Source organism: Stutzerimonas azotifigens DSM 17556 (genome assembly GCF_000425625.1).
In the GTDB taxonomy this organism is placed as follows: domain Bacteria; phylum Pseudomonadota; class Gammaproteobacteria; order Pseudomonadales; family Pseudomonadaceae; genus Stutzerimonas; species Stutzerimonas azotifigens.
Genome location: NZ_AUDU01000066.1, coordinates 1 through 45,727, shown reverse-complemented (window position 1 = coordinate 45,727; position 45,727 = coordinate 1). Strand labels below are relative to the sequence as shown.

Genomic DNA, 45,727 nt, shown 5'->3' with positions numbered 1-45,727 from the left:
GCATACCGACCGGGGCAGCCAGTACGCCAGCCAGGCCCATCGCGACCTACTGGCCCGCCACGGCCTGGTCGCCAGCATGAGCCGCAAGGGCAACTGTTGGGACAACGCGGTCATGGAGCGTTTCTTCCTGAGCCTGAAGATGGAACGGGTCTGGCAGCAGCACTATGCCAATCAGGCCGAGGCCATGGCTGACATCACTCACTACATCGTCGGCTTCTACAACACACACCGGCTGCACTCCTTTCTCGGCTACCAATCACCGACCGACTACGAAAAGGCCACCGCCTGAAATCCCCTATCCCGGTGTCCACCAAAACTTGACCACGACAGAGGGGGATGTTCGCTGAAGCTCGAGCCCACGGACCCAGCCTCGGCCAGCAGCGGCCCGCTTTGCCCTTCTCCCCCGGGAGAAGGTGGCCCGCAGGGCGGGATGAGGGAGCGCCGCCCCGAACCCGCCAGCCTCCACCCCGCCCTCTCCCGGAGAGGTGGATGTTAGCGGCCGCCTGGGGCTCCGCAGGCCGGCCTCAGGCGTGCGGAGTCGCCTTCACGCGGCGCCGCACCGGGCCGGCCCGCGCTTCGATCTGCTCGCGCACCGGTTCGCGCCAGCCGAGCATGAAGCCGAGCTCGGCGAGCACGAACAGCGGCCCCACCAGCAGCCCGATCAGGTCGTCGACGAAGGCCGGCTTGCGCCCCTCGTAGTAGTGGCCGACGAACTGGATCACCCAGCCCACGACGAACAGGCCGAGGCCCAGCGCCAGCCAGGGCGCGGTCGGGCCGGTCGCCAGCGCCGCGCCGAGCCACAGGCAGGCGCCCAGCACCGCCAGCATGCAGAGGCCGTAGCGCAGGTCCAGGCGCAGATAGAAGACCGCCGCCGCCAGCGCCGCGGGCAGCGCCGGGCTCAGCCAGAGGTCGCCGAGCGCGAGGCCCTGGCGTGACAGCAGCACGGTCACCGCCAGCAGGATCAGCGGGATGCCGAAGAAATGGGTCAGCAGGTTGCGCGGGTCGCGGTGGTAGGCCGCGTACTGCGCCAGGTGGTCGATCAGGGTCTTCATGGCGGCTCCTGTAGGCGGACCGGGGCGACACCCGCGGGTCTACTCGAAGATTAGCGGCTGCCGGCCGCCCGTGCCGGCGCGCCCTCGGCCGGCTCGGGGCGGTAGCCCAGGCGCAGCCCGCCCCAGTGCCGGCCCTGAACCAGGATCGGTACCGAGAGGTCGTGCATCAGCTCGCCGGTGTCGCGGCTGTAGGTCTGTAGCAGCAGCGGGCGGTCGTGGTTGCCGCAACGCGCGCCGGTGCGGTCGTTGAACAGGCGCTTGCTGCGGCTCCTGACCCGGTCGATCTCCGGCTTGCCGGTGGGTGGCGCGCTGAAGGCGCGATTGTGCGTCGGCACGTAGCCCTCCGGGGTGGTGGCGATGGCGTAGACCAGGCCGTCGTGGCGGGCCAGCAGCGGCTCCTGGAGGGCCGGCAGGACCTCATCGGCATAGTGGTCGAAGCGGGTGTGGTAGCGCACCGGGTCGGTGCCGGGCTCGGGCCGGTAGTCGCGGTCGAACAGGTCGGCGATGGCGATGCGCCCGGCGGCGAGGTCCGCCTCGAAACGCGCGGCGATCGCGGCAGCGCCTTCACGGGCCAGGTCGTACACGCGCTGGTGATAGTCGTCCAGCTGCACCTCGGCCAGTTGCTCGCTGACCACCTCGGCCTGCTCCACCAGCCGCTCGGCGGCCTCGCCAACCTGGCGGGTCTGCGCGCCGCTGTCGTTGACGTCGGCGCGCAGCTGGTCGATGGCGGTGAACAGCTCGGCCAGCCGCTCGTGGGTGCTCTCGGTGCCGGCGGCGATCTGCGCCACCTGCGCCTCGACGTCGCCGGCCAGCCCGGCGATGCCGGTCAGCTGGTGGCCGGTCTCAACGATCTGCCCGACGGCGGCGTCCAGTTCGCCAGCCTGCTGGAGGATATGGGCGACCACCGCTTCGCTCTGCTGGCGGATGTCGGCGATCATCCGCGCGACTTCGCCGGTAGCGCTGGCGGTGCGCCCGGCGAGCCCGCGCACCTCGTCGGCGACCACCGCGAAACCGCGGCCCACCTCGCCGGCGCGGGCGGCCTCGATGGCGGCATTGAGCGCCAGCAGGTTGGTCTGGCTGGCGATCGACTGGATGACGTCGGTGATCTGGCGGATTTCCTCGGTGCGCGCCGCCAGGCCGTCGATCAGGCCGCGGCTGGCCTCGGTCTGCGCGCCGAGTTGCTGCATGCGCTCGATCGCGCGTTGCAGCTCGGCCTGCCCGGCTTCGCTGGAGCGCCGCACCGCGGCGGCGGCCTGCAACGCCGCGGCCGCGCGCTCGGCGCTCTGCCGCTCGGTGCCGGTGATGGCGTCGGCACCACGGGCGATCTCCTCGACCGCCGCCAGCTGCGAAGCCAGCCGGTTGCCGACGCGATCGACACCGTAGGCGACCTGCGCCGCGGCCAGCGCGTTGTGACAGGTGTGCCGGGACAGGCGCTGGCTCAGGTCACCGAAGGCCGCGGCGCCGTCGTCCGGCGGCGAAGCCTGCGCGCCGGAGCGCCAGGGCCCGAGCCAGGGCCAGAGGGCGAGCACCATCAACGACAGCGCACCGAGCCAGAAGGGCACGTCCATCTCCCCGTAGAACAGGAGCAGACCGGTGAGGCCGATCGCATGCAGGGTGCAGGCGGCACGGTGGCGAGTGAAGGCTGGGCGCATGGCGGGCCTCGCTTGTTGTTGTTTGCTCGCATTCTGCGGCGCCCCCGCGACGGCCGACAAGGCCGCCTTTCGGCGTAGTCCTGAGGACGGGATTGCCCAAGGGGTTATCGGCGAGCCTGACACACGGCTTGAGCGGCGCGTGCGACCGTCCGCCGGTCAGAGACGCCAAAAGCACCGGGGAAAATGCCGAACGGCGGTGGTCGGGTGCAGTCGCAATCAGTGAGAGCCACAGATAAAGGAGACCGTCATGCTGAAATTTCTCGGCAGCACCATCGGCATCATCTTTCTCATCGGCCTGCTGGTCGTGATCGGGTTGTTCGCCCTGATCTTCTGATCCCCCTCCACTGGGTACCGGCCTGCGCCGGTACGACGGGGATCGGGGGACCGGTGTCTGCCGGCACTGGCATGGACCGGGGCGTCTGCGCCGGTACGCGGAATTCCGGCCTCTCACCCCACCGTCGCCCCGGCGAAGGCCGGGGCCCAGAGGGGCTGCCCCTGCCCCTCGAGTCCCAGCCGGGGCCAGGTGCGCGTTCAGTGCCGCCCGGCATCCGGTGTGTCCAACGGCACCGCCAGCTGCACGCGACGGCGCAGCCAGGGGCTCGGCCGGTAGCGCGGTTCCCCGCCGTAGCAGGCCTGCATGCCTTGGAGGATGTCGAGGATGTTCAGCGGCCCGTAGTGCTGGGCGAAGGCCAGCGGCCCCTTCGGGTAGCCCAGCGCCAGTTCGATGGCACGGTCGAGTGTGGTCGGCGCGGCGATGCCCTTCTGCAGGATCTCGCAGCCGAGGTTGACGATGCTCGCCACCACCCGCTGACTGACGAAACCCGGGGAGTCGTTGATCACCTCCACCGGCACGCCATCGGCGGCGAAGGCCTGGCAGGCCTGGGCTTCCAGCGCCGGCTCGAGGGCCGGCTGGCGCATCAGCACGCGGCGCTTGTCGAAGTCGCTGAACAGGTCGTAGGCCAGCGTGCGGTCGGCCGGCAGCGCCAGCCGCTCGATGGCCTGGCTGGCGTCCTCGCCGAACGGCGTGATGATGCAGATCGCCCGGTCGGAAGGCTCGTCGCCCTCCTCCAGCACCGCCCCGCAGCGGTCGAGCACCGCGCGCAGGCGTGCGCGCAATTGCGGGTCGATGTTGCCCAGCCAGAACGGCCGCTCGATGGTGCCCTGCGGCACCGCCGGCTCGAGGCTGCGGAGCTGCTGGCCGTTCTCGTAGCGGTAGTAGCCCTGCCCGCTCTTGCGCCCGAGCAGGCCGGCGGCCACACGCTGCGCGGCGAGGTAGGAGGGGGTGTAGCGCGGGTCGTAGTAGAACTGGTCGTGCACCGACTCCATCACCGCGTGGGAGATGTCCAGGCCGGTCAGGTCGAACAGTTCGAAGGGGCCCATCTTGAAGCCGGGGCCGTCGCGCAGGATGCGGTCGACCTGTTCCGGCGTGGCGATGCCCTCGCTGACGATGCGCTGGGCCTCGGTGCCGTAGGCACGGCCGGCATGGTTGACGAGGAACCCGGGGGTGTCCGGGGTGGTCGCCGGGAAGTGCCCGGCGTGCTCGGCCAGGGTCACCAGGCGTTCGATCACCGAGGGGTCGGTGCGTTCGCCGCGCACCACTTCCACCAGCTTCATCAGCGGCACCGGGTTGAAGAAGTGGAAGCCGGCCACCCGCTCCGGGCGCCGGCAGGCGCTGGCGATCTGGGTCACCGACAGCGACGAGGTATTGGTGGCGAGCACCGTGTCCTCGCCGACCAGCCCTTCGAGCTCGACGAACAGCGCCTGCTTGACCTCGAGTCTCTCCACGACCGCCTCGATCAGCAGGTCGCAGTCGGCGAGCTCCTTCAGCTCGGCGGCCGGCTGCATGCGCGCCACCGTCTGCTCCAGCGCCGCGGGCGTCAGCCGGCCCTTGGCGACGCTGCGCTGGAGCAGGTCGCGGTTGAACTTCAGGGCCTCGGCGACCGCTTCGCCACGCGTGTCGTAGAGCCAGACCTGCTGGCCCGCGGTGGCGAACAGCTGGGCGATGCCGCGCCCCATGGCGCCGGCGCCGATGATGCCGATCCGGGAAAACATGAGAGCCTCCTCGCTGCCATTGTTATATTCCGCATAGCGGAACATTATTTCGAGAATTGACCGAAAGCCTAAAGGCTGCCAGTCTCCTGTGCAAGCTGCCGCCTACATAACAAATCCAATGTCCGACCACGCCGCCACGCCCGTTGCTCTGCGAATCGTGCAGACCGCTGCCGGCCGCTGCGTGCCCGATCTGCAGGCTCGCCAGGCGCTCGCGCGCCCCCTGCGGCCACCGGCTCCGGACAACGCTAGCAACCCCGAGGCGCCCCGGTTCGACGGGCCGATGGACTGCGCGACCGCGGGCTCCCCTGTCGCCGCGCGGCGGACCTGACGTGCTCGCCCTGCTGCCCCTGGCGCTGGTGCTCGAACTGCTCGGGCTGGTCACCCACGTGCAGGGCCTGAGCGTCGCCAGCGGCGGCCTGCTCGCCCTCTTCTTCCTGCGCCACTGGCGCTCGCTGATGCCCTACCCGCGGCGCCTCGGGTTGGTCACCCTGGCGGTACTGGCGGCCTGGCTGCTCGGCGGCGACGCAACCTGGAGCGAGGCCCGGCGCATGCTCGGTTCGGCGGCCTACTACGGCGCCTTCATCGGCGCGCTGGGGCTGATGCAGTGCCTGGTCAAGCGCCTCGACCAGCTCGGCGAGCTGCACCGTCTGCTGCTGGCCGGCCCGCGACGCCTGCTGTATCCCGGCTACCTGCTGAGCAGCTTCGCAATCAGCTCGATCCTCAGCTTCGGCATGCTCAACCTCATCTGCGGCTCGCTCGACAGCCACCTCAAGCGTCGACCCTACACCGCCACCCAACGTCGCGAAGGCCAGCGCGGGGTGCTGGTGACGGCACTGCGCGGCTTCGCCCTGGTGCCGCTGCTGGCACCCACCAGCGTGACGGTGGCGATCCTCACCCGCGAGCTGCCGGATCTGGGCTGGATCGAACTGTTGCCCTACGGCGCGCTGGCCGCGCTGGTGCTCCTGGTATTCGGCTGGGTGGCGGAGAACCCGCGCCTGCAGCAACTGCGCAGCGATGTAGAGGCGCGCACCACGGAGCACGCCGACGGCGTGCCGCCACGCTTCGCCGGCCTGCTGCTCGGCAGCCTCGCCGGCATCCTGCTGATCGCCGCCACGGCCGCGCTGACCTGGCTGTCGGCGACCCAGGCGGCAATGGTCCTGGTGCCGCTGGTGGTGGCGGTCTACCTGTGGCGACAGGGGCTGACGTTCGACGGTGTGGCCGGCGAACTCACCGACACCCTGGCCGGCATGCGCAACGAGATCTTCATCTTCGCCGCCTCCGGCATGCTCGGCGGGCTGGTCGCCCAACTGGTGCCGGTGCAGGGCCTGACCGAACAGTTCGACGGCACGCCGCTGGCGCTGTTCCTGCTCAGCAGCGCCGCCCTGCTCGGCATCGTCGCCCTGGCGCTGCTGGGCGTCGCGCCGATCATCTCGATGAACCTCTGCGCGGCGCTGCTGGCTCAGCTGGCGCTGCACGGCATCCCCATCATGCAGCCGGCCGTGGCGCTGCTGACCGGGTTCTCGCTGGCCATGCTGCTGTCCCCCTATGGCCCTTCGGCGCTGCTGCTGGCGCGCCATGCGCAGATCTCGCCCTGGCGCATCGCCTTCCACTGGAACGGCCGCTTCGTGCTTTGCGCGCTGCCCCTGTTGCTGGCGCTGCCCCTGCTCGCCTGAACGGTAGTTGACAGCCAGACTTTTGCCGCGACTGTAAAGCCCTGCATTTAGCGCCATTTATTAATGGGCCAGCATGACGCCAGACAATTTCCGCTTCGTTTAAATACGCACGCACTGCGACCTGCGCGCTAATTCGCCGTTTATCCTGAAATCACTTTCATATCAGAGTGATAGATACCACTCGTCAGGATACCGAGCCGCCCCTGAAATAGGTTGAACTCCCAGCCACGCCCGCCTTCCATACCCTACGACCGCTGCATTTACTGAAGGCCAGAACGTTCTGACCGGCAATTAAGAGGAGAGACGAAATGGCTGACAAACAGAAAGGCAACATGAGTGTTAGCGAAGCCGGCCGAAAGGGCGGCGAAACAACTTCCGCAACCCATGGCCGTGAGTTTTATGAAGAAATCGGGCAAAAGGGTGGCGAAAAAGGTGGCCAGCGCGTCCGCGAACTGGTTGACGAAGGCAAGAAGTCCGAAGGCAAGTAATCGACTTCTTGAATTACCCAACCAACAGCGACGGGAGAACCGAAATGGCTGACAAACAGAAAGGCAACATGAGCGTAGGCGAAGCCGGCAAGAAAGGCGGCGAAACCCGCAAGCAGGAACTGGGGCACGAGGGCTACCAGGAGCTCGGCCAGAAAGGCGGGCAACGCGTCCGCGAACTGGTCGAGGAAGGCAAGAAGACCCAGGGCAAGTCCTGACAGTGCCCCCACCACGCGGCACCGCGCCGATTGGCGCTGCCGCCCTGGTAAACCAGCAGGAGTACAGAACATGGCACAGAACAAAGGCGACATGAGCGTACGCGAGGCCGGCCAGAAGGGCGGTGAAACCCGCAAAGAGCAGCTCGGGCCGGAAGGCTATTCCGAGATCGGCAAGAAAGGCGGCGAAACTCGCAAGCAGGAACTGGGGCACGAAGGCTACCAGGAACTCGGCCAAAAAGGTGGGCAGCGTGTTCGCGAACTGGTCGAGGAAGGCAAGAAAACCGAAGGTAAATGAGGTGAGTAATGGCTGACCGAGACAAGAAACAATCCGGCATGAGCGTTAACGAAGCGGGCCATAAAGGTGGCCAGCGCGTCAAGGAGCTTGTCGAAGAAGGCAAGCAGACCGAACGGTCGACTTCCAGCAGTAGCCGCCGGAACGAACAGAAGCGCTGAACAACTAGCCAAGTTGGCATTTGCAACTTATTAAGTTTGTCCACCAACCGCAAGCGAGGTGAAAACATGGCTGATTCAAAAGGCAAGATGAGTGTAAGCGAAGCTGGCAAGAAAGGTGGCCAAGCCACCTCTTCCACCCACGACCGCGAGTTCTATCAAGAGATCGGTCAAAAGGGCGGAGAAGCCGGCGGCCAGAAAGGTGGCCAGCGCACTCGCGAACTTATCAATGAAGGCAAGAAGTCCGAAGGCAATAGCTGATTCATAGCGAACCTCGACTTCCGTTATTTCCATTGAAGCAGGAGAAACAACCATGGCTGATAAAGACAAAGGCAGCATGTCGGTAAGCGAAGCCGGACAGAAAGGCGGCGAAATCCGTAAAGAGCAGCTCGGCCCGGAAGGTTATTCCGAGATCGGCAAGAAAGGCGGTGAAACCCGCAAAGAGCAGCTCGGCACCGAAGGCTATTCCGAAATGGGCCAGAAAGGCGGCGAGACCCGCAAAGAGCAGCTCGGTCCGGAAGGCTATTCCGAAATGGGCAAGATGGGCGGGGAAGCGCGTAAAGAGCAGCTCGGCCCGGAAGGCTATTCGGAACTCGGCCAGAAGGGCGGCCAGCGCGTTCGCGAACTGGTCGAAGAGGGCAAGAAGACCGAAGGCAAGTAATGACTGCTTCGTGAGCAGGCCCTCGGCCTGAACGGCCCGGCGGGAGTTTTCTCGCCGGGCCTTTTATCGATCGTCTCGGAGGAACCATCATGGCACGTGGCATGGGCGGGCATTCCCCGTCGAACATCGCGCATCATCTGAAGGGCATCGATTTCCCGGCATCCAAGGACGACCTCATCCAGCAGGCCAAGAACAACGGCGCGGATTCGGAGGTCCTGGAATCGATCAAGAACATGCCCGACGACGAATACACCGACATGGCCGGCATCATGCAAGGCTACGGCGATTCGCACTGATCCCTCGAATGCCGGGCGCCAGGCGCCCGGCTCGCCTTCGAACGAACGCTCCTTTCACCCCCTCGTATTCCGCATTGCGAAATCAGTTATCGCAATACGCGGATTCGCTGGCTACAATCGACAAAACGCACAGGCGCCGCCAGCCAGCAGGCCGGCGATCTGCTATGGTGCGCCGCCGAACCACCATCCTTGCGACATCCATCATGAGCGCCGAACTCGAAGACAGCAGCAACCCCAAGGACCGGAAGTTCGTCGAGGCCCTCGCCCGGGGGCTGGACGTGCTGCGTGCCTTCACCCACGGCTCGGTGGTCATGGGCAACCAGGACATCGCCCGCATCACCGGTTTGCCCAAGCCGACCGTCTCGCGCATGACCTACACGCTGACCAAGCTCGGCTACCTCAGCTACTCGCAGCAGCTGGAGAAGTACCAGCTCGACTCCGGCGTGCTCGCCCTCGGCTACGCCTACGTCTCCAACCTGCGCGTGCGCCAGCTGGCCAAGCCGTACATGGACGAGTTCGCCCGCCGCACCAACACCAGCGTGGGCCTGACCTGCCGCGACCGGCTGTCGATGATCTACGTCGAGAACTGCCGCCCCGCCGAACTCACCAGCCTGCGCATGGACGCCGGCGTGCGCCTGCCGCTGGCGACCACCGCCGCCGGCCGCGCCTACCTGGCCGCTACCCCGGAAAAGGAACGCGAGCACCTGATGGCGCTGCTCGCCGACAAGTACGAGGACGGCTGGGAGGCGATGAAGGCCTCGCTGGAAGTCTCCTTCGAGGAATTCGAGCGCACCGGCTTCTGCCTCTCGCTCGGCGAGTGGGACCGCAACGTGATGGCCGCCGGCGTGCCGCTGCACCTGTCCGACGGCAGCATCATGGCGCTGACCTGCGGCGCACCCTCCTTCCAGCTCGACGCCGAGACCCTCAAGGGCTCGCTGGCCCACCAGCTGGAAATGCTCGCGCGCGACATCGAAAGCCTCGGCGTCTGATCGCCCTCCGAGCTGAGCGTCGCCTTCGCGTTCGTTGCCAGACCCTGCCCCGTGCAAGCCCCTGGGCCCCGGCCTGAGCCGGGGCGACGGTCATGGTGTCAGCCTTGTACCTAGGTGGATCCTGTTGCCCACCGTGTCGGGCCAAGGCACGGACATCGGCAAGGCACCCCAAACACCGTCGTACCGGCGCAGGCCGGTACCCAGGGGGGCAACGCCCGGGCGTCGGTTCCAGGCCCACGCCCTGCTGCTAGCCCTCTGAACGCCGCGCCGGGGTGACGGAGCAGTGAGACCGTAAGGTGAGCTGAGGCACACCGTGCCGAAGCCAAACACACCACCGGTTCGCGCCTGATACCGCGCCCGTTGGGCTTCGCCACCATCAACCCGAGCTACGCACCGGCGATCGGTGCAGGGTCAATGCTGGCGCACGCTGTCCCAGGCGATCTGCGCCAGCAGGTCGCGGTACTCGGCCAGCGCCGTCTTGCTGCGGCCGGCCAGCCAGTTGCGCGCCATGTCCTGCGCCGGTCCGATCACCACCGAGACGAAACATTCCTTCGGCAGCGGCTTGAACGCGCCGGCGTCGCGGTGCCGACGCAGGATGCCGGCGATGCGCCGGCCATGCTCGCGGTTGAACTCGCGCAGCTGTTCGCCCATTTCCCCCGCCTCGACCCGCCCGCGGTTGTGCAGGATGAAGCGCGCCCAGTCCGGGTTGGCCACCACCCAGTCGATGTAGCCGCTGACGAACAGCTTCACGCAGGCCTCCGGCTCGAGCGTCTCGATCAGCCCGGCTTCCAGCCGCGCCGCGTATTCGCCGATGCCCTCCAGGTAGAGCACGCCGATGATCCGCTCGCGATTGCCGAAATGATGGTAGAGGCTGCCGATGCTGGCGCCGGAACGGTCGCGAATCATCTCGATGGTGGTGGCTTCCACGCCTTGCTCGGTGAAGCAGGCGAGCGCCGCCTGGAGGATCTGCTGCTTGCGGGCACTACGCGCCATGCGGGCTCCTGATCAGACTAGAATATTTTTCTAGAATTTCATTCTGGTCCTCCTATACTGCCCCGATCGCAGTCGCGGATGAAGCCGGAGAACAACAGCATGGCGACGATACAGCCCCAGGCGCGCACGATCGACAACGGCAACGGCCAGAGCCTGGCCAGCCACTGGTATCACCCCGCCGGGCGCCTGCATGGCGCCGTGCTTCTCGCCCCGGCGATGGGCGTGGAGCAGCGCTTCTACGCCGGTTTCGCCGGCTGGCTCGCCGGGCAGGGCTATCTGACGGTCACCTTCGACTACGCCGGCATGGGCCTGTCGCGGCGCGGGCCGCTGCGGCAGCTGGAGGTGGACATCTTCGACTGGGCGCGGCACGACTGCAGCGCCATGCTCGCCAGCCTCGCGCAAGCCGCCGGCGACGCCCCGCTGTACTGGATCGGCCACAGCCTGGGCGGTCAGATCGTGCCGCTGGTGCGCGGCCACGAGCGCCTCGCCCGGATCGTCACCGTGGCCGTGGGCAGCGGCTACTGGCGCGAGAACAGCCCGCAGATCCGGCGCCAGGCCTGGCTGCTCTGGCACGGCCTGGCGCCGCTGCTGACGGCGATCGCCGGCTACTTCCCCGGCAGCCGCATCGGTGCGGTCGGCGACCTGCCGCGCGGCGTCATCCGCCAGTGGCGGCGCTGGTGCCTGGACCCGGAGTATCTGGTCGGCGCCGAAGGCGAGCCGGTGCGCCAGGCCTTCGCCAGCGTGCGCACGCCGGTCACCTCGCTGTCGTTCAGCGACGACGAGATGATGTCGGCGCGCAACACCGAGTCCCTGCACGGCTTCTACTGCGGCGCGCCGCTGCGCAGCCGGCGCATCGCGCCGCAGGATCTGGGCGTGGCGCGCATCGGTCATTTCGGTTTCTTCCGCCAGGCGTTCGCCGACAGCCTGTGGGCCGGCTATCTGCTGCCGGAGCTGCGCCGCGGCGATGCCGGGCAGGCGGCGGCCGAGCCCGGCGATGCGCAACTGGCGCCAGGCCTGCACTGAACGTCGCCCCGGCGAAGGCCGGGGCCCAGGTGGCCTGCACCGGGGCTGGCCTGCAGCCACGCACGATCGCGACGCTTGGGCGTCGCCCCGCTGGGCACCGGCCTGCGCCGGTACGACGGGAGTCTGGGATTGTGGCAGTGTCGCCGCTGGTGGGCTGAAGCCCACCCTACCTGCTGCCCGCCCACGCTCCGCTCACCGAGATCGAACAAGGCCGGCGTCCGGGCATGAAAAAACCGGGCGCCGGGCCCGGTTTCTCTTAACGCTGGGAACGCCTCAGGCCACCTGCAGCAGCCTGGAGAATGCCTTGACGTGATGATCCTCGTCGCCAAACTCGTGGCCGATCATCACCAGGCGCTTGGCGTGGTGGGCCAGGTTGTATTCCCAGGTCATGCCGATGCCACCGTGCAGCTGGATGGCTTCCTCGGCGATCTTGCGGCCGGCGCGGGCGCAGACGTACTTGGCGGCGGCGAGCACGCGGCGGCGGTCGTCGTTGTCCTCGCCGTCGGCAAAGGTCGCGGCGAGGATCGCCATGCTGGTGGCCTGCTCCAGCTCGGTCTGCATGTCCACCATGCGGTGCTGCAGGACCTGGAACTTGCCGATCGGCACGCCGAACTGCTTGCGCGTCTTCAGGTAGTCCAGCGTCAGCTTGCAGGCCTCCTGCATGCTGCCCAGCGCCTCGGCGCACTGCGCGGCGATGGCCCGGCCCTGCTGATACTGCAGCGCGGCGAAGACGCTGCCCGGCTCGCCGAGTACCGCGTCGGCAGCGACCTTTACCCCGTCGAGGAACAGCTCGCAGCCCATGCGCCCGTCGATGGTCGGGTACGCCCGGCGGCTGACGCCCTCGGCATTCGGGTCGACCAGGAACAGGCCGATGCCCTGCTCGTCGAAGCGACGGCCGCCGACCCGTGCGGAGACGATGAGCTTGCCGGCGCTGTGCCCGCCGATGACCACCGCCTTGCGCCCTGACAGCCGGTAGCCGTCGCCGGCCGCCTCGGCGCGGGTCTGCACGTCATTGAGCTGGTAGTGGCTCTGCAGCTCCTCGAAGGCCACCGCCAGCTGCAGCGCGGCCGAGGCCACCTGCGGCAGCAGGTCCTGCTTCTGCGCGTCGCTGCCGAGCTGGGCGACCAGCCCGCCGCCGAACACCACCGAGTGCAGGTAGGGCTCGAGCGTCAGGCCGCGGCCCAGTTCGGTCATCACCAGCATGGTTTCCACGCCGCTGCCGCCGAAGCCGCCGAACTCCTCGGCGAAGGGCACGGCGGTCAGGCCCAGCTCGCCGAGCTGGTTCCAGAACTCGACGGAGAAGCCCTGCTCGCTCTCGCGGTATTTCTCGCGCTGCTCGAACGGATAGGCGTCACGCACCAGGCGCGCCGCGGTGTCCTGCAGCATCTGCTGTTCTTCGGTCAGTCTGAAGTCCATGGCGGTGCCTCCTTACAGCTCGAGAATCATCTTCGAGACGATGTTCTTCTGGATTTCGTTGGAGCCGCCGAAGATCGACAGCTTGCGCATGTTGAAGTAGTGGCCGGCCAGCGACGGGCTGTAGTCGGCATGCAGCGGCTCGCCCTGGTAGTCGAGCTCAAGCTCCTCCTCGAGGAACGGCAGCGCGTAGGGGCCGATCACCTTGCGCAGCAGGTTCGTGATCGCCTGGCGGATCTCGGTGCCCTTGACCTTGAGGATCGACGACTCGGCGCCGGGGACGCCGCCTTCCTTCGCCGCGGCGAGGATGCGCAGGGTGCTCATCTCGATGGCCATCAGCTGCATCTCCACTTCCGCGACCTGGGCGCGGAACAGCGGGTCCTCCAGCATCGGCTGGCCGCCGGCGGTTTCCTTCATGGCGATGCGCTTGAGGTGCGCCAGCGCCGCCTTGGAGGCGCCGATACCGGCCAGGCCGGTGCGCTCGTGGGTCAGCAGGTACTTGGCGCAGGTCCAGCCCTTGTTCTCCTCGCCGACCAGGTTCTCCACCGGCACCCTGACGTTGTCGAAGAACACCTCGTTGACCTCGTGGTCGCCGTCGAGGGTGATGATCGGGCGTACGCTGATGCCGGGGCTGGTCATGTCGATCAGCAGGAAGCTGATGCCGCGCTGCTGCTGGGCTTCCGGGTCGGTGCGCACCAGGCAGAAGATCATGTTGGCGTGCTGGCCGAGGGTGGTCCAGGTCTTCTGGCCATTGACGATGTAGTGGTCGCCGTCGCGCACGGCGCGGGTCTTGAGGCTCGCGAGATCCGAGCCGGCGCCCGGCTCGGAATAGCCCTGGCACCACCAGTCCTCGCCCGAGAGGATGCGCGGCAGGTAGTGGTCCTTCTGCGCCTGGGTGCCGAACTTGATGATCACCGGGGCCACCATGTTGACCCCGAACGGGATGGTGCGCGGCGCGCCGAAGGCGGCGCACTCCTCGTCGAAGATGTGCTTTTCCACCGGACCCCAGGTAGTGCCGCCCAGCTCCACCGGCCAACCGGGCGCGTACCAGCCCTTCTTCGACAGGATCTGCTGCCAGCGCTGGTGATCTTCCTTGCTCAGGTGCTTGCCGAGCTTGACCTTGGCGGCGATGTCCTGCGGCAGTTCGCTGGACAGGAAGGCGCGAACCTCGTCTCGGAAGGCGAGCTCTTCGGCCGTGTAATTGACGTTCATGAATGCATCCTCTGTACGTTCAGCAGTGGTGGCAGCGGCTCACTGGCCGGGCTGCCAGTCCGAGAACCTGCGCCCTTCGGCAGCGAGTCTTTCCAGCAGCGGCGCCGGCTTCCACCAGTCGCCGCAACGCGCGTGCAGTTCCTTGACCTTCGCCAGCACGGTGTCGAGCCCGACGCTGTCGGCGTAGAACATCGGCCCGCCGCGAAACGCCGGGAAGCCATAGCCGTTGAGGTAGATCACGTCGATGTCGCTCGAGCGCTGGGCGATGCCTTCCTCGAGGATCTTCGCGCCCTCGTTCACCAGCGCGTAGATCGTCCGCTCGATGATGTACGCCTCGTCCAGCGTGCGGCGCTCGACGCCCTTCTCGCGCGAGGCGGCTTCGAGCATCGGCGCCAGGTCCGGGTTCTCCAGCGGCGTGCGGTTGCCCGGTTCGTAGCGGTAGTAGCCGGCGCCGGTCTTCTGCCCGAGCATGCCGGCCTCGCAGAGCCTGTCGGAGACGGTGGGGAAGTCGCGGTCCGGCGGCAGGGTCGCGCGCTGGCGCTTGCGGATCGCCTGGCCGATGTCCAGCCCGGAGAGATCGCGCATGGCGAACGGGCCCATGGCCATGCCGAAGTTGCGCAGCGCGCCGTCGACCTGCTGCGGCGTGGCGCCCTCCTCCAGCAGGAACTCCGCCTCGCGGCCGTACTGGAAGATCATCCGGTTGCCGACGAAGCCGTCGCAGACGCCGACCACCACCGAGACCTTCTTCAGCTTCTTGCCAATGGCCATGGCGGTGGCCAGCACCTCGTGACTGGTCTTCTCGCCGCGCACCACTTCCAGCAGGCGCATGACGTTGGCCGGGCTGAAGAAGTGCAGGCCGACCACGTCCTCGGGGCGCCTGGTGAAGGCGGCGATCTGGTTGACGTCCAGCGACGAGGTGTTGCTCGCCAGGATCGCGCCGGGCCTGCAGACCGCGTCGAGCTTCTCGAACACCTGCTGCTTGACACCCATGTCCTCGAACACCGCCTCGATGACCAGATCGACCTCGGCCAGCGTGGCGTAGTCGGTCACGCCCTCGACCAGCTTGAGGCGCTTCTCCATGGCCTCCTCGCTCAGGCTGCCGCGCTTGACGCTGGCGCCATAGGTGTCGCGGGCGCGCTGCAGGGCGCGGCCGAGCGCCGCGTCGTCGATTTCCAGCAGCTTGACCGGCAGCCCGGCGTTGGCGAAGCACAGGGCGATGCCGACGCCCATGGTGCCGCCGCCGATCACCGCGGCCGACCTGATCTCGCGCGGTTTCGCGTCGGCCGGCAGGTCGGCGATCTTGCTCGCCTGGCGCTCGGCAAAGAAGCTGTGCACCAGCGCCGCGCGCTGCGGCGACTGCAGGCATTCGGCGAACAGCTCGCGCTCGCGCCTGAGGCCCTCGGCCAGCGGCAGCCTGGTTGCGGCCTCGACGGCAGCGATACAACGCAGCGGCGAGAACAGCCCGCGCATGCGCTTGGCCACCTCGGCGTGCCTGGCGGCGATCAGCGCCTCGTTGTCGGCGCCCTCCAGGCCGCGGGTCTGCTCGCCGGTGCGACGCGGCGCGCGGCCTTCCTCGACCATGCGGTGGGCGTAGGCCAGGCCGGCCTCGACCAGATCACCCTCGAACAGCTCGTCGACGATGTGGTGCTCGACCGCCTCGGCCGCGCCGATCGGCTGGCCGCTGACGATCATGTCCAGCGCCTTGGCCACCCCGGCCAGGCGCGGCAGGCGCTGGGTGCCGCCGGCGCCCGGCAGCAGGCCGAGCTTCACTTCCGGCAGGCCGACCTTGGCGTCGCCCCGGGCGATCCGGTAGTGGCAGCCGAGTGCCACTTCCAGCCCGCCGCCGAGCGCGGTGCCGTGGATCACCGCGACGCTGGGCTTGCTCGCCCCTTCGATGAACGCGATCACGTCCGGCAGGCTCGGCGCCTGCGGCGGCTTGCCGAACTCCTTGATGTCCGCCCCGGCGATGAAGGTGTTGCCCTCGCAGACCAGCGCGACGGCGCGCACCTCGGCGTCGGCCTCGGCGGCCCGGAAGGCCTCCAGCAGGCCCTGGCGTACCGCGACGCCTAGCGCATTGACCGGTGGGTTGTTGACCGTGATGAGGGCGATCGCGCCCCGGCGTTCGAGCCGAACGACGTCGGACATGGCAGCCTCCGCTTCTAGGGGATCATTAATTGGATTTATTTTCACGAAACCATGTTTCGCACAGCAGAATAATAGAGCCATTTCTATCTGTCGAGGGGCCGAAACACGCACGGCGGCCTCGCCGATCAAATGAACAGCTTAGGACGACAGGAAGGAAAAACCGGCGCTCAGGAGCTGTGCGCCGCGCACCAGACCGTAGGGGCGCGCACCTTTGACGGCAGCGAGGGCCAGGTCAGCTGCGGGCGGGTATCAGCGGCGCATCGTCGAGCAGCGCGAGGTCCAGGCGCAGCAGGCGCACGGCGCGCTCGTCCGCCAGGCTCGCCGGGGCCTGCCCCTCGGGCAGCTCGACCAGCTGGCGGGTCAGGTTGAGCAGCAGCGCCTCGCGCGAGAACACCCCGGCGCCCAGCGCATAGTAGGCGGCGATGAGCTGCCGCAGCCCGAGCGGCAGGCGCCACTGGGCACGCAGCGCCGAGCCGAAGCCGGCGGCGTGCTCGGCCAGCAGCCGTTCGAGGGTCGGCTCGTCCAGCTCGCCGCCGGCGTCGAGCCAGTCCTGCAGCACGCGCAGCAGGGCCAGTTCGCCGATGTTCTGCAGCAGCCCGGCGGTGTAGCAGCTCTCGCCGTCGAGCCCGAGCCGCTGGGCCAGCCACAGCGCCAGCTCGGCGGCCCGCTGCGCCTGCCCGGTGGCGGCCCGGGCCTGGCGCAGCAGGCGTTCGTCGGCCAGCCGCGCGTTGCGCTGGATGGCCAGCGACAGCACCAGGTTCAGCGCTCGCTTGACGCCCAGTCGCGGCAGCGCGTGTGCCAGGCTCTGGCAGGCGGCGCCCTGGTAGTTCGCCGCGCTGTTGGCCACGCTGATCAGGCGTGCGGCGATCTGCGGCTCGCCGGCGAACGATTCCTCCAGCTCGCCGAGGTCGCAGCGGTCGGCACGCAGGCACTGGGCCACGGCCGCCCGAATGTCGGCCAGCAGCGGGGCACCCTGGTTGTCGGTGCGCCTGTCGTGCAGGTAGTCGCTCAGCGGCGGAACCGCCGCCTGCTCGCTGGCCTGCGGCAAGGCGCTGCGCAGGCGCCGGCCGAGCTGCTCGGCCGACAGCGGCCGGGTCAGGTAGGCGCTCAAACCGAGCGGCAGGGCCTCGCGCACGCTGGCGCTGTCGGCTTCGGCGTCTACCAGCAGGCAGCTCGCCCGCCGGGCCGGCGCGCGCCGGCGCAGCTCGCGCAGCAGGTCGAGGCCGCGCATGTCGCTCAGCGCCGCGGCGACGATCAGCAGGTCGGCCGCCTGCGTCTGCTCCCCTGCGAGAACCGAGGCCCCGTCGGCGCTGGCCTGGACGCGCGCGCCCGGCTGCAGCGCACGCACCTGCGCCTCGATCAGCTCACGGCTGGCGGGGTCGGGATGGGCGATCAGCACGAGGGGCAAGGCGGAGGGATGCACGGGGGGCTCGGAGCGAAAAGTGTGACGCAAGTCTAACAATTCACTTCCGTGCCGTTACTGACCTGCGACAAGAATGGCGCACGCCTCGGAATGCGAAACGGCATCCGCCGGGATGCCGTTTCGTCTAACGCCGCTTACAGGCCCAGGCAGAGGTACTTGATCTCGAGGTAATCCTCGATGCCGTACTTGGAGCCTTCGCGGCCGAGGCCGGACGACTTCACCCCGCCGAAGGGCGCCACCTCGGTGGAGATCAGCCCGGTGTTGATGCCGATCATCCCCGACTCGATCGCCTCGGCGACGCGGAACACCCGGCCCAGGTCACGGGCGTAGAAGTAGGCGGCCAGACCGAACTCGGTGTCGTTGGCCAGGGCGATGCCTTCGGCCTCGTCCTTGAAGCGGAACAGCGGGGCCAGCGGGCCGAAGGTCTCCTCCCTGGCCACCTTGGCGTCGTGCGGCACATTCACCATCAGCGTCGGCTCGAAGTAGCTGCCGCCCAGCTGGTGCGCCTTGCCGCCGGTGAGCAGCCGGGCGCCACGGCCGGTGGCGTCCTCGATGTGCTCCCTGACCTTGGCCGCGGCGCGGTCGTCGATCAGCGGGCCGATGTCCACGCCTTCCTCCAGGCCGTTGCCGACCTTGAGCTTCTCCACCGCCGCCTTGAACTTCTCGGCGAAGGCGTCGTACACGCCATCCTGCACGTACAGGCGGTTGACGCACACGCAGGTCTGCCCGGCGTTGCGGTACTTGGACTGCATGGCGCCCTTGACCGCCTCGTCCAGGTCGGCGTCGTCGAACACCAGGAATGGCGCGTTGCCGCCCAGTTCCAGCGAGACCTTCTTGATCCCCGGCGCGCACTGGGCCATGAGCTTGGCGCCGACCTCGGTGGAGCCGGTGAACGAAATCTTGCGCACCGTCGGGTTGCGGGTCAGTTCGTCGCCGATCTCGCCGGCCGAGCCGGTTATCACGCTGAACACGCCCCTGGGAATGCCGGCGCGCTCGGCCAGCTCGGCCAGCGCCAGCGCCGAGAACGGCGTCTGGCTGGCCGGCTTGAGTACCATGGTGCAACCGGCGGCCAGCGCCGGGCCGGCCTTGCGGGTGATCATCGCCGCCGGGAAGTTCCAGGGCGTGATCGCCGCGGTGACGCCGATCGGCTGCTTGATCACCAGGATGCGCTTGTCCTTCTGGTGCGCCGGGATGGTGTCGCCGTAGACCCGCTTGGCCTCCTCGGCGAACCACTCGATGAAGGAGGCGGCATAGGCGATCTCGCCCTTGGCCTCGGCCAGCGGCTTGCCCTGCTCCAGGGTCATCAGGCGGCCCAGGTCGTCCTGGTTCTCCATCATCAGCTCGTACCAGCGGCGCAGCTTCTGCGAGCGCTCCTTGGCAGTCAGGTCGCGCCAGGCCGGCAGCGCCCGCTCGGCGGCGTCGATGGCGCGACGGGTCTCGGCCGCGCCCATCTTCGGCACGCTGCCGAGGATCTCGTTGCTGGCGGGGTTGTTCACCTGGATCGTCTGGCCGCTGTCCGCGTCCTGCCAGGTGCCGTCGATATACGCCTGCTGGCGGAACAGCGAAGTGTCTTTGAGTTGCATGGCAGTCTCCTCGAAGCCGCAGCGTCTTGCTGCGTAAGCGCGGGGCGGCGCCCGCCAGGGAAAAGTCGCGACAGGCGTGGGAACGGCGACGACCGGAAGAGGTTCCCGGCCTGGCCTGATCGGCGAATCACTTCATCCTAGGCCCGCGCAAAAGCCAGCGGCAAGTGCATGTGCGCGGCGGTTGGCTACTCATAGACCGGCCTGATGTCGAAAAGCCGGCCATTGGCCCACCTGACGGCACGCAGGTGCCTGAAAACAAAAGCGCTCTTTGAAAGAAGCCGGTTGAGAAAGGCGCCGGCAAGTGGTCAAATAGGCGCCCTCTGTGCATCCGTAGCTCAGCTGGATAGAGTACTGCCCTCCGAAGGCAATACTCATCGAGTTGTGAAGGGTGTCAGCTAATGGTCAAATAGGCCGCCGCAACAATTACGCACCAGTAGCTCAGCTGGATAGAGTACCGCCCTCCGAAGGCGGGGGTCGTGGGTTCGAATCCCGCCTGGTGCGCCATATCTGTATGATTTAAAAGCCTTTTCCTAAGGCTCTGCCGATCCAGATCCCGGATTGGCTAATCTCTCAAAATTGATCTCCATGCGGATACTCAGATTGTGGTGAGTACTGCCCGCAGCGCTCCTTTCCGACTCATTTTCGGGCTGTGCCAATTCTGTGCCTAAACCGTGCCTCAAAGTCTGGCCCCCTATTTTGCGAGCGGGGATTTTGAGTACTAGCCTTAAAGAGCTGCAGCCACAACGCTCTGTTCTGTTAAGCAAGGTTGCATGGTTCGGCCATTTGCCCGAGAACTGCTGGCCGGCTTTAGCCGTCCCTGCTGATGCGCTGAGCGCCGCCGGCCACCCTCAGGCAGCGCCGGCAGCGAAAAACACATGATCACTCGTGGAGATATGCCCAGCGCCCCAGCAGGGTTTTCGATTCGACCTGGTCGTAATTCTGCTTTGGTAAATAAACAAGTTGGTCCCAGTTCAAACCACTACCCGCTTTGAACAGCAGGGCCCATTGATTGCCATAGAAACCTTTGAGAGCCGCCTCGCCCATTACAATCTCAAGTGGCGGCAGCCTGCCTGGGATCGCCTCGACAAAATCAGGTACAAGTTGTACCAAGCGCTCAGGTGGCTCTCCGGTTGCCTTAATGTAATGCTCTATCGCAATGACCAAAACAGCAGCTCGCTCACCCGCCCGTTCATAGCCTTCCATTCTCATTGCTGTTCCCGCCTGCAAACCGGCAAGGCCGCCGAAAAGCACACCCAGCATGATGGCCGGGAAATATTCCCGCCACTTTCGGGTCACCAGCATAACCAGCAGCGCAACAAGCACATGGATGACGGAATAAGCCACTACGAAGAAAACAACCACCTCCAGGCTGGTACGCCCCCACGGCGCATAACCAAGCAGCGGGAATCCTCCCATGACCAAGCAGGGTGCTGCAGCGATCATTGCAGCAATAGTAAATCGAGCTCCATAATTCTTCATAAAAACCTATATAAAATCCAAGAAATAAAGCAACCGCCACGTACAAAATGAAAAATATTATCCATCCAAGTCAGCAGTTGAATGCTGCATAAGCGAGCTAACGTTTTCAAGATGCTGCGCAAAGAAATCAAAGTAGCGACTACCACTTGGCAAAAGCACTACAATATTCTCTTTTGCTCTAGTTAAGCCAGTGTAAACAAGCTCCGGCCCATCCAGATCGTTAACGATCATAAAGACCGTGGGCGATTCAAAACCTTTAAAGCTATGAAGAGTCGATAACTTCATTACGCCGCTATTCAGATTGAAGCCTTGCTTACGGCTGGCGCTTAACTTGCGCAACTCCTTCTTTTCTTCAGCACGCCCAAGTCTTTTTCCGCGAACCCTCTCAACATCTTCCTTAGAAGCAAAGCTTGTAATCGTCCGCTCCTGATGACGAGCCCCAGTCCGGATTGCAAAATCGACCTCCCTCAAAACGTCTTCCTTTGACGACACAATGGTAATGTCATTCGGGTGAATGCCTTCGCGCTTCGCAATAGCGATAATGAGCTCAGCAACATCAAGCAACCTCTCAGCTGACCATGTCCCTACGGCACTCAACCCAATCCCTGGCAGAAAAGCGGTTTGCTGATAAGACTCATCCCCATCAAAAGTATATTTTTCTGAAAGGAACTGCTTCTGAAAGGCGACAGACAACTGCAATACCGGAGAATCCTGCTTATACCTGAAGCTTTTAGACAAGTGCTGCCAGCGCCCAAAAGGGGAAATAATGCTTGCCCTTTTCTCTTCATCGACAGCACGCTCATAGATATTCTGTTTCTCATCCGCAAACAGAACCATCTCACCGCCTTCGGCCAGGAAATGCTTCCTTATGATTCGTTGCCACTCAGGCTTATAGTCCTGAGCCTCGTCAATAAGGATGGTTTTGTACCTATCAGCAACATAATTATCTAAAACAGTCTCATTCGAATAATAATGCTCTTCAAGGTATGCACTGGGGTCCACCAAGCCCTCTGGAAACTTCACATCGACTCCAGCACTGCTTAGAGCAGCACTCATAAACTTGTGGTAATTGACTATATGGAAAGCCCCCCAATTGAAGTCTTCGCGAACCTCACTAATTTTGTCTCTGATGAACATGCGAAGCGTCAGGTTGAATGTAAGTATCAACACAGGCTCGCCATGTCGCCTGTGCGCATTCACCGCACGCTTCGCCAAGACTGAGGTTTTGCCCGCCCCTGCCACCCCGCATATCTTGACCCGGGCGCCTTCAACACTCTCAGATAGCCGCGCTTGTGGCTTTGTGTAGAGGATAGGCTTTCCTTCATTGGCGTAATGGAATGGGGGCTGCAGCAGGCGCATGAGCTCTGTATATACGCTCTCCTCAAATCTTGGGTTCTGCTTGCCACCTGAGAATTCAATTTTTTTCAACGAGTCTCGCGCAATGGCTAAAGATCCCACATCGCGATCAATCTGTTTTATCTTGTTGGCAAAATACAGCCGCTTCTTCTCATACTGATCATACCCGAGTTTTTTCTCACGAAACGCCTGTTGAACTTCGTCCAGTTCACTTTGCAGCTCACTTATTGCAGGCTGATAAAATGCTGCAATCTCTTTTTTTGTAGCATTGTGGAAGTACACATAAACCTTTATCAGTCCGTAAAAGGTTTCGCTGGCCATACTTTTTTCAAGCAGGCCGTTTGTGTGCACTTCAAAAAGGTTCTGCTTGTAGGAGAACGCCTGAGCAAAAGGTGACCTCAATAGAGCCTGATTTTTCGCCAAGCGCCATTGATTTTTTGCATCAACACTGTAGTAGGAAAGATCCCAATCCTTGACCTCCACAATAATAGCACCAACCCCTTTTTTGAGGATTACGACATCAGGGCGTTCACCATTGAAGCAAGGCTGAAAGTAAACCTCAGCATCCGGGTCGAAATACTCTTCCAGGTAAGCAAGTAAAAATAGCTCTCCTTCGGTTGGCGGTTGTTTGGAGAGCTTGGCCTTTTCAATTCCCGGAATGACTTTCGCCATACATGACTTTCCCTGAAATTATTTTTATAATTATCATGACTGCTTGTTCAAGCTTGCCACCAAGCTACAGCCAGGTAATTCCTCACTCACAAATATCTACCATCCACTAGGCCATTGAAACAACATCAAAGCATTTTTCCTCAATAAACTGCAGCAGCTTTTTTTGATAAATTTCCGCCCTCATTAATATTACTTCATCTGTATGGGCTTCATTATTTGAAACACCAATACCGTGACCTGTTAACACGCCACCATGTTCCGTCAGAATACAACGGTTGTGAAAAACATCGCTTTCGGCTGCTTCCCTCAGTTCAAAAACTTCAAGTTGCAGACCTCCAAGCCCCCCGTTTAAATCTTGCATAATACGATCTTTGACATGATCAGCTGCTGGGCTTCCACTGCCAGAATTCTTGCCACCACGCTTCTCTTTATAAAAAAGAATTATCTTTGGAGTTTCATCCGTAAGGCGGTTAGGATGGATAGAATTAATCATGTATCGAACAAAGCCTATAGCCTCATCCGACCAGCCAAATGGATCGATAATCACAATATACTTTGTAGATAGGCGTACCAGGTTGCCAACTACGGAAAAAAGCCCTGCATTGGTGCGCTGTATATTTAATTGGTTATAATGATTCCAGATGCTGCCTGGCAAGTACATGCTATCAGGAGTGATGTTGTTTTTTGCGCAAATAGCAGACGAAGACAAAATCACCCCGAAAGGGGCTCGATCGTCTTCGCTGACAACAGCTTCCGACCAAACGGAAGTTTTATGATCGGCCGCATCCCTAATAACGACGGATTCGGTTAACTTATTTACCATTTCTATATAACGCCGACCAGATAGTGACTGGGTATCTTGAGGACTATGCTGAAGCAAGTAGCTACGAAGTTTTGATACCTTTTTCTTTGGAAAGCTACTGACTAGTCTTGGTGTGCCCAACCCGTATTCGCGGAGAAACTCCGCATAGTCACGATCATTTGATGCCCAGGCTGCTAGAACAGTCGGCTCAAGCGCATACTCATAAATCATCACAAAAGCTCCTCCCTGCGCTCAGCAAAAAAGCCATTGGGCCAACGGCTGGTGAACTCGCCATCGCGATCAATTTCGATACGCTTGGCCTTTACCCCACCTGCCGCCGTATCGAGATAAATAATCGACACATCCTCAGGTGCGAGCGGCTTCAGGCCATCAGGCAGTTCGCCTTCTGTGCTTTCGCGAATGCGCCGCTGAATCCGCAAGATCAGATGTTCGCTATGGGTCTCGATCAGGAAGCTGCATTGGCGATTGGCCTGGGTGATCAAATCACCTATGCCCACCTGAATTCGTGGATGCACATGCAGCTCTGGCTGCTCGCAGGTCACAAGCCCCTGGCGCGCCACCACAGCCGCCACAATCAGCGGAAACAGCTGTGAAATCCCCACACCAACCTCGGAGAAGGCTACCTCGCACTGCCGCGCGTCATCCCACAACGCCCATTGATTGCGCACCTGCTCAATAACGGCACCCTTAGGGGTAGCGCTATCAGGCGCTAGCTCCTGCAGAAGCGCTTTCAGCTTCTCCATGTCTATAGGCGCTTTCTGCTCTGACGGATTGCCTTCCTCATCAGCACCGCTGAAGCTGATTTCAAGCTTATCGCCATGCGCATCGAGCATGGCGCGCAACTCGCCCAGACTGTCGTCACCACCGGAATACACCACCTTGCTCACCACCGACTTTGCACGCAGTGAGTAGCCCAGGCCGAGATGCCCCATCCACTGGTTAATCTCGGCCAGCAAGGCGGGCGCTTTGTGCTGGCGGCTGAGCGCACTAACTACGTCCCAGGCAGCCGCGCCGCTGTACCAGTCTTTCTGCTCGGGGTAAGGATTAGGCTGGCGCAAGGCATCGGGCACCATGCGCAGCGGGCCGATGCACAGACTCTGATTAAGCAGTGTCAGCAGGTTATCTAACGGAGCTACCAACACATCCGAGAGAATTTCATGCAGCCGTGTGGTGATACGCGGGTCGTCGTGTTCGACGGTTGTTTCCAATCGCTTGCCCAGCAGCGGTAAGGCGCCAGCAAAGCCTTTAAAACCCAGCTCGGCATGGGCAAAGGTCATTTCAGGCAAATGCCAGGAATCGCGGCGGCTAACCTGCTGGGTGGGACGCTGAGCGTTTAATAGCTCATGGAAGACGCTTACAAAGCCTTCGGCTTCGCGCTCCGGAGCTTCGTCCAAATCAAGTTCGGCCAGCAAAGCGGGATGTTGATAATTGAGCCAGGCCAGCACCGGCTGCTTCATCCCGGCATCGCTGGTCAGCTCAGCGATCAGCGTATCGTCCAACCACAGCTTGTAGCAGGCCACATAGGCAGTTTCGGCTGATTTAGACCAGGCGATATGCAACTCCACAGCAAAGCGTGCGGCATCGGCGGTTGGGCTGTCGACGGTGAGGCCAAGGTCCTCGTTGATGAGCTCGTACAGCTGGTTGTAGCTGGCCCCGATGCTGCCGGACTTATCGACCTGCAGCTTGATGGCAATGCGCTTATTCAGATCACCACCATTCACCAAGCTGGCAAAGCCACCGATGTGTTTTTCGCCCAGCACATCAATTCGCTGCGGGTCGCAGTGGCCTTTGGCGAGGATTTGCTGCAGATAAAACAACGCCTGCAGCACCGAGCTTTTGCCGACGCTATTCGGCCCAAACATCAAGGTTACCGGCGCAAGCGGGATAACCTGGGTGGCCTGAAAGGAGCGAAAGTTGGTGAGGGCTATTTCTGTAATGCGCATGACTTTTATGCTCTAGCTCGGCCTATAGCCGGCAAATGGCTTATTCGTAATTTTTAGGTAGTAGTGGCCCAGCCGATGCGTGAGCTCGCGCAGCGGCTGCCTGGCGGGAATGAAAGCCACCAAGGCCTGCTTTCGACTGGGCCATACAACATTCGGGATTCAAGGAACCAAAGCCAGCAAATTCTCAACGAGCTCTTTCAGCTCCGAGCGCAGCTCAGCGCTCTCTTGGTACATCGAACGCTGAAGAATTTGTTCAGCGGTCATGTGTGGCCAGAGCTTGTCGATCAGATCATCACCCTTAATACCCACCGCTTTGCCGATGATTTTCTTAGCGTCGCAGGTGTCAGTGAAATTCACCCTAACCCCGGTTCTCGCATCAATCATGTCAGGGCACAGGTAGTTTTCGATTTCCCGTTTGCGCGTCGAGTAGAAGGGGCGCCCGCGTGCTTCGACTTCCTGTTTGCGCTTTGCGATTGAAGCGACCTGCTCCGGGCTGCCGCCGATGTCGGAGTCCAGGAACACGCACCAGGGTAGCCCGAGGTCATCGGCGAGATTGAGGGTGACCCAGTGCTTCACGCTGCCACAGCCGCCAATCAGGATCGGAACGATGCCGGCATCCTCAAGACTGGACTGGAGATGCCCGCCAGCCTTCAGGGTATTGGCCGCATGGCGGAGGAAGGTGACGTCTGACTTGCCTTCAACCAGCACCACGCCCTTTGCCCGCTCCATACCCGTCTCGGGCAATACGCCAAGGCTCTCAGCCGCTTCTTTCAGCACATCGTTATCTGGCATCTTGACGAAGGGGATGCCGTTTTCGTCCTTGGTGACATAGCGGATGCCGTCGATGGGCATCAGGCCGGCCAGGGCGGGAACGTGGGTGGTGACAATGATCTGCCGGTTGGGCTGGTTGGAAAGTTCCAGCAGCGCCTTCATCAGCATCATCTGGTAGTTCGGGTGCTGGGAGGTTTCTGGCTCTTCGATGGCGTAGATGACATTACGCTGGGAGCCCACCACCGCCTTCTCCGCCTCGGCGCGGAAGAAGTTGAGCAGAATCAGGCGGCGCACGCCGCTGCCGCGCTTGTTGATCGGAATGCCATTCTCACCATCCAGAGTGAAGCTGAAACTCCACTTGGGCTTTTCCTTGAAGCGTGGGGTCAGTTCGTTGGCCAGCTCTGGAGCCATTTCCCGCAACTTGTCGAGGGTGCGGGCGGCGACATCGAGGACGCTGGCTTCGATCTGCTGCTCCAGTGCGCTGATTTCATTCTGCAGCGCAGCCTGGGCTTCCTTGACCGCTTGCTGCAGGGGGTTCTTGGCTTCGGCGTCACCATCGCTGCTTTCACGATCCGCCTTGAACAGGGCGAAGGTGGGCAGCTGGGCCTCGATTTTTTCCCAGATAGATTTGCTGTCAGTCGAAAGTCCTTTGCTGACGTCGAGCAGCATCTCCTGACAGGCGATAGGCTGTGCTGCCGCACGGATAGCCTGCCGCCACTGTGAGGCCACGCGCTTGTCTGCCACTTGCTCAGCAATGCCCTGCTGCTCACCGAGCTTTTTCAGTTCGGCCATTTTCAGGCTTAGCAACCCAGCCAGCGCCTCATCCGCAGGGTGCTGGCAGCGGATAGCGGTTCGCTCCAGCTTGCCGGTGCTGGCCTTGAAGGTTTTGACGATCTCCAGCGCGCCCTCGGCGTTAAGCAGGTACTCCTGCGCCAAGGAAGTCTCGGCATTCTCATCCAACACCAGTGCTTCAGGCAGGCCGTCAAACTCACAGGCAATCTCGAACTGCTCGGCGCCCTCAGCCAGGCTGAAGCAGTTCATATCGCTCTTGTCGGCCTTGACGTCGCCGCTCTCGAAGAAGATGGCCAGGGCTTCGAGGATGGTCGATTTGCCATAGTCATTGCGGCCGACGATGCCGGTCATGGCTTCGTCGATGGGAATGACGGTGGTGGCGCGGTAGCCGCGAAAATGGGTGAGTTTGACGGATTTGAGGCGCATGGGGATTTCCTTATCTATAGCTGGCCGGAGAATGCTCTATTACTTAGAGCCGAGAACAAGCTCTCATCATTTTGAGCCTGAACCAAAAGCGCAGCCTGAACATTTCCCACTCGCTCAAAGTGATCTACAAATTTCTTTTGATCTTCTTGACCAGGCACAGGCAGCATCGTCCTACCCATGATTTCCATGGTTATGTACTTTGTGCTTGATCCTTTTGACGCATACTTCAAATTTGAAAGCTGATATTGAAGTGCAAACTTATTAAACGGGTAGCTCCAAGTCGAATCCCTTAGAGTCAATACATACGTGCGTTGATATGCATTAAATCTACCCTTGTAATGCTTAACATCATAATCAGCTTGAGCATTATTCCCCGCCAACAACAGCGCCTCCTGATCGAAGGCGTACTCATCAATAGCAAAAACCTCTTTGGCACAGGTAAAGAAAGGATATTTGCCACCTTCAGTCGCCGCATTTGAATTAAGTTTACCGGTCCTAATATCAAAAACCTCAGTCATCGGCAAAACATCCGCATTCTTGGGATTAGAGTTTGGATCACCAAACATGTCCAGAAACACGGCGCGGAGAAAGTCGTCGGCGAGCTGGATAGCTTGCTGGCGTTTGCGGCGGATGGCATCGGCCTTGTCGAGGATAGCGGCAATGCGCTTTTGCTCGGGTAGAGGTGGCAGCGGGATCTCCACCTTAGTGAGCCCTTGGCCTGTGATTTGAGGCTGAGCAGTCCCTGAAATAACATCCTGAAAGCCGCGCTCACCGAGATAGTAATAGAGATATTTAATATCGACTCGCGAGCCATCCAAATCATCCAATGCCATTGCATTGCCGTTAATGTAAGACCTTGGCTCTGAAATATGGACATTTCCACAAGTCCCACGACAGGCGATCATCAGCGTTGGATGCTCGTGAGTGAACTCAGAGTAAAATCCGATTTTTCCATTCGCCCCATAAACTGGATATCCATCATCTAATAAACTGCTAGTAGTGATAGTTTTCCACTGCCGCGGGCGACATATTTCATGCAGCTTAACCAACGGCCAACTCACAGCATCTCCTCCAGCTCATCCAGATCCGCCAGAATTTCCTGCTCCAGCCCTTTAAGCCGTTGCAGTATCACCTTCGGGGCTTCGTACTGCTCCTGCTGGTACTCCACTTCCTTGTAGCGGTTGATGGAGAGGTCGTACTTGTTGGCGACGATATCTTCGGCGGGCACGACAAAAGCCTTCTTGCGCTTGTCGCCGAACAGGGTGTTGATGGTGCTGACGCTGATATTGCCCTCCACCATCTGCCGGTATTTGTGCCACTGGGCGATGGCATCGGGCAGGTCGTTATCCTCTTCCGGATTCCGTCGGTCATCTAATGAATAACCATCTTTCTTAAGATCGTAGAACCACACCCGCTCGGTGCTGCCGCCCTTGGTGAAGATCAGAATGGCGGTGCTGACACCGGCGTAGGGTTTGAACACGCCGCCGGGCAAGCTGACGATGCCTTCCAGCTGGTTGTTGTCGAGTAGCTCCTGGCGCAGCTGCTGGTGCGCCTTGGACGAGCCGAACAACACGCCGTCCGGCACGATCACGGCGGCGCGGCCACCGAGCTTAAGCGAGCGGAGGATATGGGCGACGAACAGCAGTTCGGTCTTCTTGGTTTTCACCAGGCCGAGCACGTCGGGGTTGGTGTTGGTTTCGTCCAGGCTGCCTTTGAACGGCGGGTTGGCCAGCACCACGTCGAAGAAGTCCTGCTCCTGACGCGGGTAGTGCTCCTTGATGGATTTGCTCAGGGAGTCCTGGTAGCGGATGTTCGCGCCGTTCACGCCGTGGAGCATCATGTTCATGCTGGAGACGCGCAGCATGGTGGTGTCGAAGTCGAAGCCCCAGAACATCTGGCTGTTGATGTGCTGGCGGTAAGGTTCGAGCAGATCGCCTGAGTAATGCAGGTTGCCGTCTTCGTCAGTGAAGGTGCCTTGCGGGCTGGAATGCACGCGGTTGAGGTACTCCATGGTACGGGCGAGGAAGCCGGCGGTGCCGCAGGCCGGGTCGCAGATCACCTCGGTCGGCTGCGGGGCGATCAGTTCGATCATCGCGTCGATGATGTGGCGCGGGGTGCGGAACTGGCCGTTGATGCCGGCGGTGGTGAGCTTGCTCAGCAGGTATTCGTAGATATCGCCCTTCACGTCGCTCTGGGTCAGCGGCAGGTCGTTGACCATTTCCACAGCGGAGGTCAGCACGGACTCGTTCTTGATCTCCAGATCGGCGTCCTGCATGTATTCGCCGATGTGTCCCAGCCCCTCCAGAGCGCTGCCCTCCTCGCCCAGGCCATCGACCGCATCGGACTTTCTTCCCAGCTTCGCAAAGTAGGGGTAGACGTTTTGCTTGAGGTGCTTGTGCAGCTCCCGGCCGCTCATGTTGCGGAAATTCTTCCAGCGCAGTAGCTGGCCTTCCGGCGTATTGGGGAACAGACGGTCGAAGGGCTTGCCGGTGCGGTTGGCTTTGCGCTCGGCCACGTCTTCCTGCATGTCGAGCATGCGGGCGAACATCAAGTAGCTGATCTGCTCGATCACGGTCAGCGGGTTGGTGATGCCGCCAGTCCAGAATTTTTCCCAGAGCTTGTCGATATCGTTGCGGATTATGCCGGTGAGCATTCAGTGGTCTCGATCTGTAGGTTGTGCGGCCATCAGGCGGGGGTGCCGGGCTGGTCGGGGTTCTTCAAAAAGGGTTTGAGCACGGCCACCAGCTCGGTGACATCGGCGGGGGCGAACACGCCGTCGATGCCCTCGTGGGAGATGCTGGAAAACGGCGCGTCGTAGAGCGTTTCAATCACGATGCTGCCGTGCTGGGCGATGTAGTTTTTCAGCAGATTCATAAAGCGCACCTGCTGGGCGGTCAGGCTTGGGTGCGCATGGAGGAACTGCTTGAAGTGTTCCTCGATGGCGTGTGCATCCAGGCCGATGATCTCGCGCACCGTGAGGTGCAGTTGATCCGCTGTGCGACCGTAGAACTCGTTGAGCACCTCCAGGCTGACGCCGGGGTGGCTGGTGAGGATGGTCGAGGTCAGGGTTTTCAGCTCGCTCTCGGCAATGGGTTCGCCCTTGTGGATTTTCTGCAGGGTCGGGTTGGCGGCGAGCATGCCGGCAAGGATGTCCTTGAGGCGGCGGCGGTAGATCATCGCTTCGCTGGCACCGGCAATCACCACCTTGCGCTCACTCTCTTGAACGCCATCGTCGCCGGTACGGGTACTGGGCATGGCATAGCCGCCCGTGCTGCCGGTTTGCCGGTATTTCATGATGCCGCGCAGTTCCTTGCGGGCGTTTTCCAGCTTGTCGATGCCCGGCTGCAGCCAGAAGTCGGCGCTGCGTACTTCGGCGATCAGGGCATCCTTCTGGCGGACGGCCTGAATGTTGACGGCGAGCTTGTCCAACTCGGCCAGCAGGGCAATTTTGCCGTCCTCGAAGCAACTGGCCTGCTCGACCAGGCAGCACTGAATGCCAGCGATCAACTTATCCAGCGCGGTGGCGTGTTTATCCCGCAGTACGCGAGCCGACATCAGCGGGGCGATGGTGTTGGCCAGCAGGTGTTGGGTTTTGCCATCGAACTGCTGCAGCTGTTGGGTTTGTTGCAACTGGTGCACGGCGCGCAGCTCACGCTTTACCGCCACGCTGGTGTCGGGCAGGTCGTTGATGTCAGCCCTCAACAACGCAATGGCGGCATCGAAGGCAGCGGCATGGTTGTGACGCAGGGCGGCCTGGGCCAGCGCCAGGCGGGCTTCGAAGGTGGTTTGCAGCAGGGATTTGCTGCCGGTGTCTTCCGGCTCCTGATATTCCTGCTCGAAGAAATCGAAGTTGCCATAGTGGTCGAAGATCAGAAACTCGGTTTTGTCTTTACCAGGGCCAAACAGGTTGGGGCGCAGGCGCGTGCCGCGGCCGATCATCTGCCAGAACTTGACCCAGGATTTGACCGGCTTGGCGAACACTAGATTGACCACTTCGGGTACGTCGATGCCGGTGTCGAGCATGTCGACCGAAATGGCGATGCGGAAGTCGTTATCCGGCTTTTTGAATTCCTTGATCAGGGTGTCCACATGCGGGATGGCGTTGTGGATGACCTTGCAGACCTTGGTGCCGTACTGCGGATAGAGCTTGCAGAAGAGCTTTTCCAGGTGCTCGGCGTGGTCCTGACGCTGAGCGAAGACGATGGTTTTGCCGACCAGTGAGCCGGTCTCATCCTTGATGCCGTTGTTGATCAGGTTTTCCAGGATGATGCGGTCGGTGTCTTCGCTGAAGATTTTGCGGCCAATGTCCTTGCCGGCGATGGTGGTGCGCCTGGCTTCCTCCTCGCCGAGGTCCTCTTCGAGCTGGCGCTTCTGCTCGTCGCTGAGGTCGTTGTAGTGGATGCCGTCGCGTAGGAAGTCCGTGGTGAGATCCTTCACGCGGAATGGCACCAGATACGGCGGCTCATTATTGATGGCAGCATCGAGGCCGAACTCGAAAGTCGGATCGGTGGTTTCGCAGTCGAAAATATCGAAGGTGTTGCGGCTGATGAACTTCACCGGGGTGGCGGTGAGGCCGACCTGCAGCGCGTCGAAGTAGTCGAACAGGTCGCGGTACTTGTTGTAGATGCTGCGGTGGCTTTCGTCGGCGATGATCAGGTCGAAGAAGCCCACATCAAGCTGGGCGAAGCGGTTCATCATGCCCGGGTAGGTGGCGATGTAGATGCGCGCGGTCTGGTCGACCTTGCCGGTTTCGCCGATCACACAGCGCGGCTCGCTGGGCAGGTTTTGCTTGAAGGCGTCATCGGCCTGCACGCGCAGCTCTTTGCGGTCGCAGAGGAACAGCACGCGCTTGGCCCAGCCGGTGCGCAGTAGCAATTCAGCTAGGGCGATAGCTACGCGGGTTTTGCCGGTGCCCGTGGCCTGGATGATCAAGGCTTTACGGCGCTGCTGCTGAAAGTGGGCTGCGACGGTTTTGATCGCTTCGATCTGGTAGGGGCGGTCGGCGATGCTCAGCTCGGGGTTGTGTTTCTCCAGCGCGGGGACGCGGTACTGGCGCTGGTAGGCGAGGTATTCCAGGCTGTCCTTGCTGTAGATGCCGTAAACCGGGCGGTAGGTGTTGTACTGCTTGTCGTCCCAGATAAAGGTTTCGTAGCCGTTGCTGTAGAAAATCACCGGGCGCTGCATGCCCATGCGCTCGAAGCCATCGGCGTACATGCGGGCCTGTTCGCGCCCGGCTTGCAGGCTGACATTGCCGGATTTCTTGGCCTCGATCACGGCCAGGGGCTGGCCGTTGTCGCCCCATAGCACGTAGTCCGCACGGCCCTTGCCGGAGACGTTGCCGGGGAAGTCGACCTCCACTTCCTGGCCGACCTGCGCGGGGTTGCTGACATCCCAACCGGCTTGCAGGAGCATGGCGTCGATCAGCAATGCGCGCGTTTTGGCTTCGTTCCACTGCAGGCTGTCGGCCACCTTCTGGCTCTGCTGCTGACGCTTTTGCTGGTCAGGCTTGGCGGGCGGGTCGACCTTGTCGAGGTGGCGGGTGCGCTCCTGCTCCAGCTTGTCCATCACGCTCTGCAGCGCTTCCTGCTGCTGGTTGAGTTCCTTCTCATAGCTGGAGACAGTTTTCTGCAGGCTGGCCAGCATTGCCGTTGGGTCTTTGACCTCGGCAAATGCGGGGATCGAAGCCTGCGCGGTGCCGTAATACTTGATGGCCATGTACATGGCCAGTTGGTAGGCCGTTTTCAGAGCCAGTTGGGCATTGCGCAAATCGCCCTCGGCACCGTGGGCGGTGTCGTTGCCCTGGATGCGCAGGAAGTTGATCTGGTGCACCAGGGGCTTGCTGACGCAATCAACAAACACCGGGTTTTTCACCAGGTCGTAGAAGCTCGACTGCGGCATGCGCGGCAGCAGCTCTTCCTTGTAGATGGCTTTGGTCAGTTCTTCGGCAAAGCTGCGCAGACGGGTGAGCGCGCTGCCCGGATCGATGTGCAGTACAGCCTCGGCAAGACCGGCGAGGTTAGCAAGCAGCTCGTTGCCGGGGCGGAGGAACTCGAAGTTGACTGATTTCATAAAGGCGATTCTGTCCATGTCAGTCCTATAGCGAGGACCGTGCCAGTTTTTATTCGATGCCGTATTTGTCCATCCAGTTGCTCAGCGTTTGCTGGCTTTTGAGGCCTAGCAGGCTGGCCGCCCGGGTTTTGTTTTTGCCGGTAAGCGTCAGCGCCTTACGCAGATAATGCCCTGCCACTTCGGCAATTACCTGTTGCAGATCAATACCTTGCGAAACATCCATAGCCAACACATCAGCCTGGGCTTGTGGCAATTTGAACATCGCTTGCTCGATATCATGAGCCGTTATCAGATCACCCGAGCACCAGAGCGCTGCGCGCAACAAGGTGGATTGCAGCTCACGAACGTTGCCACGCCAGGGATGCTGAAGGATAAGATTTTTTGCTTCTGCGGAAATTTTCTTATCACCGAGACTGGTGTCCTGGCTGGCAATGCCTGCCAGCAGCGCTTCGGACAGCAACAGCAGATCCCCTTCGCGCTCTCTGAGCGGCGGGAGGTGCAGCACACCCACAGCGATGCGATAGAACAGGTCTTCACGGAAGCGCCCCTGGGCGACTTCCTGCATCAGGTTGCGATGAGTGGCGGTGATCAGCCGCACATCCACCTTTTGCTCCTGATTGGAGCCCACCGGAATGAAGGTACCTTCCTGAAGAACGCGCAGGAGTCGAACCTGCACATCCGATGTGAGTTCGCCGAACTCATCCAGAAACAGCGTGCCGCCATGGGCCTGTTGGAAAACCCCAGGCCGATCGGCAATCGCGCCAGTGAATGCGCCCTTCTTGTGGCCAAACAGGGTGGAGTCGATCAGCTCCGGCACGATGGCACCGCAGTTCACCGCAACAAAGGGCGCTGCAGAACGCAGGCCGGCGTTGTGAATGGCGCGGGCAAACAACTCTTTGCCGGTGCCGGTTTCACCGTAGATCAGCACCGGCACCTGCTTCGCCGCGAGTATTTGCGCCTGCGCCTTGAGCACCAGCATGCGCTCGCTCTGCGTCACGATGCTGTCGAAGGCTGCATCCACGGGGGCATCCAGCCCGGCGAGTTGAACCAGCTTGTCGGTGCTGATGGTATTGGCGGCCGGCACATACTCGGCCGCGATCTCGAAAGGCACTTCGACCTGCTGAACGCCTTGCTCAAGTGAGGACTGGTAGAAGGTCGCCGGATAGCGCGTTTTGCCCAGCAGAATCCACACCGCTTGCATGGCCGGTGTGCCGGGACTGAGCAGAATGGAAAGCTGATTTCCGGAAGTACACAGGCGCTTTAAATGTTGACTTGCGGCCTGGTAGATCTCCCCGAAATGAACGGGGGAAGACAGGGAAACGTAATGCGCGGTGATTGATACATCGACCTGCTGGCGCAGCCAGGCTAGGTAGGGTTCAACGCGCTCGGCGGGGTATGAACAAAGCAGCTCGACTTTATCAACAGCCACAGTATTCAGGGTCGCCAGAATCGGGCCAGCCTCAGCACCTGCAACTGCTTTGAGATCATTCCCGCCCACCCAGCTGGCCAATACGAGCTGCTTCTTTACCACTGTCCCTATACTCCCGCCCCCTCTTGCCCATCAGCAGGCAGGAGAAAAATGTGCTCTGGTTCGCGCCCTGGATAGTAAACCAATCCGTCGATCCGGGTCCTTACATGCCTGACTACATGTTCAAGTTGAGCTGTGACCGGCAGGGGGGGCGGTAACCCAACCCAAACGAAGATTGGCGAATGAATGGAACAGTCTCGCCACTGCCAGGGTAGAACAATGAAGGGGCCTTTCGGCCCCTTTCGAACTTAGTTACCCAGCAGGCTCTCAAGCTTCTCGATCAGATAGTCCAGCGGACTGCGACCCTCCAGGCGCTTCTCGAAAACTTCGTTGCGGTGGTAGGCGACCCAGGTTTCGAGGGCATGCCGATTATCCTTCTCGTAGCCGGAGCCGAGGATGCAAATAAGCTCGGTGCCATGGGGGTTCTCAAGGTAGTGACTCATGGCGGAAGCCAGATGCTTGAGGTACTTATGCTCGCGGGCCTCCACCGATGAATGCAGAGGGGTCACGTTGTCACGTTTGATCAGTTTCATATGGAAGCTCCTCAGGCCTTGAGATTGGCTTTAATCAGGTTGTCGAAGGCGCTGCCATCGCGGCGAGTCAGGTTGGGGACATAGCGCGAATAGACGCGGAACAGCATCTCGGTGGTGGTGTGTCCCATCTGCCTGGCGATCCACTCCGGGTTTTCGCCTGCAGCCAGCCAGAGGGTCGCGGCCGTATGACGGGTTTGGTATGGACGCCGCCTGCGCAAACCCAGGTGACGCAGCAACGGATACCAAACCCGGTCGTTGATGTTGCGGTATGCGTGCGGCGTACCTTCGCGGGTGCTAAAGACAAACTGTCCGCTGCCGGTTTTCTCTCGCTGGCCGAGGAGCGCCTGGTAGACCGGCTCGGACATGTCGATCTCACGCTGTGAACCGTCGTTCTTGGTGTAGTCGAGCTTGCCGCCCACCCAGGTTTCACGGATCAGAATCTGCCGCCGCTGAAAGTCGATGTACTTCCATTGCAGGCCATCAACTTCGGCCGTCCGCATGCCTGTGAAAAAGCGCACGGTGTAGTAGTTGCGGAAGTCCTCACGCACTGTGTTGAGGATCTGCAGCACCTCATCCAAGGTGAAGGGTTCCACGTCTGTCTTGGGGACTTTCAGTGATTTGATGTTGAGATATGGCGAGGTAAACTCGAAGCGGTCAGCTGCCTCACTAAGGATCATGCGCAATGGCGTCATGATGTGGTTGATTCGCGTCGCTGTCAGACTCTGAGCTTTCTGCCCGGGGACTTTGCCGAGTGCCGAGCGGAATGACAGAAGTTCTGCTTTGGTGATGGCGCTGACCTCTTTTTTGCCGAACTCAGGCAGCAAATGCTTATCAAGGGTAAGGCGCACGGTTTTGGCGTGCGTATCACGCCACTCGACCCTCATCTCCTCAAACCACAATTCGGCAAAATCCTTGAACAGTGGTGTTTTCAGCGATGCACAGCCAGCCTGCAGCCGACTGATCTCTTGCACTTTGCTGCTTTGAGGGAAGTAGGTGGCGTAGTCGAAGCAGCCGAGGGTGATTTCCGCCTCTATGCGCTCAAGGATCTTCTCCAGCTTTTTCCGGTTAGCAGGCGTATCAGGCAACGTGGTCTGCTCGCGGCAGCGCTGATCCAGGTAGGTGAAGTCAAAGAACAACTTTTCGTTGTCGGCACGGGCACGAATCTTACCCATGGCAGATGCCTCCACCAGCCATCGGAACCAGCCCAGAAGCCCGCGAGAATTTCTGCATGTCTTCTTCGACAGCTTCCCAGATAAAAAGAATCTTGCGGCCGCCAAAGGGACGGAAGTAGTGAATTCCTTCGAGCAGGACTGAATCTTTCAAACGATTACGGATGGTGCGCGCGTCGTACTTCATGCGCGTGGCCAGTTCCTCGGTAGTCAGGTATGTGTGAGACATGGATATGCCCTCTCTGCTAAATTGAACGACAGCGGATTCTTATGAGCCTATGAATACTCATAATGACCTCCTGCAGATCAATATAACGCTCATTTTGAGCCTTGCAAGAACAAAATGATCTTCTGAAGATCATTTTTGGAGATTGTGATGGTCAAGTGCCATTTGTCTCGCTTACTGGGCGAGCGGAAACTGAAGATCAGTGACGTGGTCAGGGACACGGGGATCAACCGCGGAACTCTCACGCGGCTCTATCACGAGACCGCGCAGAGGGTGGAGCTCAAGGACCTGGAAACGATCTGCCAGTACCTGAACTGCCAGGTGGGGGATTTGCTGGAATTGCAGGATGATCCGGAGGGCTGAATGCCCTCCGGGACTTGGTCAGGCACGGAAATGCCAGTCGACGGAGGCCATCAACATCAGGTAGCGCAAGGCGGCGCCGGAGTGATGGTTCTGCTCCTGAGCATTGGGCTTGGCACCTGGCAAACGCAGCATCACTCGAATGCCTATGTGGCTGTTCTGACCGCTTCGATTCTCCGGGACTTGTTCAATGAACCTCAAACGAGGTTTTCCCAGAACCGTGCGCCAACGACTTTTGGTTTGCCTGGGCGTGCGTTCATCGTAAATGATGAACTCAATATCAGCCCAAGGGACGCCCAGCTCAGATAACAGCCACAGGTACTCACGAGCACTCTGATCATCCCTACCGGGGTAGAAGCGCAGTGTCGTCTCGCTCGCCCAGCAGCGTTCCACGAAATCGTCCAGCACTCGACCAGCTTTGGCTTTATGCCGGCTGCTTAGCAGGCGATAGAGCTGATCCGCATAGGCCACCACCCCGGCCAGACCTCCGTGTTTAGGCGGTCTTGGGACAAGCTCAATTCTATTATCTGAGTCAGAAATTGCTGGGCTCTGCAGGCGATGCTTGCCGAGGCGGCTAATGTACCTCGCCCGTTCCAACATGGCTGATCGATCAGCCTCGGTAAACTCAACCCAGTCCATGTTGACCGACTGCCCCGATGCCTCCGCGTATGCCTCATAGGAGAGCATGGATGAGATTTCATTCATTCTCGTCAGTGCCCATCCACCGTCACTCCTCTGATGGGAAATCAGCGGACGCTTAATTTTTCCTTGGTTGCTGCGCCTATAGACCCGCATGCGGCCGATGATTCTCCGCATGTGCCGAATCTCTGCAGGCAGGCCAGGTGCAGGTAGGTCGTCCGGCTTGTTTGGCAAACTGACCTGGGCAATTTTCGCAATGACATGGCCAGGCGGCCAAAATTCAGGATTCCACTGCCAGCACAGCGCTGATAACCATGGCATGCAATGGATGTAGTAGAGCAAGGATGTTTTGGGACTCGCATGCCCGAGCACAGCGCTGGTGATATGGATCACACGTCGAGTTGCGGACTCCGGGGAGTGAAGAAAGGCTCGATTGAACCGTTCTGTGTCCAGCAGCCATTTCATGGTTTGCGGATGCTCACCGAACAGCAACCCAGCCTCCTGACTAATACCGAATGCTGACGCGGCTAACTTAAACGTCAGCCAAGTCGCGGCCGAATGCCTCAGGTGGTGATAGTGCATATCGCTGCACCCAGTCACCCGGCGTAGTGCGTCATGAATAGCTGGCATCAGTGTTGACTCAGATACCCATCGAGTCTGGAATTCCGGGATACAGAACAAGAATTCCGAATATGGACTCTTCAGCTCTTCGTCATCGCGTAGCTGGGCCAGGCGCTCAATGAGCTGCAACTCATCTGGCTCAAGCAACACGTGAAGTTGCAGCGTCCGTGTCGAGTTGCGTGTTTTTAACGCGCGCTGAGCATGTGGTCGAATAAGCAAGTTGATCGGTCGCTCAAGAACAGTAAATCGCTCAGGCGATAGCCGCTTGAGGTTCTGATGTCGACGCCTTACTGCAGCGGCTCGCGCATCAGGCAGCGAAGGCAATTGCAGGTCTCGACGCAGCAATTTCAGCGCCTCATTGCGGCGCAATCCCAGACGAAATCCGAAGATCATCATGGCTTGAGCAACGATGGCGAGACGTGGTGAGCGCTGGCTCAAAGGGCCTGTGGCTAAGTCCCGGAGGACCAGACGATATTGGTCCTCATTGAGGATCTGAGCATCGACGAACTGAGGTGTTTTCCCAATGCCCAGCGTGCTATAGGGGCTGATTGGCGGATACGCAAAAGTTTTCTGCAGGTGACCATGGAACTCCAACAATCCCTTAGCGAGATTCCTCCTCATAGACGAGGTGGGCTGAGCCTCTAGCATCAGCTCATAGAGCTCCTCAAGCGCATCCGGTGAAACTTCCAAGATCGAGTCGGCACATAGCAGATTGTCCAAACCTACACCGACATCCCGAACATAGTTGGCAACTGTTTTGGGCTGTAACATGTTGCCGTAAAACGAGCGGCCGTGAAGCAGGAGTGCCGCCCAGCCATTGATCAAAGCTTCAAGCGTCTGAGGTGGAGGTATATTCTCGACTGGTGAAATTTGCCGCTTGCGAACTTTTCGGCACAATACAGTCAACCATTCGGGAACATTTTGTCGGGGTCTGCGAAACCGGTGCTTTTTCCGTTTCTGCTTCTCTTCGCTACTTGGTACCGGTGCATTCCTGTTCAAATGCTGCCAAGAGTCCGACAAAACAGAATGCGACACAAAGTTTGATCTTGTAGCATAATTTATTGCCAACTGTGGCAACTGTGTTTGACGCTCAATACGCAGCAACTCAAACACTCGCTCTAGAGAGGCTGGCTGGTTATCAGGGCAAATTTCTCCTTTGGCCAGCGCCGCTTGAATACACCTTAACTTCCCGCCCTTTCGATCCAAGTAAGACCGGCTCTCGGCTAGATCTGCAGCGCAGCGCGACAGAAGCGAGAGCGTTATTGGGTCTGGAAACCACTGCCGGTTCTCAGCCTCAGGTTGACCTCGGATTGAGAGTTGCAACCGGAACTCTGGTATTCCGGATATCCAAATGACCTGCCCAGGATCAAGCTGAGTCAGCGCGTTCAGTTGGGGAATGTCCATCAGAGCGCCATAATAGGCAGCACTCAGTAGAAGCAGCCCAATCCGCGCATGGGGTGTGAGTTCATCTAGATCACGCCTGATGGCGCGCCCCATCGAATCAACCAAGTCTTGACTGGCCGACAGATTCTCTGGGTTGTACAGGTCTGGGTTAATCGGATTAGGGCGGCGCTGCGTTTCGATCGCTATCCGAGCCAGCGGCAAGCTCGGATTAAAACGCTGTGCCCGACGCGTCACATCTAGCAGTGTGTTGCGCAATGTCGAGCTTTCGAGCTGATTCTCGAGATTTTGCATTTCCTTGATGGGAAAGGTACGCAGCGAACGCTGTCCGCAGAGCCATTCACCGATGCTGTTGCCGGAGTTTTGGCAGCGCTCCCGGAGTGTTATCAGATATCCGCTTTTCCACTCTGGGTCATGTTTATCCGGGCTCCAGACAACAGACAGCATTTCATCCGAAAGTCGTGAGCTATTCATGCATCAGCCTCTCCAACCAGGTGGCTGTTGCGAACCGTCCAACCGAGCTCCCGCATGAGTGACAACAAGTAGGTATGAAGGCCCTGGACATAGGTACGCGGACAAAAGCTCGAGTAAATATCTTGTGGTTCTTCGCCGCTCAGCCAATGGCCCATCAGAGCCGACAGTGTCTCAGGCGGACATCCGCGCTCGGCGAGCTCAGTTCTCAAGAACTTACGGAAGCCATTTACTGCATGAGGTGTGAAACCCTCAATCTGGCGCATTACAGCTTTGATATGGAGCGGCCGAATTTCCTCGTAGGAAAGATATGCCCCGTCGGCTAACTGGAGAAAAAAACCGTTAGTAGGGGCCGGCAGCTGGGGTAGATGAGGCTCAAGTTGTGCGGTAATTGCACTGCAGTGAGCCTTATAGGCCTGTAACTGCCGTTTTAACAGGTCAGGCAACACCACAAAGCGACTCATATGCCCATCATCTGCGCCTTTATCACCCAGCGCGCCGCATGCCCCGCGCGATTCAAATACGCCTGCCTGCTTCAACGGGTTACGAATGGCTCGACATCCAGTTGCCATAAAAAGCATCTGCACAGTCCACAACGACAGGCAGTTGTGCCAATGAACAAGCTGCTGAAGGCCTTTTCGAGGGCGTTTACGCAGCACTACCAGCAACGCCTCAAGATTAGCTTTTACCGCATCCAGCCGAAGGCAGTTTCGGGCACCAACAGCCGCCTCCGAAACAGCGGGAATCGGGGCACTAGGAGCCTCCAGGCCCACGGTGGCATATACCGCAGCCAACACCCGCTGAACTGATTGGCAATACAGGCGTCGTAGATGGTTGATGCTGTACTGGCTGTAATACAGTGGAGTGTTGGCCGATAGACAAGGCATCCCCGATAGCATGGTGGCTGCAACCACATCGTGAGTGTCCGCGATGATTTGGCGATGTAGATAGGAACGAACCTTGTGCATCGTGTAGCGAGGATCTTCGCCCCCAAGCTCGTTCAACAGGGTTCGGATTTCACGCTCTAGGTCTTTGACCTTGCAATTGATAACGGCAGAGCCACTCACCGGTGACAGGTCCCGGATTGCCATAACGAGCGCAGCTGCCCCAACCATGTCCGGTACCGAGATTGTTGGCTGAGATGCTCGAACGGCCTCTCGAGGCAAGTGCTCTTCCGCTGCATAGTCCGGTGTCGGTGCAAAAAATCTGAACTCCGCCGGCCCTGCCTCATCAGCCAGAACCAACTCCAGCACCGAGTTCGGGCGCGCATTGCGCTCAGCTATCCGTAGTTTTTTGCAGTCCTCGAGTGAGCGACCGAACCAGAGCATGAGATGAAGTACCAGCAGTGCCTCCAAGCGCCTCCGTATCTGTATCTGCTCCTGGCCAGGAGCATTACGAATTCGTTCCCGACAGAACAGAAATTCATCAGTGACACCGAACAATAGGTTTGCTAGTTCATACTGCGTGAGCAGGTGGTAGCCAAAAGGCAAAAACTGCCTACTGCGAGCAATATGAGCAAGCATGCCCTCATGGCTGAGCAATTCAGCTACATATGGTCTGACCTCACCCCTTGTATCGATCAAACATATTTCACGCGCTGCGGTTATTTCGCCCGGCGGCAGTGCTTCATCTAAATCATCGTCTAGCGGTTGAGACGCCACGAAACTTATATATCCAGGGAGCAAATCTGGGTCGTCTGGATCATCAAGCGGGAACTCGGTAGAACCTTGGCTAATTAGTACACCTAGGCCTGCGCTGTTTGAACCGCCATGGTGACGATGGCCGCCGCCACCGTGACGCTCAGGCGGCTCCTCACCACCTAGGTAGCGGGCGAGACGAACGATCGGTGCGAAGTACTCTGCTAGATAATTAGTTGAATTGCCGGCGTCGAATTGACGGCAGCCCTGAGCAAATACAGCAGGGCTGGACCATATATTGAGATCATCTGGTATGGACAGTATCTGCAGTGCGCAGAGTGCCCGGAGTTCCAAGTACGCGGTGTATCTCTGACCTCGAAGGCCCAAGCCATTAGCCCTTTGCTGATAGGCCACGAGCAGTTGCCCAATAAGACGGTAGTAATCCTGCTCGCTTTCTGAATCAGCAGGTTCGTGCCACAGCGTCGCGTATGGGAACGCGTGTTCTTGTACACCTTTACCGATGACCGGGTTACGTGTACGCCGCTCATCCCCCTGGTAAAACATCGGGCCCAAAGCCGCAATAAAATCAGGCTTGTCTCGGATTGAAATAATCCAACGGCACTCGTCCCGCCAGATTCTGAGATCGCACGCGCTTAGGCTGAGCACTGGCGGTACGTCCATTGCCTCAAGCGTATTCACGAGCCCCTGGATGACTCTAGGGAAATCAATCAGCTGAGGGTGTACATCCAGAAACCTCAGCATCTCCGCTATCACATCAACATCACGCCCAGCATCTGCAGCCAACGCTAGCAGCTGTGCATGCCGTGAGTCAGGGCTGATGTGTGGCTGGTCCATACTCTTCGAATGATTGGATGTATCTGGCATTTATGGGCTCTCACTTTTTGGATTACTAACTGATAGTGAAACTCCCAAGGCCACTGGTTTTGGGGGTAGAGCTACGCGCCAGGTAATTTTATTTTTGAGTTGTTCGAAATTCCGCGCATGCGCGGAAAAATCGTCATATCGACACATCCAATATGCCCAAGGCCATTCTAAAGTGGCGCTACGAGACAGACCTGCTGGCCTACTAGCTAATCTTGACTGGACGGCTGAGATCAGAGTCATGCGGCCCGCTCATTCAAAAATCCGCGCATGCGCGGATTTTGGTATTGGTCGCACTGGCCCAGGTGCTACAAACAATGCCTCGCTATGCAGCTTGGTAAGCCAGGGGTATTCAAAGTCGCACTCTGAATACAAGGCCACGCAAATAATTGCCTGGTCGCCTCATGTATTAGGAGAGAGTACGATGAATGACTGGAAAGCATGCGTTGGGAAAATGAGCGATCGGGAGGTGGCCAGGCGCTTTGGGCTGGGCGCCAGCACCGTTCGACGATATCGCCAATCAAATAACATTCTTGGGTTCTGCCCCGAAGACACCGAGCTGTCACCTGATTTGATTGTGCAACTGGCGACGGAAACCAATTACCGACTGGCAAAAAGATTTGGTGTTTCCATCAACCGAATCAAGCGTGCGAGAGCGGAGCTGAAGATCCCAGAGTCAAAGATCAGTCGTGAGCGTTTCAAACCACTGGAGGACATTTGGACCAGCGAAGCCATAGCTCTACTGGGGATGATGCCGGATACAGAAGTCGCTGACCGTTTAGGCGTCAGTAATTTTCCGGTCAAAAAAATGCGTAGGGAGCTTGGAATACAAGCGTACAAGCGACCGTTGCCCGAAATGACACCCGAAATTATCTCGGAGTTCGGGGGCCTTTCCGACGCCGAGATCGCCCGCCGGCTCAGCGTGTCGGTGAGCTATATCCGCAGGGCGCGGATAAATATGGAGAAGGGCAGCCAGCAATAGATGCAGGTCCGACTCTGATAGAGGGATAGGCAGCCAAACGGAGTGTCTGGCTGCTTCTTACCGGCTCATGTTGTCTCCAGCGCTGCGCGCATCCATTTCGGCATTCTGCAGGCCACTATTTTGCTCAGGTCTTCAGGGCTGAGAGCTTTTTTTATTACAGCAACACACTCCGGCGTAGTACCACCTTTGCCGAGATAAAACAGAGCGCTGATGGTCATCCCCACTTTGGTTCCTGCGCACTGCATCACCATCGGGGCGGCATGCACGAGCCTGATCTCGGCCTTCCCCACGAATAGAGATCGACTGGAGCCGCTCGTGTAATAGATCGGGATGACCGGCATCTGTGTACTCAGCCCGAAACGTCTCACGGCATCAGCGCCGTGGATCTGCAGCTTCCAACGGTTCTGCCTGGCAATCAGATTCACCAAGTCCCAAGGCCCAGGACGATGAACCCGACCAGTGTACTGACTGTATTTCGGCCGCATGTAGATGCCACGGTACACACGCTCAAGCTCGCCACGGCGAACAAGCTGGGCGACTGCCTTGGAGATGGCCGAGCTCGAACCAAGCCCTGCAAGACACCTGATGCTGAAAGGCCTCCCCTTGCGCAGAAACTTAACCCGCTGCGTGACGAGGTGAGACACCGGCGGCTCAGAATGAGGGCGGGACATTGCTATCGTGTCGACTCCAGCGACGAGCAGAGCAACGGCTGATGGAAAGCGATTACCCGACGTCGATACTCATCTTCAGGCCCATCGCTTACCAGGCATTCCTCAAGGCGCCCCAGCGAGAAAATTTGATCGGCAGATGGATAGTGCCTGAGCAGGCTTTTCGCATAGCTGCGGATATCCTGCGGTAACCCCGAATGACGGGAGAGTTCACGCAGGAACTCCTCTGTTTTGAGGATGGCGCGTGTTCTTTCGTAAGGGAGGGTCAATCTCGTTATCTCCTGGTCATGAACTCAAAGCCCCGGGTAGCTGGCTCACCATCGTCCACCACACTGCGAATAGTTCAGCGCTGCGGCCATTGGGAGATTCAATACGGCCCAATCCTGATCAGCACCTGCGATCAGGATCGCGCTCCGTCTCGGCCTCCTGTTGTTCCATCCACTTGGCCAGGCCCCACAGCGTGGTTCCCAGCGCCAGCAGGAGCCAAAGCAACCATTGAGGAACTTGATATTGGGCGCTTAGCCAGAGACCTGCCCCACCGCAAAGCATCACCACGAAAAACCATCTCATCAGCGTGCGCTCCCGATTACTTACGAGACACACGGTAACTCGATGTTCCGCTGCGCTAACGTAGATGCCGCAAATTTCGTCAGCTCCCAGATTAGGAAATGAGGGTTCATTTGACTATTTCGGCGAAGGTGTTCCTGTGATCCAAGGCGCTCGGCAAATTCCGGTGGATGCAAAACTGGGGCGAGCGCTGGACTCCCGTCGCCCTGTAAACCGCGCAGTAAGTGGTGAATTTCCCTGTGTCGCTGTCTGACCGGAATGCTGTGCGCAGGCAGTCAACCAGCCCCGACCATACTTTCCAGCGCAACCGGAAACAGCCGAGCGCTCCTGGTCGCGTCATCAGACCGGAATCTGGCGAGCGCGAGATCGCGGCTCGGCCATGGTGCGACTCA

At 60.5% G+C, this 45,727-nt stretch carries 38 protein-coding genes, 1 tRNA gene and 2 pseudogenes; 15 read left to right on the top strand and 26 right to left on the bottom strand.

Features of this window, described 5'->3' with window-relative positions:
* Positions 1–289, top strand: a 289-nt coding sequence (locus H610_RS0106925) for an integrase core domain-containing protein (RefSeq protein WP_028239002.1), incomplete at its 5' end; no start/stop codon positions are given.
* A 235-nt stretch (positions 290–524) separates the two neighbouring features.
* Here H610_RS0106925 and H610_RS0106920 read toward each other — a convergent pair.
* Entirely contained in the window at positions 525–1,052 is a 528-nt protein-coding gene (locus H610_RS0106920) for an Mpo1 family 2-hydroxy fatty acid dioxygenase (protein ID WP_028239001.1), read from the bottom strand.
* 50 nt (positions 1,053–1,102) lie between these two features.
* Positions 1,103–2,704 carry a methyl-accepting chemotaxis protein gene (locus H610_RS23400; RefSeq protein ID WP_051231553.1) on the bottom strand — a complete coding sequence of 534 codons (1,602 nt, stop codon included), beginning with the start codon at positions 2,702–2,704 and terminating at the stop codon, positions 1,103–1,105.
* A gap of 247 nt (positions 2,705–2,951) precedes the next feature.
* Between H610_RS23400 and H610_RS26185 the strand changes: the two genes are divergently transcribed.
* Positions 2,952–3,038: a small membrane protein YohP gene (locus H610_RS26185; protein WP_122164729.1), complete on the top strand. Its 87-nt coding sequence runs from the start codon at positions 2,952–2,954 to the stop codon at positions 3,036–3,038.
* Between the two features lie 197 nt (positions 3,039–3,235).
* Here H610_RS26185 and H610_RS0106905 read toward each other — a convergent pair whose 3' ends face one another.
* Positions 3,236–4,756, bottom strand: coding sequence for a 3-hydroxyacyl-CoA dehydrogenase (locus tag H610_RS0106905; protein ID WP_028239000.1), 1,521 nt, complete (start codon positions 4,754–4,756; stop codon positions 3,236–3,238).
* Between the two features lie 329 nt (positions 4,757–5,085).
* Here H610_RS0106905 and H610_RS0106900 point away from each other — a divergent pair, with 329 nt between their 5' ends.
* The 9 genes and pseudogenes from H610_RS0106900 (at position 5,086) to H610_RS0106865 (ending at position 9,528) form a co-directional block, all read left to right on the top strand.
* Positions 5,086–6,429, top strand: a complete 1,344-nt coding sequence (locus tag H610_RS0106900; protein ID WP_028238999.1) for a hypothetical protein — start codon at positions 5,086–5,088, stop codon at positions 6,427–6,429.
* 308 nt (positions 6,430–6,737) lie between these two features.
* Positions 6,738–6,857: pseudogene (locus H610_RS24765) on the top strand (Em GEA1 (EM1)); the annotation flags it as partial.
* A gap of 104 nt (positions 6,858–6,961) precedes the next feature.
* A complete protein-coding gene (locus tag H610_RS0106890; RefSeq protein ID WP_028238997.1) occupies positions 6,962–7,132 on the top strand; it encodes a hypothetical protein in 171 nt (56 codons plus the stop codon).
* 70 nt (positions 7,133–7,202) lie between these two features.
* A complete protein-coding gene (locus H610_RS25355; protein ID WP_028238996.1) occupies positions 7,203–7,427 on the top strand; it encodes a KGG domain-containing protein in 225 nt (74 codons plus the stop codon).
* A gap of 8 nt (positions 7,428–7,435) precedes the next feature.
* Positions 7,436–7,585 carry a hypothetical protein gene (locus H610_RS25775; RefSeq protein ID WP_169338851.1) on the top strand — a complete coding sequence of 50 codons (150 nt, stop codon included), beginning with the start codon at positions 7,436–7,438 and terminating at the stop codon, positions 7,583–7,585.
* 66 nt (positions 7,586–7,651) lie between these two features.
* Positions 7,652–7,777 (top strand): annotated as a pseudogene (locus H610_RS25920) (KGG domain-containing protein); the annotation flags it as partial.
* Between the two features lie 118 nt (positions 7,778–7,895).
* Complete coding sequence (locus tag H610_RS23390; RefSeq protein ID WP_043237865.1) at positions 7,896–8,243, top strand: KGG domain-containing protein; 348 nt, start codon at positions 7,896–7,898, stop codon at positions 8,241–8,243.
* An 89-nt stretch (positions 8,244–8,332) separates the two neighbouring features.
* Entirely contained in the window at positions 8,333–8,539 is a 207-nt protein-coding gene (locus H610_RS0106870; protein WP_236614277.1) for a DUF2795 domain-containing protein, read from the top strand.
* Between the two features lie 203 nt (positions 8,540–8,742).
* Positions 8,743–9,528, top strand: coding sequence for an IclR family transcriptional regulator (locus H610_RS0106865; RefSeq protein ID WP_028238993.1), 786 nt, complete (start codon positions 8,743–8,745; stop codon positions 9,526–9,528).
* A gap of 411 nt (positions 9,529–9,939) precedes the next feature.
* Here the strand turns inward: H610_RS0106865 and H610_RS0106860 are convergent, their stop codons facing one another.
* A complete protein-coding gene (locus H610_RS0106860; RefSeq protein WP_028238992.1) occupies positions 9,940–10,521 on the bottom strand; it encodes a TetR/AcrR family transcriptional regulator in 582 nt (193 codons plus the stop codon).
* Between the two features lie 99 nt (positions 10,522–10,620).
* Here H610_RS0106860 and H610_RS23385 point away from each other — a divergent pair, with 99 nt between their 5' ends.
* Entirely contained in the window at positions 10,621–11,544 is a 924-nt protein-coding gene (locus tag H610_RS23385; protein WP_051231555.1) for an alpha/beta hydrolase family protein, read from the top strand.
* A 273-nt stretch (positions 11,545–11,817) separates the two neighbouring features.
* Here H610_RS23385 and H610_RS0106850 read toward each other — a convergent pair whose 3' ends face one another.
* The 5 genes from H610_RS0106850 to gabD all read right to left on the bottom strand — a co-directional run bounded on the left by H610_RS0106850 (position 11,818) and on the right by gabD (position 19,320).
* Positions 11,818–12,960: an acyl-CoA dehydrogenase family protein gene (locus tag H610_RS0106850; protein WP_028238991.1), complete on the bottom strand. Its 1,143-nt coding sequence runs from the start codon at positions 12,958–12,960 to the stop codon at positions 11,818–11,820.
* A 12-nt stretch (positions 12,961–12,972) separates the two neighbouring features.
* Positions 12,973–14,169 (bottom strand): acyl-CoA dehydrogenase family protein, encoded by a 1,197-nt coding sequence (locus H610_RS0106845; RefSeq protein WP_028238990.1) that lies wholly within the window; start codon positions 14,167–14,169, stop codon positions 12,973–12,975.
* 39 nt (positions 14,170–14,208) lie between these two features.
* Entirely contained in the window at positions 14,209–16,314 is a 2,106-nt protein-coding gene (locus H610_RS0106840) for a 3-hydroxyacyl-CoA dehydrogenase NAD-binding domain-containing protein (protein WP_028238989.1), read from the bottom strand.
* 232 nt (positions 16,315–16,546) lie between these two features.
* On the bottom strand, positions 16,547–17,737 hold the full coding sequence (locus H610_RS0106835) for an HDOD domain-containing protein (protein WP_028238988.1): 1,191 nt from the start codon (positions 17,735–17,737) through the stop codon (positions 16,547–16,549).
* A gap of 134 nt (positions 17,738–17,871) precedes the next feature.
* Entirely contained in the window at positions 17,872–19,320 is a 1,449-nt protein-coding gene (gabD, locus tag H610_RS0106830; RefSeq protein ID WP_028238987.1) for an NADP-dependent succinate-semialdehyde dehydrogenase, read from the bottom strand.
* 427 nt (positions 19,321–19,747) lie between these two features.
* On the opposite strand from gabD, the gene H610_RS0106825 reads away from it, so the two are divergent.
* A tRNA-Arg gene (locus tag H610_RS0106825) sits at positions 19,748–19,824 on the top strand.
* A 375-nt stretch (positions 19,825–20,199) separates the two neighbouring features.
* Here H610_RS0106825 and H610_RS0106820 read toward each other — a convergent pair.
* The 12 genes from H610_RS0106820 to H610_RS24745 form a co-directional block, all read right to left on the bottom strand.
* Positions 20,200–20,799: a hypothetical protein gene (locus H610_RS0106820; protein WP_152529056.1), complete on the bottom strand. Its 600-nt coding sequence runs from the start codon at positions 20,797–20,799 to the stop codon at positions 20,200–20,202.
* Between the two features lie 57 nt (positions 20,800–20,856).
* Positions 20,857–22,827 carry a nuclease-related domain-containing DEAD/DEAH box helicase gene (locus H610_RS0106815; protein WP_084166387.1) on the bottom strand — a complete coding sequence of 657 codons (1,971 nt, stop codon included), beginning with the start codon at positions 22,825–22,827 and terminating at the stop codon, positions 20,857–20,859.
* A gap of 106 nt (positions 22,828–22,933) precedes the next feature.
* The gene (locus H610_RS25350; RefSeq protein ID WP_152529055.1) at positions 22,934–23,860 is read right to left on the bottom strand and encodes a hypothetical protein; all 927 of its coding nucleotides are present in this window, start codon (positions 23,858–23,860) and stop codon (positions 22,934–22,936) included.
* The gene (locus H610_RS23380) at positions 23,860–25,593 is read right to left on the bottom strand and encodes an AAA family ATPase (RefSeq protein ID WP_051231550.1); all 1,734 of its coding nucleotides are present in this window, start codon (positions 25,591–25,593) and stop codon (positions 23,860–23,862) included. Before H610_RS23380 ends, H610_RS25350 begins: the two co-directional genes overlap by 1 nt.
* 159 nt (positions 25,594–25,752) lie before the next feature.
* The gene (locus H610_RS0106800) at positions 25,753–27,582 is read right to left on the bottom strand and encodes an AAA family ATPase (protein WP_028238984.1); all 1,830 of its coding nucleotides are present in this window, start codon (positions 27,580–27,582) and stop codon (positions 25,753–25,755) included.
* Between the two features lie 14 nt (positions 27,583–27,596).
* Positions 27,597–28,643: a restriction endonuclease subunit S gene (locus H610_RS24750; RefSeq protein WP_152529054.1), complete on the bottom strand. Its 1,047-nt coding sequence runs from the start codon at positions 28,641–28,643 to the stop codon at positions 27,597–27,599.
* Entirely contained in the window at positions 28,640–30,235 is a 1,596-nt protein-coding gene (locus tag H610_RS0106795) for a type I restriction-modification system subunit M (RefSeq protein WP_028238983.1), read from the bottom strand. The genes H610_RS24750 and H610_RS0106795 overlap by 4 nt, the downstream gene beginning before the upstream one ends.
* Before the next feature lie 32 nt (positions 30,236–30,267).
* Positions 30,268–33,651 carry a type I restriction endonuclease subunit R gene (locus H610_RS0106790; RefSeq protein ID WP_028238982.1) on the bottom strand — a complete coding sequence of 1,128 codons (3,384 nt, stop codon included), beginning with the start codon at positions 33,649–33,651 and terminating at the stop codon, positions 30,268–30,270.
* 49 nt (positions 33,652–33,700) lie between these two features.
* Positions 33,701–35,182 (bottom strand): sigma-54 interaction domain-containing protein, encoded by a 1,482-nt coding sequence (locus tag H610_RS0106785; RefSeq protein WP_028238981.1) that lies wholly within the window; start codon positions 35,180–35,182, stop codon positions 33,701–33,703.
* 245 nt (positions 35,183–35,427) lie between these two features.
* Positions 35,428–35,712 (bottom strand): hypothetical protein, encoded by a 285-nt coding sequence (locus tag H610_RS0106780; protein ID WP_028238980.1) that lies wholly within the window; start codon positions 35,710–35,712, stop codon positions 35,428–35,430.
* Positions 35,713–35,723: 11 nt separating this feature from the next.
* Positions 35,724–36,884 carry a site-specific integrase gene (locus H610_RS0106775; RefSeq protein ID WP_028238979.1) on the bottom strand — a complete coding sequence of 387 codons (1,161 nt, stop codon included), beginning with the start codon at positions 36,882–36,884 and terminating at the stop codon, positions 35,724–35,726.
* Complete coding sequence (locus tag H610_RS24745; protein ID WP_003292744.1) at positions 36,877–37,110, bottom strand: hypothetical protein; 234 nt, start codon at positions 37,108–37,110, stop codon at positions 36,877–36,879. The genes H610_RS0106775 and H610_RS24745 overlap by 8 nt, the downstream gene beginning before the upstream one ends.
* Positions 37,111–37,272: 162 nt before the next feature.
* On the opposite strand from H610_RS24745, the gene H610_RS0106765 reads away from it, so the two are divergent.
* A complete protein-coding gene (locus H610_RS0106765; protein WP_425537205.1) occupies positions 37,273–37,470 on the top strand; it encodes a helix-turn-helix domain-containing protein in 198 nt (65 codons plus the stop codon).
* Positions 37,471–37,488: 18 nt separating this feature from the next.
* Here H610_RS0106765 and H610_RS25345 read toward each other — a convergent pair whose 3' ends face one another.
* Positions 37,489–40,602, bottom strand: coding sequence for a tyrosine-type recombinase/integrase (locus tag H610_RS25345; protein WP_043237862.1), 3,114 nt, complete (start codon positions 40,600–40,602; stop codon positions 37,489–37,491).
* Positions 40,599–43,121 carry a site-specific integrase gene (locus H610_RS25340; RefSeq protein WP_152529053.1) on the bottom strand — a complete coding sequence of 841 codons (2,523 nt, stop codon included), beginning with the start codon at positions 43,119–43,121 and terminating at the stop codon, positions 40,599–40,601. The genes H610_RS25345 and H610_RS25340 overlap by 4 nt, the downstream gene beginning before the upstream one ends.
* A 421-nt stretch (positions 43,122–43,542) precedes the next feature.
* Here H610_RS25340 and H610_RS0106745 point away from each other — a divergent pair, with 421 nt between their 5' ends.
* Complete coding sequence (locus H610_RS0106745) at positions 43,543–44,100, top strand: hypothetical protein (RefSeq protein ID WP_028238976.1); 558 nt, start codon at positions 43,543–43,545, stop codon at positions 44,098–44,100.
* Positions 44,101–44,165: 65 nt separating this feature from the next.
* On the opposite strand, the gene H610_RS0106740 is transcribed toward H610_RS0106745, so the two are convergent.
* From H610_RS0106740 to H610_RS23370, 3 genes are all read right to left on the bottom strand, one after another.
* Positions 44,166–44,771 (bottom strand): DUF6088 family protein, encoded by a 606-nt coding sequence (locus tag H610_RS0106740; protein WP_023095076.1) that lies wholly within the window; start codon positions 44,769–44,771, stop codon positions 44,166–44,168.
* Positions 44,772–44,773: 2 nt separating this feature from the next.
* A complete protein-coding gene (locus H610_RS24740; RefSeq protein WP_080773458.1) occupies positions 44,774–45,037 on the bottom strand; it encodes a BPSL0761 family protein in 264 nt (87 codons plus the stop codon).
* A gap of 118 nt (positions 45,038–45,155) precedes the next feature.
* The gene (locus H610_RS23370) at positions 45,156–45,338 is read right to left on the bottom strand and encodes a hypothetical protein (RefSeq protein ID WP_043237860.1); all 183 of its coding nucleotides are present in this window, start codon (positions 45,336–45,338) and stop codon (positions 45,156–45,158) included.
* Positions 45,339–45,727 lie beyond the last annotated feature (389 nt).

Coding starts and splice junctions, on each gene's coding strand:
- H610_RS0106920 (WP_028239001.1), bottom strand. CDS start 1,052: ATGAAGACCCTGATCGACCACCTGGCGCAGTACGCGGCCTACCACCGC.
- H610_RS23400 (WP_051231553.1), bottom strand. CDS start 2,704: ATGCGCCCAGCCTTCACTCGCCACCGTGCCGCCTGCACCCTGCATGCG.
- H610_RS26185 (WP_122164729.1), top strand. CDS start 2,952: ATGCTGAAATTTCTCGGCAGCACCATCGGCATCATCTTTCTCATCGGC.
- H610_RS0106905 (WP_028239000.1), bottom strand. CDS start 4,756: ATGTTTTCCCGGATCGGCATCATCGGCGCCGGCGCCATGGGGCGCGGC.
- H610_RS0106890 (WP_028238997.1), top strand. CDS start 6,962: ATGGCTGACAAACAGAAAGGCAACATGAGCGTAGGCGAAGCCGGCAAG.
- H610_RS25355 (WP_028238996.1), top strand. CDS start 7,203: ATGGCACAGAACAAAGGCGACATGAGCGTACGCGAGGCCGGCCAGAAG.
- H610_RS25775 (WP_169338851.1), top strand. CDS start 7,436: ATGGCTGACCGAGACAAGAAACAATCCGGCATGAGCGTTAACGAAGCG.
- H610_RS23390 (WP_043237865.1), top strand. CDS start 7,896: ATGGCTGATAAAGACAAAGGCAGCATGTCGGTAAGCGAAGCCGGACAG.
- H610_RS0106870 (WP_236614277.1), top strand. CDS start 8,333: ATGGCACGTGGCATGGGCGGGCATTCCCCGTCGAACATCGCGCATCAT.
- H610_RS0106865 (WP_028238993.1), top strand. CDS start 8,743: ATGAGCGCCGAACTCGAAGACAGCAGCAACCCCAAGGACCGGAAGTTC.
- H610_RS0106860 (WP_028238992.1), bottom strand. CDS start 10,521: ATGGCGCGTAGTGCCCGCAAGCAGCAGATCCTCCAGGCGGCGCTCGCC.
- H610_RS23385 (WP_051231555.1), top strand. CDS start 10,621: ATGGCGACGATACAGCCCCAGGCGCGCACGATCGACAACGGCAACGGC.
- H610_RS0106850 (WP_028238991.1), bottom strand. CDS start 12,960: ATGGACTTCAGACTGACCGAAGAACAGCAGATGCTGCAGGACACCGCG.
- H610_RS0106845 (WP_028238990.1), bottom strand. CDS start 14,169: ATGAACGTCAATTACACGGCCGAAGAGCTCGCCTTCCGAGACGAGGTT.
- H610_RS0106840 (WP_028238989.1), bottom strand. CDS start 16,314: ATGTCCGACGTCGTTCGGCTCGAACGCCGGGGCGCGATCGCCCTCATC.
- gabD (WP_028238987.1), bottom strand. CDS start 19,320: ATGCAACTCAAAGACACTTCGCTGTTCCGCCAGCAGGCGTATATCGAC.
- H610_RS0106820 (WP_152529056.1), bottom strand. CDS start 20,799: ATGAAGAATTATGGAGCTCGATTTACTATTGCTGCAATGATCGCTGCA.
- H610_RS0106815 (WP_084166387.1), bottom strand. CDS start 22,827: ATGGCGAAAGTCATTCCGGGAATTGAAAAGGCCAAGCTCTCCAAACAA.
- H610_RS25350 (WP_152529055.1), bottom strand. CDS start 23,860: ATGATTTATGAGTATGCGCTTGAGCCGACTGTTCTAGCAGCCTGGGCA.
- H610_RS23380 (WP_051231550.1), bottom strand. CDS start 25,593: ATGCGCATTACAGAAATAGCCCTCACCAACTTTCGCTCCTTTCAGGCC.
- H610_RS0106800 (WP_028238984.1), bottom strand. CDS start 27,582: ATGCGCCTCAAATCCGTCAAACTCACCCATTTTCGCGGCTACCGCGCC.
- H610_RS0106795 (WP_028238983.1), bottom strand. CDS start 30,235: ATGCTCACCGGCATAATCCGCAACGATATCGACAAGCTCTGGGAAAAA.
- H610_RS0106790 (WP_028238982.1), bottom strand. CDS start 33,651: ATGAAATCAGTCAACTTCGAGTTCCTCCGCCCCGGCAACGAGCTGCTT.
- H610_RS0106780 (WP_028238980.1), bottom strand. CDS start 35,712: ATGAAACTGATCAAACGTGACAACGTGACCCCTCTGCATTCATCGGTG.
- H610_RS0106775 (WP_028238979.1), bottom strand. CDS start 36,884: ATGGGTAAGATTCGTGCCCGTGCCGACAACGAAAAGTTGTTCTTTGAC.
- H610_RS24745 (WP_003292744.1), bottom strand. CDS start 37,110: ATGTCTCACACATACCTGACTACCGAGGAACTGGCCACGCGCATGAAG.
- H610_RS25345 (WP_043237862.1), bottom strand. CDS start 40,602: ATGAATAGCTCACGACTTTCGGATGAAATGCTGTCTGTTGTCTGGAGC.
- H610_RS25340 (WP_152529053.1), bottom strand. CDS start 43,121: ATGCCAGATACATCCAATCATTCGAAGAGTATGGACCAGCCACACATC.
- H610_RS0106745 (WP_028238976.1), top strand. CDS start 43,543: ATGAATGACTGGAAAGCATGCGTTGGGAAAATGAGCGATCGGGAGGTG.
- H610_RS0106740 (WP_023095076.1), bottom strand. CDS start 44,771: ATGTCCCGCCCTCATTCTGAGCCGCCGGTGTCTCACCTCGTCACGCAG.
- H610_RS23370 (WP_043237860.1), bottom strand. CDS start 45,338: ATGAGATGGTTTTTCGTGGTGATGCTTTGCGGTGGGGCAGGTCTCTGG.